50 protein-coding genes, 1 tRNA gene and 7 pseudogenes (1 of these 58 running past the window's edge) are annotated in these 56,144 nt (G+C 69.1%); 30 read left to right on the forward strand and 28 right to left on the reverse strand.

Features of this window, described 5'->3' with window-relative positions; all coding sequences use genetic code 11:
* The first annotated feature begins 185 nt into the window (after positions 1-185).
* The gene (locus ACFYWY_RS11365; protein WP_389183300.1) at positions 186-1,355 is read left to right on the forward strand and encodes a serine hydrolase domain-containing protein; all 1,170 of its coding nucleotides are present in this window, start codon (positions 186-188) and stop codon (positions 1,353-1,355) included.
* A 20-nt stretch (positions 1,356-1,375) separates the two neighbouring features.
* Positions 1,376-2,143, forward strand: coding sequence for an SDR family NAD(P)-dependent oxidoreductase (locus ACFYWY_RS11370; RefSeq protein WP_389183774.1), 768 nt, complete (start codon positions 1,376-1,378; stop codon positions 2,141-2,143).
* A gap of 7 nt (positions 2,144-2,150) precedes the next feature.
* On the opposite strand, the gene ACFYWY_RS11375 is transcribed toward ACFYWY_RS11370, so the two are convergent.
* The 3 genes from ACFYWY_RS11375 to ACFYWY_RS11385 all read right to left on the reverse strand — a co-directional run bounded on the left by ACFYWY_RS11375 (position 2,151) and on the right by ACFYWY_RS11385 (position 4,354).
* Positions 2,151-2,588 (reverse strand): VOC family protein, encoded by a 438-nt coding sequence (locus ACFYWY_RS11375; RefSeq protein WP_389183303.1) that lies wholly within the window; start codon positions 2,586-2,588, stop codon positions 2,151-2,153.
* A gap of 20 nt (positions 2,589-2,608) precedes the next feature.
* Positions 2,609-3,382, reverse strand: a complete 774-nt coding sequence (locus ACFYWY_RS11380; RefSeq protein WP_389183305.1) for a DUF817 domain-containing protein — start codon at positions 3,380-3,382, stop codon at positions 2,609-2,611.
* A gap of 150 nt (positions 3,383-3,532) precedes the next feature.
* Positions 3,533-4,354: a hypothetical protein gene (locus tag ACFYWY_RS11385; RefSeq protein WP_389183308.1), complete on the reverse strand. Its 822-nt coding sequence runs from the start codon at positions 4,352-4,354 to the stop codon at positions 3,533-3,535.
* A gap of 627 nt (positions 4,355-4,981) precedes the next feature.
* On the opposite strand from ACFYWY_RS11385, the gene ACFYWY_RS11390 reads away from it, so the two are divergent.
* Positions 4,982-5,944, forward strand: a complete 963-nt coding sequence (locus ACFYWY_RS11390) for an alpha/beta hydrolase (RefSeq protein WP_389183311.1) — start codon at positions 4,982-4,984, stop codon at positions 5,942-5,944.
* A gap of 40 nt (positions 5,945-5,984) precedes the next feature.
* Here ACFYWY_RS11390 and ACFYWY_RS11395 read toward each other — a convergent pair.
* From ACFYWY_RS11395 to ACFYWY_RS11405, 3 genes and pseudogenes are all read right to left on the reverse strand, one after another.
* Positions 5,985-6,239, reverse strand: a pseudogene (locus ACFYWY_RS11395) (UTRA domain-containing protein); the annotation flags it as partial.
* 85 nt (positions 6,240-6,324) lie between these two features.
* Positions 6,325-6,447: pseudogene (locus ACFYWY_RS11400) on the reverse strand (EamA family transporter); the annotation flags it as partial.
* Between the two features lie 101 nt (positions 6,448-6,548).
* Positions 6,549-7,148: a flavoprotein gene (locus tag ACFYWY_RS11405; protein WP_389183314.1), complete on the reverse strand. Its 600-nt coding sequence runs from the start codon at positions 7,146-7,148 to the stop codon at positions 6,549-6,551.
* A gap of 134 nt (positions 7,149-7,282) precedes the next feature.
* Between ACFYWY_RS11405 and ACFYWY_RS11410 the strand changes: the two genes are divergently transcribed.
* The 4 genes from ACFYWY_RS11410 (at position 7,283) to ACFYWY_RS11425 (ending at position 10,026) form a co-directional block, all read left to right on the forward strand.
* The gene (locus ACFYWY_RS11410; protein WP_389183317.1) at positions 7,283-8,467 is read left to right on the forward strand and encodes a helix-turn-helix domain-containing protein; all 1,185 of its coding nucleotides are present in this window, start codon (positions 7,283-7,285) and stop codon (positions 8,465-8,467) included.
* Positions 8,468-8,581: 114 nt separating this feature from the next.
* Positions 8,582-8,995: an ATP-binding protein gene (locus ACFYWY_RS11415; RefSeq protein ID WP_389183320.1), complete on the forward strand. Its 414-nt coding sequence runs from the start codon at positions 8,582-8,584 to the stop codon at positions 8,993-8,995.
* Entirely contained in the window at positions 8,983-9,210 is a 228-nt protein-coding gene (locus ACFYWY_RS11420; RefSeq protein ID WP_389183323.1) for a hypothetical protein, read from the forward strand. Before ACFYWY_RS11415 ends, ACFYWY_RS11420 begins: the two co-directional genes overlap by 13 nt.
* A gap of 528 nt (positions 9,211-9,738) precedes the next feature.
* On the forward strand, positions 9,739-10,026 hold the full coding sequence (locus ACFYWY_RS11425; RefSeq protein ID WP_389183326.1) for a hypothetical protein: 288 nt from the start codon (positions 9,739-9,741) through the stop codon (positions 10,024-10,026).
* A gap of 274 nt (positions 10,027-10,300) precedes the next feature.
* Here ACFYWY_RS11425 and ACFYWY_RS11430 read toward each other — a convergent pair whose 3' ends face one another.
* Positions 10,301-11,092 (reverse strand): hemolysin III family protein, encoded by a 792-nt coding sequence (locus ACFYWY_RS11430; protein WP_389183329.1) that lies wholly within the window; start codon positions 11,090-11,092, stop codon positions 10,301-10,303.
* 49 nt (positions 11,093-11,141) lie between these two features.
* Here ACFYWY_RS11430 and ACFYWY_RS11435 point away from each other — a divergent pair.
* Positions 11,142-11,292, forward strand: a pseudogene (locus tag ACFYWY_RS11435) (MerR family transcriptional regulator); the annotation flags it as partial.
* A 285-nt stretch (positions 11,293-11,577) separates the two neighbouring features.
* Here ACFYWY_RS11435 and ACFYWY_RS11440 read toward each other — a convergent pair.
* From ACFYWY_RS11440 to ACFYWY_RS11465, 6 genes are all read right to left on the reverse strand, one after another.
* Positions 11,578-11,733, reverse strand: coding sequence for a DUF6131 family protein (locus ACFYWY_RS11440; RefSeq protein ID WP_389183333.1), 156 nt, complete (start codon positions 11,731-11,733; stop codon positions 11,578-11,580).
* 359 nt (positions 11,734-12,092) lie between these two features.
* Positions 12,093-12,686, reverse strand: coding sequence for an alkaline shock response membrane anchor protein AmaP (amaP, locus tag ACFYWY_RS11445; RefSeq protein WP_389183336.1), 594 nt, complete (start codon positions 12,684-12,686; stop codon positions 12,093-12,095).
* A 10-nt stretch (positions 12,687-12,696) separates the two neighbouring features.
* Entirely contained in the window at positions 12,697-13,380 is a 684-nt protein-coding gene (locus tag ACFYWY_RS11450; protein ID WP_389183338.1) for a DUF6286 domain-containing protein, read from the reverse strand.
* Between the two features lies 1 nt (position 13,381).
* The gene (locus tag ACFYWY_RS11455; protein WP_389183341.1) at positions 13,382-13,834 is read right to left on the reverse strand and encodes an Asp23/Gls24 family envelope stress response protein; all 453 of its coding nucleotides are present in this window, start codon (positions 13,832-13,834) and stop codon (positions 13,382-13,384) included.
* Positions 13,831-14,058: a hypothetical protein gene (locus tag ACFYWY_RS11460; protein WP_389183344.1), complete on the reverse strand. Its 228-nt coding sequence runs from the start codon at positions 14,056-14,058 to the stop codon at positions 13,831-13,833. The genes ACFYWY_RS11455 and ACFYWY_RS11460 overlap by 4 nt, the downstream gene beginning before the upstream one ends.
* A gap of 38 nt (positions 14,059-14,096) precedes the next feature.
* The gene (locus tag ACFYWY_RS11465) at positions 14,097-14,537 is read right to left on the reverse strand and encodes an Asp23/Gls24 family envelope stress response protein (RefSeq protein WP_389183347.1); all 441 of its coding nucleotides are present in this window, start codon (positions 14,535-14,537) and stop codon (positions 14,097-14,099) included.
* 208 nt (positions 14,538-14,745) lie between these two features.
* On the opposite strand from ACFYWY_RS11465, the gene ACFYWY_RS11470 reads away from it, so the two are divergent.
* Both ACFYWY_RS11470 and ACFYWY_RS11475 read left to right on the forward strand, forming a co-directional pair.
* Positions 14,746-15,495: a hypothetical protein gene (locus ACFYWY_RS11470; protein ID WP_389183350.1), complete on the forward strand. Its 750-nt coding sequence runs from the start codon at positions 14,746-14,748 to the stop codon at positions 15,493-15,495.
* A gap of 202 nt (positions 15,496-15,697) precedes the next feature.
* Positions 15,698-15,788 (forward strand) — tRNA-OTHER (locus tag ACFYWY_RS11475).
* 129 nt (positions 15,789-15,917) lie between these two features.
* On the opposite strand, the gene ACFYWY_RS11480 is transcribed toward ACFYWY_RS11475, so the two are convergent.
* The 8 genes and pseudogenes from ACFYWY_RS11480 to ACFYWY_RS11515 all read right to left on the reverse strand — a co-directional run bounded on the left by ACFYWY_RS11480 (position 15,918) and on the right by ACFYWY_RS11515 (position 21,314).
* Positions 15,918-16,079, reverse strand: a complete 162-nt coding sequence (locus ACFYWY_RS11480) for a hypothetical protein (RefSeq protein WP_389183352.1) — start codon at positions 16,077-16,079, stop codon at positions 15,918-15,920.
* Between the two features lie 245 nt (positions 16,080-16,324).
* Positions 16,325-16,495, reverse strand: a complete 171-nt coding sequence (locus tag ACFYWY_RS11485) for a hypothetical protein (protein ID WP_389183355.1) — start codon at positions 16,493-16,495, stop codon at positions 16,325-16,327.
* 40 nt (positions 16,496-16,535) lie between these two features.
* Positions 16,536-16,778: a cupin domain-containing protein gene (locus ACFYWY_RS11490; protein ID WP_389183358.1), complete on the reverse strand. Its 243-nt coding sequence runs from the start codon at positions 16,776-16,778 to the stop codon at positions 16,536-16,538.
* Positions 16,779-17,313: 535 nt separating this feature from the next.
* Positions 17,314-18,000, reverse strand: coding sequence for a GntR family transcriptional regulator (locus ACFYWY_RS11495; RefSeq protein ID WP_389183361.1), 687 nt, complete (start codon positions 17,998-18,000; stop codon positions 17,314-17,316).
* Positions 18,001-18,070: 70 nt separating this feature from the next.
* Positions 18,071-18,403: pseudogene (locus ACFYWY_RS11500) on the reverse strand (recombinase family protein); the annotation flags it as partial.
* 26 nt (positions 18,404-18,429) lie between these two features.
* A pseudogene (locus ACFYWY_RS11505) lies at positions 18,430-19,083 on the reverse strand (EamA family transporter); the annotation flags it as partial.
* Positions 19,080-19,568, reverse strand: a complete 489-nt coding sequence (locus tag ACFYWY_RS11510; protein WP_389183364.1) for a YbaK/EbsC family protein — start codon at positions 19,566-19,568, stop codon at positions 19,080-19,082. The pseudogene ACFYWY_RS11505 and the gene ACFYWY_RS11510, both read right to left, overlap by 4 nt.
* Positions 19,569-19,673: 105 nt before the next feature.
* Positions 19,674-21,314, reverse strand: a complete 1,641-nt coding sequence (locus ACFYWY_RS11515; protein ID WP_389183367.1) for a penicillin-binding transpeptidase domain-containing protein — start codon at positions 21,312-21,314, stop codon at positions 19,674-19,676.
* Between the two features lie 367 nt (positions 21,315-21,681).
* Here ACFYWY_RS11515 and ACFYWY_RS11520 point away from each other — a divergent pair, with 367 nt between their 5' ends.
* From ACFYWY_RS11520 to ACFYWY_RS11530, 3 genes and pseudogenes are all read left to right on the forward strand, one after another.
* Positions 21,682-23,052, forward strand: coding sequence for an NAD-binding protein (locus ACFYWY_RS11520; protein ID WP_389183370.1), 1,371 nt, complete (start codon positions 21,682-21,684; stop codon positions 23,050-23,052).
* 496 nt (positions 23,053-23,548) lie between these two features.
* Positions 23,549-24,980 (forward strand): annotated as a pseudogene (locus ACFYWY_RS11525) (amino acid permease).
* 1,807 nt (positions 24,981-26,787) lie between these two features.
* Complete coding sequence (locus tag ACFYWY_RS11530; RefSeq protein ID WP_389183373.1) at positions 26,788-27,393, forward strand: class I SAM-dependent methyltransferase; 606 nt, start codon at positions 26,788-26,790, stop codon at positions 27,391-27,393.
* Positions 27,394-27,498: 105 nt separating this feature from the next.
* On the opposite strand, the pseudogene ACFYWY_RS11535 reads toward ACFYWY_RS11530, so the two are convergent.
* The 3 genes and pseudogenes from ACFYWY_RS11535 to ACFYWY_RS11545 all read right to left on the reverse strand — a co-directional run.
* Positions 27,499-27,708 (reverse strand): annotated as a pseudogene (locus tag ACFYWY_RS11535) (hypothetical protein); the annotation flags it as partial.
* 3 nt (positions 27,709-27,711) lie between these two features.
* Complete coding sequence (locus ACFYWY_RS11540) at positions 27,712-28,266, reverse strand: SLATT domain-containing protein (RefSeq protein ID WP_389183376.1); 555 nt, start codon at positions 28,264-28,266, stop codon at positions 27,712-27,714.
* A 275-nt stretch (positions 28,267-28,541) separates the two neighbouring features.
* On the reverse strand, positions 28,542-30,263 hold the full coding sequence (locus ACFYWY_RS11545; RefSeq protein WP_389183379.1) for a dolichyl-phosphate-mannose--protein mannosyltransferase: 1,722 nt from the start codon (positions 30,261-30,263) through the stop codon (positions 28,542-28,544).
* A gap of 53 nt (positions 30,264-30,316) precedes the next feature.
* Here ACFYWY_RS11545 and rsmI point away from each other — a divergent pair, with 53 nt between their 5' ends.
* From rsmI to ACFYWY_RS11620, 15 genes are all read left to right on the forward strand, one after another.
* Positions 30,317-31,204 carry a 16S rRNA (cytidine(1402)-2'-O)-methyltransferase gene (rsmI, locus tag ACFYWY_RS11550; protein ID WP_389183382.1) on the forward strand — a complete coding sequence of 296 codons (888 nt, stop codon included), beginning with the start codon at positions 30,317-30,319 and terminating at the stop codon, positions 31,202-31,204.
* A 129-nt stretch (positions 31,205-31,333) separates the two neighbouring features.
* A complete protein-coding gene (locus ACFYWY_RS11555) occupies positions 31,334-31,813 on the forward strand; it encodes a hypothetical protein (protein ID WP_389183385.1) in 480 nt (159 codons plus the stop codon).
* Positions 31,814-31,846: 33 nt separating this feature from the next.
* Positions 31,847-32,716, forward strand: coding sequence for a TatD family hydrolase (locus ACFYWY_RS11560; protein ID WP_389183387.1), 870 nt, complete (start codon positions 31,847-31,849; stop codon positions 32,714-32,716).
* A gap of 147 nt (positions 32,717-32,863) precedes the next feature.
* A complete protein-coding gene (locus ACFYWY_RS11565; RefSeq protein WP_389183390.1) occupies positions 32,864-34,336 on the forward strand; it encodes a ubiquitin-like domain-containing protein in 1,473 nt (490 codons plus the stop codon).
* Positions 34,333-35,190: a 16S rRNA (adenine(1518)-N(6)/adenine(1519)-N(6))-dimethyltransferase RsmA gene (gene rsmA / locus ACFYWY_RS11570; RefSeq protein WP_389183393.1), complete on the forward strand. Its 858-nt coding sequence runs from the start codon at positions 34,333-34,335 to the stop codon at positions 35,188-35,190. The genes ACFYWY_RS11565 and rsmA overlap by 4 nt, the downstream gene beginning before the upstream one ends.
* The gene (locus tag ACFYWY_RS11575; RefSeq protein WP_389183396.1) at positions 35,187-36,080 is read left to right on the forward strand and encodes a 4-(cytidine 5'-diphospho)-2-C-methyl-D-erythritol kinase; all 894 of its coding nucleotides are present in this window, start codon (positions 35,187-35,189) and stop codon (positions 36,078-36,080) included. The genes rsmA and ACFYWY_RS11575 overlap by 4 nt, the downstream gene beginning before the upstream one ends.
* 189 nt (positions 36,081-36,269) lie before the next feature.
* Positions 36,270-37,577 (forward strand): acyltransferase, encoded by a 1,308-nt coding sequence (locus tag ACFYWY_RS11580; protein ID WP_389183398.1) that lies wholly within the window; start codon positions 36,270-36,272, stop codon positions 37,575-37,577.
* A 57-nt stretch (positions 37,578-37,634) separates the two neighbouring features.
* Positions 37,635-39,440 carry an ABC-F family ATP-binding cassette domain-containing protein gene (locus ACFYWY_RS11585; protein WP_389183401.1) on the forward strand — a complete coding sequence of 602 codons (1,806 nt, stop codon included), beginning with the start codon at positions 37,635-37,637 and terminating at the stop codon, positions 39,438-39,440.
* Positions 39,441-39,669: 229 nt separating this feature from the next.
* Positions 39,670-41,541: a PQQ-binding-like beta-propeller repeat protein gene (locus ACFYWY_RS11590; protein WP_389183404.1), complete on the forward strand. Its 1,872-nt coding sequence runs from the start codon at positions 39,670-39,672 to the stop codon at positions 41,539-41,541.
* A 61-nt stretch (positions 41,542-41,602) separates the two neighbouring features.
* Positions 41,603-43,462 (forward strand): PQQ-binding-like beta-propeller repeat protein, encoded by a 1,860-nt coding sequence (locus ACFYWY_RS11595; protein WP_389183407.1) that lies wholly within the window; start codon positions 41,603-41,605, stop codon positions 43,460-43,462.
* A gap of 198 nt (positions 43,463-43,660) precedes the next feature.
* Entirely contained in the window at positions 43,661-44,356 is a 696-nt protein-coding gene (locus ACFYWY_RS11600; protein WP_389183410.1) for a response regulator transcription factor, read from the forward strand.
* A 212-nt stretch (positions 44,357-44,568) separates the two neighbouring features.
* Positions 44,569-45,612, forward strand: coding sequence for a galactose-1-phosphate uridylyltransferase (gene galT, locus ACFYWY_RS11605; RefSeq protein WP_389183413.1), 1,044 nt, complete (start codon positions 44,569-44,571; stop codon positions 45,610-45,612).
* Complete coding sequence (galE, locus tag ACFYWY_RS11610) at positions 45,609-46,574, forward strand: UDP-glucose 4-epimerase GalE (protein WP_389183416.1); 966 nt, start codon at positions 45,609-45,611, stop codon at positions 46,572-46,574. Before galT ends, galE begins: the two co-directional genes overlap by 4 nt.
* The gene (galK, locus tag ACFYWY_RS11615; RefSeq protein ID WP_389183419.1) at positions 46,571-47,677 is read left to right on the forward strand and encodes a galactokinase; all 1,107 of its coding nucleotides are present in this window, start codon (positions 46,571-46,573) and stop codon (positions 47,675-47,677) included. Before galE ends, galK begins: the two co-directional genes overlap by 4 nt.
* Before the next feature lie 400 nt (positions 47,678-48,077).
* Positions 48,078-48,854 (forward strand): LuxR C-terminal-related transcriptional regulator, encoded by a 777-nt coding sequence (locus ACFYWY_RS11620; RefSeq protein ID WP_389183781.1) that lies wholly within the window; start codon positions 48,078-48,080, stop codon positions 48,852-48,854.
* Here the strand turns inward: ACFYWY_RS11620 and tamR are convergent.
* Positions 48,813-49,310, reverse strand: coding sequence for a MarR family transcriptional regulator TamR (gene tamR, locus ACFYWY_RS11625; protein WP_389183422.1), 498 nt, complete (start codon positions 49,308-49,310; stop codon positions 48,813-48,815). The two genes, ACFYWY_RS11620 and tamR, sit on opposite strands and share 42 nt — an antisense overlap.
* Before the next feature lie 131 nt (positions 49,311-49,441).
* On the opposite strand from tamR, the gene ACFYWY_RS11630 reads away from it, so the two are divergent.
* A complete protein-coding gene (locus tag ACFYWY_RS11630; RefSeq protein WP_389183425.1) occupies positions 49,442-50,263 on the forward strand; it encodes a trans-aconitate 2-methyltransferase in 822 nt (273 codons plus the stop codon).
* Between the two features lie 91 nt (positions 50,264-50,354).
* On the opposite strand, the gene ACFYWY_RS11635 is transcribed toward ACFYWY_RS11630, so the two are convergent.
* The 3 genes from ACFYWY_RS11635 to ACFYWY_RS11645 form a co-directional block, all read right to left on the reverse strand.
* Entirely contained in the window at positions 50,355-52,103 is a 1,749-nt protein-coding gene (locus tag ACFYWY_RS11635) for an FG-GAP repeat domain-containing protein (RefSeq protein ID WP_389183783.1), read from the reverse strand.
* A gap of 153 nt (positions 52,104-52,256) precedes the next feature.
* A complete protein-coding gene (locus tag ACFYWY_RS11640) occupies positions 52,257-52,946 on the reverse strand; it encodes a TetR/AcrR family transcriptional regulator (RefSeq protein ID WP_389183428.1) in 690 nt (229 codons plus the stop codon).
* On the reverse strand, positions 52,943-53,923 hold the full coding sequence (locus ACFYWY_RS11645; RefSeq protein ID WP_389183431.1) for an acyl-CoA desaturase: 981 nt from the start codon (positions 53,921-53,923) through the stop codon (positions 52,943-52,945). The genes ACFYWY_RS11640 and ACFYWY_RS11645 overlap by 4 nt, the downstream gene beginning before the upstream one ends.
* A gap of 222 nt (positions 53,924-54,145) precedes the next feature.
* On the opposite strand from ACFYWY_RS11645, the gene ppc reads away from it, so the two are divergent.
* Positions 54,146-56,144: the 5' portion of a phosphoenolpyruvate carboxylase gene (ppc, locus tag ACFYWY_RS11650; RefSeq protein ID WP_389183434.1), read on the forward strand. 731 nt of this gene lie beyond the right edge of the window; 1,999 of the gene's 2,730 nt are visible here — the first part of the coding sequence; it begins with the start codon at positions 54,146-54,148; its stop codon lies beyond the right edge, outside the window.

Raw genomic sequence — 56,144 nt, forward strand, 5'->3', positions numbered from 1 at the left:
CGGGGGGTTTTCTGCGGGGGCCGCCGTTTGGTGGCCCCCGGCGGGGGCTCATCTTGCCCCGGGGGGGGTTGGCCCCCCCCCCCCGGGGCCCCGGGGGGGGGGGGGGGCCCCCCCCCCCCGGTCCACCCACCCCACCCCCACCCCCCCCGCGGCGCCGCCGCGCACCCCACCCGCACCATGGAGGGATGAGAACCGCGGTCCAGGGCACAGTGGCAGCCGGCTTCGAGCCCGTCCGCCAAGCCTTCGTACGCAACTTCGAGCAGCGCGGCGAACGCGGCGCCGCCGTCGCCGTCTACCAGGACGGGCGAAAGGTCGTCGACCTGTGGGCCGGCAGCCGGGACGTGGACGGGCACGAGCCGTGGGCCATGGACACCGCGCAGGTCGTCCGTTCCGCGACCAAGGGCGTCGCCGCCGCCGTCGTGCTGCTGCTCCACCAGCGCGGCCAGATCGACCTGGACGCCCCGGTCGGCACGTACTGGCCGGAGTTCAAGGCGGCCGGCAAGGAGCGGGTCGTCGTACGCCAACTGCTCTCGCACCGCTCCGGGCTGCCCGTCCTCGACCGCCCGCTCACCCCGGCCGAGGCGGCCGACGGCATGTCCGGCCCGGCGAGGATCGCCGCGCAGCGCCCCGTCTGGGAGCCCGGCACCGACCACGGTTACCACGCGCAGACGTACAGCTGGCTGCTCGGCGAACTCGTCCGCCGCGTCACCGGCCGCACCATCGGCCGCTGGGTCGCCGAGGAGATCGCCCGCCCGCTCGGCCTCGACTTCTGGATCGGGCTGCCCGGCCACGAGGCGAGCCGGGTCGGCCGCATCGGTCCGGTCGAGGAGCCCGCCGCGCCGGACGGCGGCGGCCTCAAGCTGCGCCCCAAGCGCGCCGTCTCCGAGGCCTACCGCGACCCCGAGTCCCTCACCCGCCGCGCCTTCGGGGCGATCGACCCGGCCCCGGACGAGAACGACCCGGCGTTCCGCGCCGCCGAACTCCCCGCGTCCAACGGCATCTCCACCGCCCGCGCGCTGGCCCGCTTCTACGCGTCGACGATCGGCGAGGTCGACGGCGGACCCCGGCTCTTCGCTCCGGCCACCCTCACCCTCGCCCGCACCGAGGAATCGTCGGGCCCCGACCGCGTCCTGGTCGTCCCCACCCGTTTCGGCCTCGGCTACATGCTGCACGGCCCCGCATCCCCGCTGCTCGGCCCCGGCTCCTTCGGCCACCCCGGCCGCGGCGGCTCCCTCGGCTTCGCCGACCCCGAGTCGGGCATCGCGCTCGGCTACGCAACCAACGGCATGCGCAAGGGAGTTACGGCGGACCCGCGGGCCCAGGCGCTGATCAGGGCGGTACGTTCAGCGATATGAGCAGCCGGATGAGCAGCGAGATGAGACGTTTCGAGGGGCACGGCGTACTGATCACGGGCGCGGCGCGCGGCATCGGCGAGGCGACCGCACGCAGGCTCGCCTCCGAAGGAGCCCGGGTTCTCGTCACCGACGTGGACGCCGAGCGTGCCGCGAAGACGGCCGGGGACATACCGGGCGCCGCGTCCTTCGGCTGCGACGTGGCCGACCGTACGGCTGTCGAAGCGGCCGTCGCGTACGCCGTCGAGCGCTTCGGCACCCTGGACGTGCTGGTCAACAACGCCTTCTCGTGCAGCCTCGACACCCGGGCGTTCGAGGACCAGCCGGACGACACCTGGCACCTGGATCTGGACATCAGCCTGACCGGCGCCTTCCGGTGCGCCCGCGCCGCGCTCCCCCACCTCGCCGCGTCGGGACGCGGCGCGATCGTCAACATCGGCTCCGTCAACGGCGAGCAGGACTTCGGCAACCACGCCTACAGCGCGGCCAAGGCAGGCCTCGCCTCGCTGACCCGTACCCTGGCGGGCGACGCGGCAGCCCGCGGCGTCCGCGTCAACCAGGTCAACCCGGGCACGGTCCGCACGCCCTCCTGGGCCGGGCGCGAGGCACAGCTCGACGCGGTGAGCCGCCTCTATCCGCTCGGCCGGGTCGGCGAGCCGGAGGACATCGCGGCCGCGGTGGCGTTCCTGGCATCGCGCGACGCGGCCTGGATCACGGGCACGACGCTGCGCGTCGACGGCGGACTGCTCGCGGTGAACACGGTGTTCAGCCAGGTCCTGGCAGGGGAGTGACCCGCATTCACTGCGCCGGTCCCGCGGCCACGCAGAATTCATTGCCCTCCGGGTCGGCCATCACGACGTGATGGCCGTCGAACTCCGCGAGGACGCTCCCACCGGCCTTCACCAGCCGCTCGGACTCGGCCCGGATCCTCGCCCACCGCTCCTCGGGGCTGCCGTGACCGGGCACCCGGACGTCCATGTGGAGCCGGTTCTTCGCGGACTTCGGCTCGGGCACCTTGAGTATGCACAGCCGGGGCCCGACACCGTCGGGATCGCAGAGCCACGCCCCGTCGTCCTCGTCCTCGTCGTCGTCCAGGTCGAACTGCGCGAGCCACTCCTCGCGGGTCTTGAACGGAGCGGGCGGCGGCTCGTCCACATACCCCAGCGCCTGCTTCCAGAAGTCGGCGAGCAGCTGCGCGTCCGTACAGTCGAGCGTCAAATCGATTCTGGCTGCCATGACCGGACCGTACTGCCCGCCTATGACAATCGAGGCTCCGCGCGGCGCCGCCCCGCCACCAGCACGAACGTGACGGAGATCAACAGCGCCCACGCCCCGACCTTCGCAACGGACACCGGCTGCCAGCCGGTGAGCTGGTGCGGATAGCTCCAGGCGCCCGCGTACGTGGCGATGTTCTCCGCGATCCAGAGGAAGAAGCCGATGAGCACGAACGACAGGGCGAGCGGCATCCGGTACTCCTGCGCCCCGACGCGGAAGCGCACCCAGGTCCCGGCGGTCGCGCACAGCAGCGCGGCGGCCAGCGCCCAGCGGAGGTCGGGCAGCCAGTGGTGGCTGAAGAAGTTCAGATAGACCGCGCCGGCGAGCGCCGCCATGATCCGCGGCCGGTAGCCGTCCAGGCGCAGCTCGAACAGATGCCAGGCGCGACAGACGTAGCTGCCCACCGCCGCGTACAGAAAACCGCCGTACAGCGGCACACCGGCGATCTTCGTCAGCGCTTCCTCCGGGTAACTCCAGGACCCCATCTGCACCTTGACCAGCTCGAAGAGCAGCCCGATGAGATGGCATCCGGCGATCACGGCGGTGTCGCGCGCGCTGTCCCAGCCGAGCTTCCTGGCCAGCGCCGCGAGCAGGATTCCGTACAGCAGCACCAGGTCGTAGCGCGCGATGGGCAGGTCGGGCAGCAGGCCGGAGACCGCGATGCCGCCGACGAGCGCGAAGGCGAAGGCGCAGCAGCGGGCCTGCAGCCTGCCGAAGCGGAGCAGCTGACGTGTCCAGTGCGTGATCGTCCCCATGCCGGGGAGGACGCCCGGAGCACACCCCGCGGTTCGATCGACGGTTCGATCAGCGGTTCGGTCGGCGGTTCGGGCTGGTCAGCTGGCCGGACATGCCGACAACCGTGATCGCGGAACGGATCGGCTGGACCAGTGGCCTGACCGTGCTTCTTAGTTTTCCAACGGATCGCTTGACCTGCCGTTGCAGTAGTCCCACGTGCATACGCCGGGCCAGTACTCGGTGCGCGAGGTGTTGTAGAGCTCGGCGGCCAGGTCGGCGACCTGGGACTGAGTCATGCCCGGGGCCCTGCGGAGGATCTGAGGGGAGTCGACGACTGCGGTGGCGGCCACGGTGCTGTAGTCGGCCCAGACACAGATCGGGACCTGCATCGTCGCGACGGGGCGCGTCCGTGCCTTCACCTCCCATATACGCGTGAGTTCAGTGTTCTGGCACTCCATCAGGGCACCCTTGAAGCCCTTGGGGTCGAACTTCTCGCGGGGGCCGATCAGCTTGCCCCTGAACGACTGGTCGCCGTCCTTGATCGACTGGAAGAAGTTGTCGAGCGCCTCGTCCGGGTCGTCGATCGTGCCCCAGTAACCTTCGACAAACAGTGTCTTCCGCTGGCTGCGGCCCTGGTTGTCCTTGTACTGGTACCGGTATTGGGCTTGCGCCATGGCCGGCTCTTTGACGCCGATGCCCTCCGCCTCGATCGGAGGGCCTTCGGTGACCCCCTGCATGCAGTCCGCGTCGGACGGCGCCCCGTCGCACTGCCTGGTGGACATATCCCTCAGGTGCTCCTTGTGCTTCTTGTAAGGGCCGACCGACTCGGCCGGGGTCAGCATGTACCCATTCGTATCCCGGCCCACGCCGTGGGACTTCGTATCCCGGCCTACGCCGTGGGGCGCCAGGGCGTACACGGCGCCTCCGGCCAGGGCGAGCGAAACCACGACGCCCGCCACGGCCAGACCCCTCTTTTTCGGGTTGCCACGCATGACACTTCCCTCTCTGCTGGTTCATGCGTTCCGACCACCGGAGGAGACGGAAGGTTGCTCGCCAGCACCCCCGGCACCACCTGGCCCTTCTTGGCCTCGCGGCAGCCCTGTGCTGCTACAAGTGACTCCGCCGGCCGACGTACGGGCGCGTGGTGCGGTGCTCCTCCACTTGACTGCCGTCCTCTGTCCGTTGAGTGGCCCGTGGGCCATCCGTGGGCCAGTAGGACGGTTGCGGGCAGCCGGGTGACGTCTGAGCAGGTCACACGGGCTATGGATGCGGACTGCGCGACGCTCTTGGTTGCCCGCTCGATCGGGCACGGCAGGGGCACGGCTCAGTGGTCCGCTTCGGAAATCCTTCGGGGGTTGATCATGTAGCTGGCGCGGCGGAGGATACATCGGCTGCCGACACCAGGCAGCGTCGCCGGCCGGTATTCCGAACCTGGCCGGCCAGCGTCCCCAGTCGAGGGGCGCAAGGCGCGCGATTACGATGGGCGTGTTGCCCCATCGAGGGCTTGACCAGGGCTCGGCCCAGAGCCCGGGCTTGCGGGTGGCGCCGACGCCCCAGGGCGGGCATCACGCGCCCACCTCTCTTCACCATGCATCTCAGCACTGCCAGGGAGCATTGTCATGGCTGCTCAATCTGCCTCGATCATCCTGGAGCGCCCGGCGCAGGAGCTGGCCGACGCGACCTCGAACCATCCGTTCCTGTACGAGCTGAAGCCGACCGAAGCGCGCAAGGTCCTCGACGACCTGCAAGTCGCGCCGATCGACAAGCTGCCGGTCGACGAGGAGTGGATCACCGTGCCGGCCTCCGTGGGCGACGTGCGGGTGCGCATCGTCAAACCGAAGGGCGTCACCGGAACGCTGCCCGTCGTGCTGTACATGCACGGCGGCGGCTGGGTGCTGGGCAACGCCGCCACCCATGATCGCCTGGTGCGGGAGTTGGCGGTCGGTGCCCGCGCGGCGGTGGCCTTCGTGGAGTACACCCGCTCACCGGAGGCCCAATACCCCGTGGCCATCGAGCAGGGCTACGCCACCGCACAGTGGATCACACGCGAGGGAGCGTCCAAGAGTCTGGACGCCCGGCGTATGGCGGTGGCTGGCGACTCGGTCGGCGGGAACATGACCGCCGCGCTCGCCCTGATGGCCAAGGAACGCGGTGACGTCACGTTCGTGCAGCAGTCGATGTACTACCCGGTCACGGACGCGGCCATGGACACCAAGTCCTACGACCAGTTCGACACCGGCTACTACCTCAGCCGCAAGGCGATGGAGTGGTTCTGGGACGCCTACATCACCGACCCGAAGCAGCGCGCGGAGATCACCGCCTCTCCCAACCACGCCACCACCGAGCAGCTCACCGACCTTCCGCCCACCCTGCTGATCGTCGACGAGGCCGACGTGCTGCGCGACGAGGGCGAGGCGTACGCCGCCAAGCTGCGCGCCGCTGGCGTCCCGGTCACCACGGTGCGCTACGACGGCACGGTGCACGACTTCATGATGATCAACTCGCTCAGCCAGACCAAAGCCACGCGAGCAGCCGTCGACCAGGCCGTCTCTCTCCTGCGCGACGCCCTCGGAACCGGCTAGCGTCAGGTCCAACCGAGAACGAGCAGAGCAACTGGGCTTGTCAGTTGGGGACGGCGCGCAGGGTGCGGGGGCTGTCGGCGGTGATGCGGTAGTTGAGTTGGGCCTGATCGCCGCTGGTGCGCAGTTCTTCGAGGATGAGGGGGTGGTGGTCGGTGCCGTGGGTGACGCGCAGGGTGTGGATGACCGGTGTGGCGTCGGGGAGTTCCAGGGCGCTGCGTTCGTCGGCTTGGGGCATGCGGGCGCGTACGGTCTCGGACCAGGTGAGCTTGTGGCCGGCGGCTGTGAGGGCGGCGTGGCCGGTTGTTGTCCACGAACGTGTGCGCCACTTCGGTGCGCAACGGCAGGGCTCGGCAATCTCTCGCCATATGCGGTGCGGCTGGTCAGCTCGCGCGCAGCATCAGGCCGATGCCCACCACCATCAGACCCGCCGCCGCGATCCTCGGACCGCCGAACCGCTCCTTGAAGAACAGCGCTCCGATCGCCGCGCCCACGATGATCGAAGTCAACTCTTGCTGAAGCAGTAATTAGTTTCCTGGTCAGCGCAGGGTGGAACGGTGATCAGTCGGCGGCGGGGCCAACGGATGCATCAGGACCGGTGGCCACGTCACGACGGGGGCCAGGGGGACCGCTGGTCGGTGGCCTGTGTCCCACCCCCATCGCGCCGGCTGACGACTGACTCTGCGGCGGCGAGGGCGAGGTGCCACGGGTACGCGTCGGGTCGGCCTTCACCTGGCTTGTTCGGAACGAACCCGCCTTCCCCGTAGAGCACGTGAACACCCATGGCACGGAGGGTTGCAACGCTGCGGTCGAACTGCGTGTGCTGTACGTACGCGGCGTTGACGCAGGGCATCGTGATCACAGGGATGCCCTTGCCGGTTCCCTCAGCCACGAATCCGACCACGAACTTCTCTGTGATCCCCAATGCCCATTGATTGATCGTGTTGAACGTCGCAGGAGCCAGTACGGCAACATCAGCTGGAGGCCACACATCGGGGTCCTTGGGCAGCTTGTAGCGGCTTCGCACCGGGTGCCCGGTCAGTTCCTCCAAGGCGGGCACTTGATCGTCCAGCCAGCGAGCGGCGGTAGGCGTCAGCCCCAGACAGACATCCCACCCCGCCGCCTGTGCCCTCTCGATGGCGCCGGCGACATTGAGCACCGGAGGGGCCGCGCTGCCCAGCAAGTACAGGACTCGGTTCGCAGTCATGGCCGCAGTTCACCTTGGATATTCGGGCTTGCGCAACCGCAGATGACTGAGCCCCTGGAGACAGTTCGCCGTTCCCCGTACTGGTGGGACGGGTAGCGTTTCCCGTGAGCGCGCCATGGAATGGAGCCCCTTCAATGCCTCTCACCGAAGGCGAGCACACAGGCACCCGGATCGCGTACCACCGCAAGCGGGCCGGGCTGACCCAACGTGGCCTGGCTCAGAAGATCCCGTACTCCTACAGCCTGCTCACTCAGGTCGAGAGCGGCCACAAGCCCGCGAGTCCTGACCTGGTCGCCACGGTCGCCAAGGTGCTACGTGTCGACGTCACCTCGCTGACCGGTCAGCCGTACGTGACCGAACTTCAGCAAGACCGTCTCGCAGAACTCGTGCGACCCATCAGGGAAGCACTGGATCTCTACGACCTGGGGCCAGACCCCGCGATCACCCCCCGCACCACGCCTCAGCTCGTGGCCGCGGCCGAGAACCTGTGCCGCCTGGTGCGGGCGACGAAACTCCATGACGCTGCGCTCGAACTTCCCGAGATCATCGCCGAGATCACCACCGCTGCCTACCGCGCGCCGTCTTCAGAAATCTGGGCGGCGCTGTCCAGTACGTATCGCACCGCTCACGACGTGACGGTCAAACTCGGCTACTACGACTTGTCCACCGTGGCGCTCGATCGCATGGACTGGGCCGCTTCGCGTGCGTCTGATCCCTTGCTGGCGGCGGTCCGGCAGTACATGCGGGCGCTGGTGTACTTCCGAGAAGGCGAGTACTCCATCGGCCAGCGCCTCATCGTGGCTGGTCAAAACACCCTGGGGCAGGCTCAGCCATCACGAGAACGCTTCGCCGTGGCGGGTCAGCTCCACCTCGGGGCCTCGATCATCGCCGCGCGTGCTCGTGATCACAGTGAAGTCACGGCACATCTGGCAGAGGCACGCGCCTATGCCTCCCGTGTAGGCGAGGCATCGGATGTGCTGTGGCTGTCGTTCGGTCCGACCAACGTGAGGGTTCACGCGTTGTCGGCCCATATCGAGATGGGCGAATTCGGCGAAGCGCTGCGTCAGGCCGAAGAGGTCCGCATCCCGAATGACTGGGCGGTGTCCCGGGCTTCTCACTTCTACGTGGACCGGGCTCGCGTCCAGATGGAGGCCGGCCGCACCGAAGCTGCGCTGAAGTCCCTCACCACGGCACGGCGGTTGGCTCCGCAGCAGACCCGGTATCACGCGGGAGCTCGGGAGACCATCCGTGGTCTGGTGCATCTGGCTCGACGTACTCCCGACACCCTTGATCACTTGGCCGCCTGGGTGGGCCTGTAGGACTCTCACACCTGGCCCCCGACTTTCACTGGACTGTGAAAGTCGGGGGCTTTGTGTGTCGCCAGCATGGTTGAACAGCCGGTTCACCGATCACCGGGACCAGAGGTGGGCGACATGCAGGCGAATGAGAGGCCAGTGGTACAGCGTTGGACTCGCCATCCTGCAAGCGTTGGCAGAGCGCGTTCCGAGAAGGCGCCGGTCAATTGGTGCCTCGACGCGGTCGAGGCCGCGGCACTGGTCGTGCTGTCTGAGCTGGTCACCAATGCCGTTCGGCATGCGCGGGTGTCGCCGGGACGCGAGATCGAGACGCGGTATCTGCGTGAGGCGGATGGGGTCCGCATCGAGGTTCACGACGCGGCTGAGGAACGTCCCGCAGCTCGCGTGCCTGGAGAGTCCGGCGGCTGGGGCCTTGGCCTCGTCGACGATCTTTCCGACCGGTGGGGCGTCGACGATCGCGATGGGGTCGGCAAGTCGGTCTGGGCCGTGGTGACTGCCCCCGCCGGGAATGAGGCGCGATGGCTCGGGTGATGGCGCTGCGGGTGCGGCGTGGGGACTGGGTCAGTGCGCACGGACAGTGGCGGGAAGTCCAGGCGGCCCGCTCCGACCGGTACGCCTCGGGCGGCCTGCAGGTGGTCCTGGTCTTCAAGGCGGGTCCTGCGCTGCGGGTGAATGCGGCCGATGTGCTGACGGTGGATCGCGGTGGCCGGGCTGTGCGAGTCAAGCCGAGAGGAGGGCATGCGTGATGGCGGACAGGGCTGTGTTGCGCTTCGTGGATTGGGTGTTGCAGCTTGACACTTCTGGGAGCGGCCCGATCTTCGAGGCCGAGTGCACGACGTGCCAGGAGTCGTCGGGAGCTGCTGACGGCAAGGAGCAGCCGGAGGTGTGGTGCCTGCGGCACGCGGGCCGTTCCGGACACACGGGCTTCCGGGCGGTAACGACCACGTTCTTCCGAGCAACGCGGGCTGAGAGCGGCGGTGCCGACTCATGAAGCAGCGATTATTCGCGTTCGGGATCGTCGTGTTCTGGAGCGTGATGTATGTGCCGTTGGCGGTGATCAGCGATCCCTACTCGCCAGCCCTTTAACTTCCGGTCTTTGTAAGCCGGTTGCGAGCCGGACCGCCCCTCTCGCCTGGACAGCATTCGGGGCAGTCCGGTTCGGGATGCAGATGCAACCCGGTGCCGATGGTACCGGGGACTTCGCCGTGCTCACGCCCGATGATCCCCCTGATGGTCAGAGTCAAGCCAGAGCTCGGGGAAGGGACTTGAGACAGATGCACGACCCAGAGGACGCGGGTTTTGAGAACGAGGCGTTCGACCCTGACGACGTGGTTTGGGTGCATGGGGTGGACTACGTGGCGGGCTGGCGGGGCGCGGCTGATGCCGGTCCGGAGTTGGCGGACGCGTTGGCGGCGGCTGGGTTCGACACGACGGGACTCGAATGGCGGGCCAAGGCGAGTGCGGACGGGTCCGGGGCGGTGCGCTTGGTGATCTCGGCGGCAGCGGCTCATGATCTGGCAGCGGTGGTGCGGGCGGTTGCTCGGCTGGGCAAGGTCAGCTGAGCCAGTGCGCTGCATGTGCTCTGTCGACGCGTGATGGGACCAAGTAGGCGCGCACGCTTTCCAAGTCTGTTGGTGGGTCCCAAGAGGTCGTAAGAAGCCGTTCACCTGCGTCCATGGTCGGCCACCCACCTTCCTCTGAGCCGGCCGTGGCCTCGGTTGAACAGCGGTGACCGCGGCTGAATGAGACGGAAACTGAGACGGTCCGCGCCTGGCCGCTGGCTGCCCTGGCCTGCGGAACACGGGGTGATGGGGCGCCCGCCTGGAGACGGCTGGGTCAGAGGGCGGCGAGGCAGATGGCGGTGTAGTGCGCCGCGAAGGCCGTCACGGTGAACGCGTGGAAGACCTCGTGGTACCCGAACCAGCGGGGTGAGGGGTCTGGGCGCTGCAGGGCGTAGACGACTGCGCCGGCGCTGTAGAGGAGGCCGCCGGCCACGATCAGTGTCAGTACGGCTGCCCCGCCGGTGTGCAGGAAGTCGGGCAGGTAGCGCACCGGTGCCCAGCCCAGGGCGAGGTAGCAGGGCGTGTATAGCCAGCGGGGAGCCCTGACCCACAGCGCGCGGAAGGCGACGCCAGCCAGCGCGCCCGTCCATACGATCCACAGCAGGACCGTCCGCTGACCCGGGGGGAGCAGGAGTACCGCCAGGGGAGTGCAGGTGCCGGCGATGATCAGGAAGATGTTGGCGTGGTCCAGGCGCCGCAGAACAGCCTCACCCAGCGGCCCCCAGGTGCCGCGGTGGTACACCGCGCTCGTTCCGAACAGCAGCCAGGCGGTGACCGAGTACACGGTGCAGGCAAGGACCGCCTGCGGCGTGCGGGCCAGAAGGATGAGGAAGACGCCCGCGATCAGCGAGGCAGGAACCATGCCCGCGTGGAGCCAGCCGCGCAGCTTCGGTTTGAGCGGCTCCACGATGTCGGCTGCCCGCTCCACGAGAGCAGCGACAGGACCGGATTCCTCTCCCGCCTGGTCACCGGTCGACCCGGCTGGGCGGGCTGTGTCGCTGTCGGGGTGCGGCGGGCCGGGGGAGACATCATCGTGTGCTGGGACGTGGGGGTCATGGGCAGCCATGCGGTCATGCTAGGCAGCGTTCGACGGCAGCCTTTGTCGACGAGGTGAGATGACAACAGACGACTCGCTTGGCCGTCTTGAAGACGATGACTACCCCGCCTACACGACGGGGCGAGCAGCCGAGACGCGGCACCACCCCCGCCTTCCTGCGGGCCTTCGGCGAAGCAAGGCTGATCACTCCACTGCGCTCGGAGGGTGGCCCACCATCTACCGTCAGCAGTCAGCAGTCAGCAGTCAGCAGTCAGTGGGCCGGGCGTCGGTGCGAGCGCGATATCGAGCGCACGAGCAGGTACAGCACGGCGACGAAAGCAGCACCCCGATGGAGAGCAGGTACAGCATTCCGTCCACGACAGCGCCAATGATCACCAGCGCAATGGCGCTGCTGAGCAGAACCAGGAAGAGGACCATCGCGCTACGCCTCCCTGTGTCATGGCGGCGGTAGGGACTGGACTACGGGGGCTGCATCATGGCGCGAGCCGAGCCGTCTACCAATAGTGACGGCGTCCGCCGACCGCGTGACCGACCGCCCCGAGGATCCAGAGAATGACTCCGATGACGAGCAGGATGATCCCGATGGTCCACAGGACGGCAATGCTGGCCACAAACCCGATGACGAGCAGGATGACCCCGAGAATGATCATGATGACCTCCGGCCTCGCGGGTACCTCAATCTCAGAGTAGGCGCGTCTCATGGCGGTGGACTGCCAGGCAGTCCCCGAGCTCGGACCCGGATTCTCGACCGTGGCCTCTTCCCTTGCCGGTTACAGCTGCTACGCCCAGACTCAGCCCCGGGCAGGTGACGAAAAGGGGCCAGCACGCGGCAACCGGCACATCAGGAGTCCTCTTCCATGCCGAGGGCGGACCGTAGCTTCTGATGTGCTTCTCCAGTGCCGCCGCCCTGCTGCCCTTCCAGCAGGGCGGCTGCTGCCACGCCCGGCCAGCATGCGGACGCTCCAAGCGGGTTCGGCGAGATTCCGTCTTGGTGTGCGGCGAAGGGTCCTTAGGTGACGCGGTGGGCGCGGTGGCGGACTTCCCGGAGGCGAACGTTCGACGGGAGGCGGTCCAGGCCTGCCGAGTCTCGTGCGCGTGCGAGCGTTTCCCGGCTGAGTCGGCCCAGGGTCTGCTCTGGTTCCGCGGGAGGCTCCAGCCACAGCCGCACTCGTGCGACCGGAGCAGTACGCCGGCCTGTCAGCCGCACGTGAGCTCGCGAGACTCCGTCCATGGCCTGTGACTCTTCTTCGATCACATCCTCCAGCGCGCGGCCGTTGAGTTGGGCCGCCGCGCCGTCTTCGCTGTCGACGAGGACCTGGCCCAGCCGGTGCCGGAGTTGCGCAGTAAGCCACCACAGCAGCAACGCCAGCAACACGGCGAGCACCGCGATGACGGCCGGCCACCACCAGACCTCTTCCCGCCACCGGGTGCGTCCCACGGTGCCCAGCACCACATCGTCCGGCCCCCGGAAGGGCCACCAACCCGGCACGTCGAAACCCCAGCGGCGCTGAAGATCCAGCCCGCCCAGCAGCACGCCGCCACCCAGGGCGAACAGTCCAAGGCCGAGCAGCCCCAGCAGCACCCGGTTCACTGTCTTGATCACCGGGATCACCTCAGCCTTTCTTCGGGCGCCGGACGCGCACGGCCAGCGTGGGTTGCCGGGCGAGCCCCAAAGTCCTCACGGCTTCGCCCAGCGCAGTGCCCAGGTCCGCGCGGACCTCGTCGAGATCGCGGAAATGGACCTGTGCCCGGGCCTTGACCTTCCGGCGGCCGACATCGACCCGTGCCGATTGGACACCGGACACCCGCATGGCCCGGTCGCGCAGAAGCAGGGCGGCTGCGCGGCGGTCGAGCCCGGCGCGGACCTCATCTGCTCTGGGGGTACCGGTGGGCTGCCGCATGGGTAGCAGCCTGCGCAGTCCCGGCGTCACCGCCAGCAGGAAAAGCCACAGGCCGAGGGCCATCGCCACTGCGGCCCCGACGATCATCCAGATGTCATCCAGCGGTCGTGTCGCCAGCTCCTCGGCGAGCCACCGTCGCCAGCGCATCGCAGGCCCGCCTGCCCGCACCGAGACCACGTCGTACAGGAGCAGTCCAGTGGCTGCGACGGACAGCAGGGCCACAATGGCCGCGGGGATCCGCCGCGCAGACCAGGAACGGCGGGCCGACCGGCTGGGTTCATGGGCCCCTGCCGTCGCGCCCTTGTCCGGGGGGTCACCGGAGGACGAAGCTGCCTGTCCAGGATGGGAGGGAAGGTCGCTGTCGCCGGTCGGTTGCCGCCTGGTGTTCGCGCTCATCTCATCTCACCCTCCCCAGGTCTGTGTGCCGCGAGTGCACCGAGTGCAGCCTCTCGACAGACACCGCGAGGTCGGAGACGTCCATGCCGGCCCATGTCCTGAGTCGTTCGGTGACCTCTCGGCGCACCGCGGCGCACTGCGACCCGATGTCGGACGGATAGCCCAGCTCCACGGTGATGCGCATCCGTGCTTCACCGAGCACGGCCGGCCGGCCGGCGGCAGACTCGCCGTCCCGCCGTGCGTCATTCCGCTCGGGTGCCCTCCGCACGGACGTCGTCACGCGTGGCGTCCGACGGCCGGGCGGTACGTGGCTGACCGACTCGGTGAACCGGCTCAGCGCCTCGCGGGCCACCTGGGAAGCGATCTTCGCAACGACCCGGTCGGCGACTGTGGTCGCACCCCGCTCCTGCTCCCCACGGGGACTGCCCGGGCGGCGATCGGCGTCACTGGTCACTGCCGCCAGTCTCCTCGAGCCCGTCGCTGGTCATCGCGGATCCGCTGGTGATCGTCACGGCGGCGGAAGAAGTCACCCGGTTCGAGATCACCCTCCATCAAGCGTCCCACCACAAGTCCGACGGCGCCCAGGACCAGCACCAGCAGGAAGGCCCAGAAGCCACCGAAATACCCGGCGAAACCCAGTGCCATTCCGGCAATCAAGCCGACCACGGCCTTGCTCATCACGCGCTCCTTCACTCAAGCAGCCGGCTTCGCCCCGGCTACCGGACCCGCTGCCGCTGTTGCTCTTCGTCCTCCTCGTCCTCCTCGTCGGGCAGCTTCACATCGCTGACCGCGATGTTGACTTCCACGACTTCCAGGCCCGCCATCCGCTCCACCGCGGCGATCACGTTCTCGCGTACGTCACTGGCCACGTCCGTGATCGAGACGCCGTAGTCGACGACGATCTCCAGATCGATGGCCGCCTGTACCTCTCCGACCTCGACGCTGACCCCACGCGTGACGGATTTGCCACTACCGGCGCCGGGCATCCGCTCCCGCATGGCTCCCATCGAGCGCGCGAATCCACTGCCCAGGGCATGGACGCCGAGCACGTCGCGTGCCGCCATTCCGGCGATCTTCTCCACCACCACATCGGCGATGGCCGTCCGGCCGCGAGAGCCGGGCGCACCGCCGTGCTTTACGCCGGTGTTCTCAGTCATCGGGTCATTCCTCCCTGATCGAGCTCACCTGGCACCATTTATTCGAATTATATTCGATTTGGTGCGTTATTTTCCGAGGTGCGGACCATTGAGACCGGGCGGCCAAAGGAGTGGCACGAGCGGCTCTTGCGGCAGTTCGGGCACAGGGCGGATGAAGAGAACCGCGGCCATGGAAGAGGGCGAGAGGCCGGTGAAAACTGAGGCGTGGATGCAGGCAGTACGGCGCCAGTTCGACCTGGGCCGGCTGCTCCCGCTCGGCGGGCCCGACGACGGGACGTGGATCACCGAGCAAGCGGCCGTCCGGGCCCTCAGGCGCAAGGCCGCTGAGATTCCCGGTGTTTGGCTGGAGACGCTGCGCATCGGGCCGGCACCGCTCGCGCCCGTGTCCGAGCCGGCCGTCCGACCGCCGGTCAGCGCTCTACCGCCTGGCCCGCTCAGGATCGAGGCATCCTTCACCGCATCGATGGGGCAGCCATTGCCTCAGACCGCCGAACAGTTGAGGGGCACACTGCTCAACGTGGCCGGTGAACGGCTTGGCCTGGCCACCGTGGCAGTTGATCTGCGCGTCACCGATCTCCTCGAGGGCGCGGAGGCAGGCGTCAGGTCGCGAACCGCAGAGAGGGCCATGAGGCCCTCGCCGGAAGCTGCAGCCGCCGGAAGCTCGCCCCCAACGACCGGAACAGGACCCATGCGGGGGCCCATCGGGGAGCTGTCCGACGTCGCGGCGGCTGTTCCGGGCGTCGCCCGCCTCACCCCCGTGCTGGGAAGCCGTCCGGTCAAGGTGGAGCAACATGACCATCCACCCGGCCGGCGCATCGAGGTCCAGCTCGCGGTCGCCCCCGGACACCATCCACTGGAAGTCGCCCGCGCGGTCCGGGCAGCGGTAGCCGACGCAGCCACCAGTGACACCTCAGGCCTGGTAACCGCCGCCGTCCTCATCACAGAAACCGCGACCTAGCTGTATGGCAGCTCAACGCTGAAAAAAACCAAACCGCCGACCTTGGGACTCCGAGTCTTACTCAACGAGGAACCCGGAATCTAGTGGACCGCTGTTTCGCCCACTGTGGCGTCCTCCTACCTCGCAGGGTGGATGCTGCTCGCCCTGGTCGGACTCTTGCTCTCGGCGCGCCGTCCTGGCCGCTCAGCGTCACGCACAGGTCGGTGGAGTCTCAATGGGCGAGTCAACCTTGAGCGATCTCAAAAACCGTCGTGGCAGCGATGTCACCGTGGGTTCAAATCCCACACCCACCGCAGGTGAACGGCCCCTGACCAGGTAACTCGGTCAGGGGCCGTTCTCGTGAGCGTTGTCCGCCAGCGACCGCTATTCCCCACAGTTTCCCGACCGAACGGGCACGGGAGGGGCACGTCGACTGGCCATCTCTAGACGGCGAGCAGCCCGGCGAGCATCAAAGCCGCCACCGCAGAGAAGACCCGCAGCTTCCTCCAGCCCGGTCCCGAAGCCTGGCGGGTCAGCTCCCAGATGCCCACCAGGCCGCCACCTAGGCCCAGCGCGCTCCGCAGGAGGAAAACGGTGGTGTGCACAGGGAGCCTCCAGTGACCTTCGAACGGACGGGAAGGCTACCCCTGGGGGCGGTCGCGTGGATGGCCAGCCCCAGTTTGGAAGATCGCGTAACCGGGTAGGGTCTGACCTGGCAAGACGCCGACCTGCGCGTTCCTGGGAGGCTCGCTGACGTTCCCCGTTGTTCCCCGCCACTCGCTGCCGGGCACGCAGGGGGCACACGTGCCCTTCTCCCGCGGGTTGCTGCGCCCCCGCCGCTTGGGACAGGCTAGGCGTTAGGCATCGGCTGCATCTGAATTCCGTGCCGCTTGGCGATCTCGATGATGCGATCAACGTCAGGCGGCGTGTCCGACTGGGGCGGCAGCTCCCGTCGCTGGGCGGGTTCACCCACCTCGGCGAAGAATTTATCGATACCGCCCGGCGTGTAGGTGATCAGCATCCGCACCGTGCTGGTGGGCTCGAACCGCTCCAATGTGCCCTCAGGGATATGGAAGAAGGACCCGGGTCCGCCTGTGATAGCGCAGCGTCCCCTCGATGACGTAGACGCTCTCGGTCCCAGGGTGAGTGTGGGGCGGTGGGCCACCACCCACCGGAACGGTCATCTCCATGACGGTCATCGCGCCATTGGTCTCGTCGCTCGACGCCTTGACCTCGTAGAGACCGTTCAGCATCCAGAATGCCTCCCCGTCACCGCTGTGGCGCACGTGGGCGTTATTCGCCATGGGGTCGCTCCTTCCCTCGGTGGACCTCCCGAGGTCTTCCCAGCGGCTCGCCGACCGAAGGCCGCCATCCGGGTGCTTGCGCGCGTGTGTCGCACGTCCGGCATGACCAGCCCGGACCCTGGATTCCATCGACCGCGTCGCCGACAGCCGGGCGTCCCTGAACCCGCAGCTGCCCCCACGCGGTCGGCTGTGCGGCTTTGGCCGGTGTCCTGCCCGGTTGGGGATCGTGCATGATCAGGGGGCCGTACGCTGCTACCGCAGTTCGGAGGTCGGGAATGCAGACGTTGGATGCGTCAAATGTGGTGTTCTCCCGAGTGTCCGCCTCATTCCCAGGGTCTGGTGCTGCTGGTGACTTTGAAGCCTTCTGGAGGCCAGTCGGACACATCTCAGGCTTGGGACAGGGCCGGTCCCGCGTGGCTGGGCTGCGGATGGCGGCTGGGTTGGCAATGATCCACGCGCACCCCAAGCGCCGGTCGGGCAGCGAGCGCCAGCGAGCCTTGAGTAAGTGAAGAAGGTTTGGACCGATCCGAGGTTGTCAGCTGCGGACGGCGCGGAGTGCCCGGGGGCTGTCGGCCGTGACGCGGTAGGAGAGTTGGGCCTGACTGCCGCTGGCGCGCAGCTCTTCGAGGATGAGGGGCTGGCAGCCGGTGCCGTGGGTGACGCGCATCGTGTGGATGACCGGTGTGGCGTCGGGGAGCTCTAGGGCGCTGCGTTCGTCGGCCTGCGGCATGCGGGCACGTACCGTCTCGGACCAGGTGAGTTTGTGTCCGGCCGCCGTGAGAGCTGCGTAGATCTCCTCCAGCGCGATGTCCGGGGCGTCGGCGAGGGACGGCACATTCTCGGCGGTGGTGAAGGGGATCAGCACGCGGTGCAGAACGCGTGCTCCGGTTGCTGCATGGATCAGTACGCGGTCGACACCGAACAGCGCCTCGCCCTCGGCGAGTTCGAGCAGCGGGCCTGTCGAGGCGGTTGTTCCGGTCCGGTAGGCGGTTGGCTCATGCGCCTGTTCCCACGCAGTGTGGTCTGGGGCGAAGGTCTTGCCGGTGCGGGTGATTGACCGGTCGATCGTCAGCGGCGGTGACGGCGTGCCCTTCACGAAGCTGTCCAGGTAGCGGCGGTAGACCTCCCGCACGATCTCGGCTTCCTCCTCGATGATCGCGTTTCCACTCTTGGTGTATCCGTACGGGCGATTTCCGATGTGCGGAGTGCCCGCCTTGGCCATGTCCTGCGTCCTTGAGCCGACGCGATGTGTCATCGGATGAGCGGCACGCGTGTGCGACCTCGATGCGCAGGATGAAACGGTCGTCCGGGTCGGACAAGTCGCGACGGTTGGCCTCACCGTGCAACAGGACGCGTTTGTCGTCGGCTATGGACAAGAGCTCTTCAAGGTCCTTCGGCTGTCGCATCAGCCGGTCCGGGTGATAAACGATCACGTGCCGGATGGCACCCTCACTCATCATTTTGAGCATCTCGTCCCAGCCCGGGCGCTTGCGGTTCCGCTGCCAGGCTGAACGGTTGTTGTCCACGTAGACGTGTTCTGGCGCGATGCGTAATTGCAGTCGCTCGGCGATCTCCCGACAGATGCGCTCCTGTCGGTCTACGCCGGTTTGATCGTCGTCCTTCACGTGCGAGATTCGGCAGTAGATCGCCGCAGCACCGCGCCGAGCAGCCCGCGCGCCGCGTACGGCCGCAACTGGGCGATGAGGCCGCCCCGGTGGACGTAGAACGTGTAAGCCGGGACCATGATCCCCTCCAGGATCATCAGCCAGGCGATATAGCCGACCGACGACCCCGACGCGCGTACGCCCACACCGTCCACGACCGTGTAGGCGGCGATCGAAAGACCGGTCGCCAGGGCGGCCAGCAGCGCGGGCCAGTGCGGCCGCTTGCCGGATCCCTTCATGCCCCACAGCGCCACGCCGACCAGCCCCGCCGACGCGAGCACCACGCCCGCCAGCTGCCAGCGGTTCAGCGTCTCGCCGACGAACACCGCCGCGAGCACGGTCACCACGAGCGGTGCCGTACCCCGCGCGATCGGATACATCTGGCCGAAGTCGCCCAGGCTGAACGACCGCATCAGCAGCGCCTGGTAGCCGACGTGGAGCAGTGCCGAGGCGACCAGATACGGCCAGGCGCCGGCCCTGGGCAGCGGTGAGAAGCAGGCCAGCACGGCCCCGATGACCGCCGCGCCGCCCACGATCAGCGTGAAAGCGACGAGCTAGTCCTTGATGGTGGCTGCGATCGCGTTCCAACTGGCGTGCGTGACCGCTGCAATCAGGACCGCCGCGGCGACGAGAATTGTCACGCCGTGCGCTCGCGTACGTCCACCAGCACGCCGCCCGCGTGCGCGATCAGCGTCTTGGGGTCGAGCGGGAAGACGGTGTGCGGGGTCCCTGCCGCCGCCCACACCACGTCGTGGTCGAGCAGCCGGCGGTCGGCCAGTACCCGGGTCCTGGTGGCGTGGCCGAAGGGCGGCACGCCGCCGATCGCGTACCCGGTGGTCTTCCTGACCAGATCGGCGCCCGCGCGCTTGACGGACTCGGCGCCCAGCTCCTGGCGTACGCGCTCGACGTCCACCCGCGACGACCCGTCCATCAGCACCAGCACCGGAGCGCCGTCCGCCTCGAAGATCAGCGACTTGACGATCTCGCTGACGTCGCAGCCGATCGCGACGGCGGCCTCGGCGGCGGTACGCGTGGCGTCGGGGAAGCGGCGGACCGGGACCTCGAGTCCGAACTCGCGCAGCGCCTGGGCGAAACGGGGGTGGGCGTCGGTGTCTTGAGTGCTCATGGCCCGCACGCTAGCTGTAGCTGTACGGGCCATGCGAGCACGTATTCACGGCGGGCGACCGTCGGGCGATCGGCGGGCGACCGGCGGGTGGTCAGCGGGACGGCGTCAGCGGACGCGCAGCACCTGAGCGACCACCGGTCCCGCCGCGTCGCCGCCGTGCCCGCCGGACTGCACGACCGCGGCCGCGGCCAGGTCGTCGGCGTACCCGGTGAACCAGCTGTTGGACTTGCCCTGTCCGTCGACCTCCGCGGAGCCGGTCTTCGCGCCCTTGTCGCCGCCGACGCCGGCCATCGCGGACTGGCCCGTGCCGTACTGCGCGGTGGCGCGCATCATTTCGCGCAGCGCCTGGGCGATGGAGCCGGGCAGTCGCTCTGCCTCGGCCAGCTCACGGTTGTCGAGGGACTGCGGAACGATCACCGGCTGGCGGAAGCCGCCGCTCTTCGCGGTGGCGGTGACGGAGGCCATGTTGAGGGCATTCATCGTGATCTTGCCCTGCCCGATGTACGAGGCGGCGGTCTCGGCGCCGGCGGACTCGGGCACAGTGCCGTCGACGGAGACGATGCCCGTCTGCCAGTCGAGTCCGATGCCGAAGTACTTACGGGCGGTGTCGCCCAGCGCCGTACCGGCGATGTTCTTCTTGGTGAGGGGCTTGACGGCCTTGATGAAGGCGGTGTTGCAGGAACGGCGGAAGCTGTCCTTGAAGGTGCCGCCCTTGATCTCGAACTTCTTGAGATTCTCGAACGTCACCCCCTCCCACGAGACGGTGGGCGGACACTCCACCTTCGTCCCCGGGCCGCCCACGATCCCGTTGTCCATCATCATCGTCGCGGTCACGATCTTCATCGTGGAGCCGGGCGCCTGCGCGCCCATCATGGCCGTGTTGTAGCCCTCGGCGGGGCTGTTGGCGACGGCCCTGATCTCGCCCGTGCTGGGTTTGATCGCGACAACCGAGGCCTGGCTGTACTTCTTCACCGCCTTCTCGGCGGCCGCCTGCACATCCGCGTCCAGGGTGGTCTTCAGCGTGCCCTCCTTGCCCTCGGTCAGGGTCAGCAGGGTCTGGTCGGGCGTGGACTCGTTGGTGGACGCGATGGCCAGCTCGACGCCGGCGGTACCGCCCGCGTCCTCGCCGTACTTCTTGCGCAGCGAGTCCAGAACGGGCCCGAGCGACGGGTACTTCTCCTTCGTCAGCTCCCGCTCCTTGCGGTCCACGGCCTTGATCGGCGGGGCCGACGCCTTGTCCGTCCTGAGGGTGGCGCCCTCGGTCAGCTTCGGGTGGACGACGGCCGGCGCCCAGTTGACCAGTGGCCTGCCGGTGGTCAGCCCGCGCACGACGGTCAGTTCGGAGGCGTACGACCAGGGCTTGCTCTGCCCCTCGTACGTCACCGTCGCACTGACCGTGAACGGCACCTTGGAGCCGACCGCCTTCCCCGGCGTGATCACGGCCTCGGACACGTGAGCCTGCTCGCGATACCCGGCGATCAGCGGCTCCGCCTTCGCGGCGTTGTTGGTCAGCTGCGCGGCCTCCGGCGCGTTGCCGCCCGCCCAGGCCTCCAGAAAGCCCTTCGCGGTCTTGTCGATCTCATCGGCGTCCGGCGGCCCGCTCTTCTTGGTCGCGGATGCGGACTTGGTGTCCGCGCCGTCCCCGCCGGTCAGCCCGCTGTACAGGTTGTAGCCGCCGTAGCCCACGCCACTGGCGACCACCAGAAATACGCCGCCGACGACGGCGACCTTCGCTCCACTGCGCATCTGTGCAGTCCCCCTCCCCAGGAGCTCCCTGACTGCGCCTATCGAAAAGCGCGTTCAAGGACATGCAACGCGTGCACTCTACGGGACAGGGGTGACAGGAGAGTTGGTCGTTGTCGGACCGCGACGGTCAGGTCCGGGTCCGGTGAAGGGCTAGCAGCATGACGCAAGCCATGACGCAGGGGAGGTCCGCGCGCTCTCCGGCCGCGTCTCGACGAGCGCAGCTGACCGAGGCGCAGGCCGTCGCCCCAGTCGTCCTTGTGCAGTCGTACAACCAATGGCCCCCCGATGTCAGACACAGGGACGAGCACACAGGCGGTCCGCGCCCCTAGCGTTCCCACCTACCCGAGAGGTGAGGGAGTACGTAGCGATGCCCGAGAGCGCAGCGCCACAGCAGTACTTCGTGGTGATCGGCAGCGACATGGCGCGCAGGGTCTGCGGTCAGCTGCAGTCGGCCGGACACCTCGTGCGCCACCTCGACCGTCCCACCGACGAGGATCTGCGCCGGGCGCTGCGGCGGGAGGTGGCCGGCGTCGCGGTGCTCCTCGAGGACGACGTCGAGTCCCTGCGCTACGCGCTCGCCGTCGAGCACATCCGCCCCAACGTCAAGCTGGTCGTGACGGTCTTCGACCGGACAGTCAGCGAGCAGCTCTTGCGCGTACTCCCGAACTGCCAGGTCACCTCGCCGGCCGATGTCGCCGCACCCGTTCTCCTGGCCGCCTGCCTCCAGCCCGGTCTGCTGAGCCTCACCCGGACATCCACGGGCCACACCGGTGCCCGCTGGCAGGACGACACTGTGCACCTGGAGCCGTGGCGGCCGCCACGGTCGCTGCGATGGCGGGCCCGGCTGGGCAGGATCCGAGGGCAGCTGCGACCGCACGACGGCAGCTCGCGGATCATGCTGACGGGTCTGGCCGGGCTGCTCACGGTGCTGGTGGCCGACTGGGCCTGGGCCGTGGCCTTCCACCACCGCTCACCCGTCGAGGCGCTGTTCGAAGCGGCGCGAACAGTATCCGCCGTCGGCCCGGCAGCCGCCCACGGCTCGGACGCCTATCTGGCGTTCTCCGCCGTCGCGATGCTCGTCACCATTGTTTTCACTGCGGTCTTCACCGCGGGCATGGTTGATCGCCTGCTGGGACCGCGCGCGGTCGGCATCGTGGGCTCCCGTGCCCTGCCGCGGGCCGGGCATGTGGTCGTCGTCGGGCTCGGACAGGTCGGCCTGCGCCTGTGCACCCAGCTGCAGGCTCTGGGCATCGGCGTGATCGCGGTCGAGCGGAATCCGGCAGCGCCGAACCTGCGCCTGGCCAGGGCGCTGGGCGTGCCCGTGGTCATCGCCGACGCGACCGATCGGTTCGTGCTGAGCACGCTCGGTCTGCCGCAGGCCCAGGCGCTGGCTGCCGTGGCCTCCGACGACCTGGACAACATCGCCGTATCGGTGGCCGCACTGGCCGTCGCGCCCGAATTGCGCGTGGTCATGCGCGCGGGCGAGCACGAGGCCATCGCGGAGACCCGTTCCCTGTTCCGGATCGGCGACGTCCACGACCTCAACAGCCTGACCGCCGCGTATACGACGGCAAGCCTGAGCGGGCTGCGGCCGCGGGGCGTCGTGACACACGGCAAGCGGCTGCTTGTGCAGCGCGGGGACGGGGCTTTCCTGCCGTGGCCACTGGCAGACCGCTGCGATCACCCGCAGGGAGGCGACGCCCACGCGCAGATCGCCGCCGCGCTTCTCGCGGGCTGACACCCGACCACCTGGCCGTGAAAGGTCCCAACAGCCACCGGCTGTCGGGACCTTGCCGCATCGCCGTGCCGGTCGCCGTGCTGTCGCCGTGCTCGTAGGGCGAATTCCGCCGCACTCCCGCGACCGCGTTTGAGCATATGTCTGAACAGGGCTCCGGCGCGCGTGACATCTGTCCATGGTGGCCCGGCCGCGTTCGCTCCTACCGTCTGCGTACCCCGATTCAGCGCGCCGGGTCACCCCCCTTGGCGCTCCCTACCGTCACGTGTCCTCGCCCCCGGCGGCTCCTCGTACGCGAGCCCGATCGGCCGGGCGGCCGTCCTCACCCGGCACGTGGGCACCGGCAACGGCGAGCAGGCTGCGAACAGGCAGATGCGCTCCGGGGGATCGGCCTTCCGGCCTTCCCCGTGGTCGTACACACCGTCGTCCCACCCGCTCGGCACGTACACGACCCCCAGGCCGGTTTTGCCACGATTCCTTCCCTCTGTAAGGACTGAGCATGAGCGCGAAACCCACGAACACCGACGTGGCTCCGTCACCCCCTGAGAGCGGGCAGACGCCTTCGGCGGACGGCCTCCGTGCCGGGCTCAAGAACCGTCATCTGTCGATGATCGCGATCGGCGGTGTGATCGGCGCCGGCCTGTTCGTCGGTTCCGCCTCCGGGATCGCGGCCGCCGGACCCGTACGCCCTGGTCGGCGCGATGGTCGTCTTCGTCATGCGGATGCTCGGCGAGATGGCCGCGGCCCACCCCACCTCCGGCTCGTTCTCCGCATACGCCGACCGGGCACTCGGCCGCTGGGCCGGCTTCTCCATCGGCTGGCTGTACTGGTTCTTCTGGGTCGTCGTCCTGGCCGTCGAGGCCACCGCCGGCGCGAAGATCCTCGAGGGCTGGGTCCCGGCGGTCCCGCAGTGGGGCTGGGCCCTCATCGTCATGGTGGTCCTCACGGCGACCAACCTGGTCTCGGTCGGCTCCTACGGTGAGTTCGAGTTCTGGTTTGCCGGGATCAAGGTCGTCGCCATCGCCGGCTTCATCCTGATCGGCGCTCTGGCGATGTTCGGCGCACTTCCCGGCTCCGGCCACGAAGCCACGGGCCTGGCCAATCTGACCGGCCACGGCGGGTTCCTGCCCAACGGGCCCGGGGCGATCCTCACCGGCATCCTGATGGTCGTCTTCTCCTTCATGGGAAGCGAGATCGTCACCCTCGCCGCCGGTGAGTCCGAAAACCCGCGACGCGCCGTCACCAAGGCCACCAACAGCGTGATCTGGCGGATCGGCATCTTCTACCTCGGCTCGATCCTGGTCGTGGTCTCTCTGCTCGCATGGGACGACCCGGCGATCAAGGAGAAGGGCTCGTACGTAGCGGCGCTCGACGTGATCGGCATCCCGCACGCCGGCCAGATCATGAACGTCATCGTCCTCACCGCCGTGCTGTCCTGCCTCAACTCCGGCCTGTACACCGCCTCTCGTATGGCCTTCTCGCTCGGCGAGCGCGGCGACGCGCCCGCAGCGTTCGCCCGCACGAACAGCCGCGGCGTGCCGCTGGCCGCCATTGTGGGATCGGTCGTGTTCGGCTTCGTCGCAGTCTTCTTCAACTACCAGTGGCCCGACACGGTGTTCCTGTTCCTGCTGAACTCCTCCGGTGCGGTCGCTCTGTTCGTCTGGCTGGTCATCTGCTTCACCCAGCTGAAGATGCGCGCAATCCTGCTGCGCGAGTCGCCGGACAAGCTGGTCGTACGGATGTGGCTCTTCCCGTACCTGACGTGGGCGACCATCGCGATGATCTCGTTCGTCCTGGTCTACATGCTGACCGATGACGCCGCTCGCGAGCAGGTGATCCTTTCCGTACTGGTGGCAGCGCTGGTCGTGGCGATCTCGGTGGTCCGGGACCGGCTGCGCACGGACACCAGGCACGCGGTCACGAAACCGTAGTACGCCGTACGCCCGCGGAAATGCTTGAGGACTACTGGGGCAAGACCACGACCTGACGTGGGTATCGGGTCCTTCGGTATCCGTAGCCGCGCCACATCGAGCTCCATCGACCTGCACCCAGCACAAGGTTCGTGTCGAGCGGAGCATGCTGGTTCAACTGCAGCTTTGCGTCTGGGGGCACACTTGCTCCGCCTTCCGTTCGCTCGTCAACATCGGCCCGTCGGCTCGGATGTACGGATTCCGCATGCGACCTGGTTCATCCGTTGCCATGTGATTTACGCGACTTACCCGTAGGGAACTGGCACGCAGTCCCCTCCTTCACGCCGACAAGGTTGCAGGTCGGGGATTGATCGCAGTAGGGCGGCTTGATCTAACGTCAGATTTGACATCGGGTGCCACCGGACAGCCGTACGAGGAATTCCGGGGGTGGCCGTCACGGGGCGTGGTTATCGTCGTACGCCGGTACTCTGGTGCGCTATCAACTGCTCCTTGAGCGCCTGCACTTCGTGGATACCCCCGGGGGTCTGCGACCGTGGGCTCCAGGAAGGAGCAGGCCCGATGGCGATCAAGCCAGAGGGGCAGCAGAGCGGCAAGGCGGACCGGGTATACAACCGGGTGCGCTGGCTGGGGCCGATCTACACGATTTACAAGATCGTGAGGGAGTTCCTGGCTACGTAGAAAGGCCCCGACCTAAGATCGGGGCCCCTACCTGCAACCTGCTGTTGATTGAGGGCCTCATCTCTCAGTGCTTCCCGGCGACAGGAGATGGGGCTCTCTCCATTTCTGGCCGGGCTCACAAAGCGACCGGTCAGAATGTGGTCCACGTCACATCGAGCGTACGCGGCCGTCCCATCTTGCCTTGAGCGCAAGGCCTATCGCGACACGCAAGAACTCTCGATCACGCAGCGCAATCCCACGTCCCAACGTGCTGGGTTCCATCACGGCTGCTCAGAGCGGCACTCCCAACTAGTGAACACGTGAATGTGTCGCGGATCACATGCCTTAGGTGACGCGTCGCACACACGCTTGAGTGGTGGAATGTCCACAAAGCCCAAGTTTCACAACTGCCGCGAGTGAGCTGATCATGGGCTGGCGAATCGTACCTGACAGCACTGACAGTCCCAGGGCACCGGTCGTTGCTTTCCCTCGTCGCTCCCTTGGAGGCTGCTGGCGAAGGGTCAGGGGAACAAGCCCTCCTGTACCGGTTCGTGAGGCTGTCGGTGGCCGTGCCGGTGCCGATCTCCAGCCCCCGGCAGCCGGCCGTCACCTCCAGATCCCGCAGCGTCGAGAAGACCACCGAGGGCATGGACGCCGAACTCGTCGACAACGCACCGGGAGTAAGGCCTTCGTGGGCGCCGTCGTCCCACTGCGTTGACTCCGCGTACCCCTGCCGTGACCGGGTCATCGAGCCGCGCTACCCCGACACTGCCGCCTTCTCTGAACTCCCTCCGAGGTCGCAATCGTGACGTCGAATCCGGCGATGGTGAAGGCACGGTGAGGTAGGACCAGCTCGTTGGCCCAGAAGGCGGTGGGGTGCTTGGTGCCCCGTCGTCCAGCGTCCAGTGGTCGGGCGCTGCTGGCGGTGGAAGGCGCCTGGTTCCCGAGATTCCCCTGTGTGCATGAGTAATGACAGGGAGTCATACGGTTGGGCGCCGGAATCCGGTACCCAGTAGTCGGTACTCCGACCGGCACTCGGCTATGAGCATCGATTACTCATCACCACTCGCCAGAACCCTTGGTTTCGTGAGCCCGGGCGCTGCGGGCGGATTCTGCGCCCTGATGCGACTTCACGAGGCGATGAGGATGTATGAAGGGCGACACGGCGTTCTTTTTCGGGCAGTGGATGGGTGCACCCGGCACCACCGGCGCGGTTGCGCCGAGTTCGGCCAGGCTGGCCGCGGCTGTGACGGCTCCGCTCCCGGCCAGAGGCGAGCCCCTCGTTGTGGAACTCGGTCCCGGCACCGGGGCGTTCAGCGCGGAGATTCAGCATCGTCTGGCCGGCCGGGGGCGTCATCTGGCGATAGAAGTGAATCCCCTCATGGCGGATTTCCTCACACACCGATATCCACGCACTGAAGTCATCGTTGATGATGCGACGCGCCTGGCGAAACTGATGGAGGAGCGCGGACTGTCCGAAGCGGATCTGATCGTGAGTGGCCTTCCGTTCGCTGCCTTCGATGCCGAGCGGCAGCGCCGCCTCGTCGACGCCGTGGCCTCATGCATGGGGCCGATGTCGGCGTTCACGACATTCGGCTATTCCTTCGCCAGGCTTTCACCGCCGGCGGCCCGCTTCCGCAGGCTCCTGGGTGAGATCTTCGAAGAGGTCGTCACCTCTCGTACGGTCTGGCGCAACGTCCCTCCGGCCTTCGTGTACAGCGCCCGGAGACCCCGGGAGGCGGAAGTCCGGGGGTGAGGTGCGGCGCGGTGCGGCAGTCTGGCGCCTGTTGCGGTCCTGGAACTTTAGGACGCCCGCCAGCTCGCTGCGCGTGGTGACTCCGAGTTTGGTGTAGTCGCGCTGGAGATGGTTGTCGACGGTGCGGACCGACAGGTGAAGGGCTCCGGCGATGTCCTGCTGCGTGTGCCGGTGGCCGCGAGCAGAGCGATTTCGCGTTCGGGGTCGGTGAGAGGGGCGGTGGGGGCGGCGGTCAGCAGCGGCGTACGTGCGCCCTCGCAGCGTTCGGCGATGTCGGCCGCTCTGACCGCGGCGGCGGTGGCACGGCGGGCCCACCCGTTATGCCCCTGCGGCCGGTGCCCTGGCCCGGCCTTCCGCCTCGTCCACATCCTGCACCGCGCGGTCGTGAACTCGCTGGGGCAGGGAAGGAGCCGTCAGGCGCAAGGTATCCAGCTCCGTGGCGAACGCGCTCAGCAGTTCGCTCGTGATCAGCTCCGGATCTCCGGCGAGGGCGACTTCCATCCGGCGCCGGATACGGCCGTACGCGAGGACTGCCTGCCGGTGCTGTTCGGTGAGCTGGGGATAACCGAGAAAGGACTGCAAAGCGGCCAGTACCGCGGCCAGCACGCTGAGCAGCCCGGCGAGAATCTGCAGCGCCATGTCTGGCGACTCGTTGATCGTGGCGAAGATTGCCGTCCCGACCACCGCCGAAAGTGTCAAGGAGGCGACCCCGTACTGGCGGCTGCGATTGTGGAACGACGAAGCGGACCGCTCATGGGCGATATGGAAGATGCGGACATTCCTGTGCCAGTCCGCAAGCGTCTTACGGGCCGCCGCCCCTAGTTTCGGCCTTCTACCCAGCGCGCGCATGGGAACAACGTAGATCCGCGCCACGGTCCACGCATGCGGGCCCAAAGCGCGCCGGCGTCCGCCTGGAGCCGGGCCGAGTCCTCGGCAGGGCAGGGGAATACGGGCCCCCGGCAGTTTCGTCGAAGCCCCGCAGGTCCGGGTCCGCCGGGGTTACCTCGCTTCCTCTGCCTGTTGTTGACCCTTCTCCCTGAGGAGGCAACTGTGCGGGTAAGGGCCCCGTCTTCCGCTCTGCCAACAACGTCCACTAACAACAACGATGGCGCGGCAATCTGCCGCGCCATCGTTGTGTGTCTGCCCAGCTAGACCCAGGTGTCCAGCCACATCCTGTTCCGCCAGTCCTCCAGCGGGATCGTCGTGCCCGTGTACAGCGGATAGAAGTAGATGAAGTTCCAGATGATCAGCAGCACCAGCACGCCCGCGCCGATCGCACCCAGCGCCCGCCGTCGTTCGTCCGAGCCCGGTGGGCCCAGCATCGCGCCGATCATCATCGCCACCGCAAGGCACAGGAACGGTACGAACACCACCGCGTAGAACAGGAAGATCGTGCGCTCCTGGTAGAAGAACCAGGGCACCCAGCCCGCCGCGATGGCGCAGGCGATCGCGCCCGCGCGCCAGTCGCGGCGGAACAGCCAGCGCCACAGGATGAAGCAGATCGCGAAACACGCCGCCCACCACAGCAGCGGCGTGCCGAGCGCCAGGACCTCGCGGGCGCACTTGTCCGCCGCGTCCGTCGGGCAGCCGTCCACGCCCGCCTTCGGGTCCTCGTAGAAGTACGAGACCGGGCGGCCCAGGACGATCCAGCTCCACGGGTTCGACTGGTAGGTATGGCCCGAGGTGAGGTTGACGTGGAAGTCGTAGACCTCGTTCTCGTAGTGCCACAGGCTGCGCAACCAGTCCGGCAGCCAGGTCCAGCTGCCGCCCTTGCCGTCCGTCTGCGCCCAGTTCCGGTAGTAGCCCTTGTCGGTGACGATCCAGCCGGTCCAGGAGGCGATGTACGTGACGATCGCGACCGGCACCGTCGACACGAAGGCCGGTACGACGTCCTTCTTCAGCACCGCCTTGTACGGCTGCACCGCGCCCGCCGTCCGGCGCGCGCCCACGTCCCACGCCACCGTCAGCAGGCCGAACGCGACCATCACATAGAGGCCGTTCCACTTGGTGCCCGCGGCCAGGCCCAGCATCACGCCCGCCGCCAGGCGCCATGGACGCCAGCCGAGCCGCAGGGTCTCGGCGACTGTGGCGTCCGGGCGCAGCACGCCCTCCTCGTCCGTCGGCAGCGCCGCGGCGAGGCGTCTGCGCGCCCAGTCCCGGTCGATGAGCAGACAGCCGAAAGCGGCCAGCACGAAGAACATCAGCACCTGGTCGAGCAGCGCGGTGCGGCTCATCACGAAGTGCAGCCCGTCCACCGCGAGCAGCGCGCCCGCCAGGCAGCCCAGGAACGTCGAGCGGAACAGCCTGCGGCCGATCCGGCACAGCATCAGCACCGAAAGCGTGCCGAGCACGAAGACCATGAAACGCCAGCCGAACGGCGTGAAGCCGAAGAAGTGCTCGCCGAGGCCGATGACCCACTTGCCGACCGGCGGATGCACCACATAGCCGGGGTCGGTCGGGACGGTGACCTTGTCCGGGTCCGCCAGGACCGCCTTGTCGATGTCCTTCGGCCAGCTGCCCTCGTAGCCCTGATTGATCAGGGCCCACGCGTCCTTCGCGTAGTACGTCTCGTCGAATATCACCGCATCGGGCTCGCCCAGATTCCAGAACCGCAGCACGCCCGCGACCAGCGCGACCAGCAGCGGCCCGCCCCAAGCCGCCATGCGCAGCAGCGGGTTCACGACCGTCGGCGGGATGCCGAAGACCGGCCACACCCGCTCGGAGGGGCGCGTGTATGGCGGCACCAGGCGTTCGCGCAGCCCGATCACGGGCCGGGGCGCGTAGCCGAATCTGCGCAGCCGCTGCTGCCAGCCGGGCGGCTGCGGATCGGCGTCCTTGCCCTGAAGGGTCTGTGGCGCGGTACTGGTCACCGCGCCATCGTAGGGAACGCGACTGTGCGAGTCGTACGTCCGGTCCTGCGAGGATGGCCTACGTGAACGGAACGCTGGTACTCGCAGGGACCCCCATCGGTGATGTCGCGGACGCGCCGCCCCGGCTCGCCGCCGAGCTGGAGAGCGCCGACATCGTGGCCGCGGAGGACACCCGGCGGCTGCGACGGCTCACCCAGGCCCTCGGAGTGCACACCAGGGGGCGTGTCGTGTCGTACTTCGAGGGCAACGAGTCCGCCCGTACTCCGGAACTGGTCGAGGCGCTGGCCGGCGGCGCCCGGGTGCTGCTTGTCACCGACGCCGGCATGCCGTCCGTCTCCGACCCCGGCTACCGGCTGGTCGCCGCCGCGGTCGAGAAGGACATCAAGGTCACCGCGGTACCGGGACCGTCTGCCGTGCTGACCGCGCTCGCACTGTCCGGGCTGCCCGTGGACCGCTTCTGCTTCGAGGGCTTCCTGCCGCGCAAGGCGGGCGAGCGCCTCGGCAGGCTGCGCGAGGTCGCGCAGGAGCGGCGGACCCTGGTGTATTTCGAGGCGCCGCACCGGCTCGACGACACGCTCGCCGCGATGGCCGAGGTGTTCGGCGCCGAGCGCCGGGCCGCCGTCTGCCGCGAGCTGACCAAGACGTACGAGGAGGTCAAGCGCGGCGGCCTCGGCGAGCTGGCCGCCTGGGCCGCCGACGGCGTACGCGGCGAGATCACCGTCGTCGTCGAGGGCGCGCCTGAGGCCGGGCCCGGCGATCTCGACGCGGCCGAGCTGGTGCGCAGGGTGCGGGTGCGCGAGGAGGCGGGGGAGCGGCGCAAGGAGGCCATCGCGGCGGTCGCCGCGGAAGCGGGGCTTCCCAAGCGCGAGGTGTTCGATGCCGTCGTCGCGGCAAAGAATGCGGATCGATCGGCCCCCGCAGACGGTAAAGGACTATCGTGAAAAGCAAAGCGTTGACCGCGTCCTTGCCCTTTCTGGCATGGGAACTTCAAAGACCACACCATTAATCGACAGGCGCTGATGCGCTCCCGCCGGAATGGGCGTCCACTGGGTCAGTGGAGAGGAGCTGGCATGAGTGAGATCACAGGCCCCGCCAAGGTCCACGAGGCGTACGCCTTCGCCTGCATGCGCTGCGGGCACGGCTGGGAGCAGTCCTACGAGATTGAGCACCACATCGACGGCTCGGGCCAGGAATACGTTGTCTACAAGGCTGACGGTCTGCGGGTGCCGTCCCCGCTTTCGAGCCCGAGCTGCCCGACCTGTGGCGGACATGTCGTACGGATCATGAGGGCGGGGCAGGTCTCCTCGGTCCGCGGGTTCCTCGACCTGATGTTCAACCCTGAGAAGAGGCCGGTGTCGCCGACCGGGGCGCCGGGGGCAGAGCACACGGAGCAGCCGGAACGGTCGGCGGAGCCGGAACGGTCGGCACAGGCGGAACGGACGCCACAGACGGAACAGCAGGGGCAGACGGAACAGCAGGGGCAGACCGAGTCGCCTGAGGCCCATCACTGGCACCTCTCCGACCTCCTGAACCCCTTCCACCGCAAGTGAGGCCTTGGGCGCGAGCCTCGTAGGATCGCGCCCATGAGTTCGAAGTCCGCCCCGCCGCCGCTGCCGGAACCGCTCGGCGTACCGGTCGCCGATTCGCACACCCACCTGGACATGCAGGAGGGCACGGTCGAGGAGTCGCTCGCCCGCGCCGCCGCCGTCGGGGTGACGACCGTCGTCCAGGTCGGCTGTGACATCAAGGGCTCCCGCTGGGCCGCCGAGACCGCTGCCGCCCATGACAGCGTGCACGCCGCGGTAGCCCTGCATCCCAATGAGGCTCCGCGCATCGTGCTGGGGGACCCCGAAGGATGGTCGCGGCAGGGTGCCCGCGAGGCAGGTGGCGACAGCGCCCTCGACGACGCGCTCGGCGAGATCGACCGGCTGGCCGCCCTCCCACAGGTCCGCGCCGTCGGGGAGACGGGCCTGGACTACTTCCGTACGGGCCCCGAGGGAATGGCCGCGCAGGAGCGTTCCTTCCGTGCGCACATCGAGATCGCCAAACGGCACGACAAGGCCCTGGTCATCCACGACCGCGATGCGCACGCGGACGTGCTGCGGATTCTCGCCGAAGAGGGCGCGCCCGAGCGGACCGTTTTCCACTGCTATTCCGGTGACGCGGAAATGGCCGAAGTGTGCGCGGCCGCGGGCTACTTCATGTCCTTCGCCGGCAATGTGACCTTCAAGAACGCCCAGCCGCTGCGCGACGCCCTCGCCGCCGCCCCGCGCGAACTCGTACTCGTCGAAACGGACGCGCCCTTCCTCACGCCGGCGCCGTACCGCGGACGGCCCAATGCGCCGTATCTCATTCCGGTCACGCTGCGCGCTATGGCGGCGGTGAAGGGGCTCGACGAGGACACGCTGGCCGCGGCGGTCTCGGCCAATACGGCGGAGGCGTTTGGTTACTGAGAGGCGGCGGCGGACAGGGTAGCGTCGCAACGCTGCGTAGTCGAATTGCTTTGGAGGGTGACCGGAGTCCGCTAGTGTCCCGGCCGCAACTGGGGGTCTCCCACGCCGAAGGCTGTGGGAAGGGCGGACCGGACCTTACGGAGCGTCATGAACAATTCGCAGGGCAGTCACCATGCCGTACGCGGCGGTCTCCGCACCGCCACCGCCGGGACAGCAGAGCCGTACGAGGCGCCCGATCCGTCGTACGCGTACGAAGCGCCCGAGATGTACGAGCCCGGGACGTACGAGCCCGAGACGTACGCGGGAGAGGCCCGCACCCCGGCGTACGAAGCGCCTGAGGGGTCATACGAGGACGGGGAGGACGAGGCCGCCTACCCGCCGCCGCACGTCCCCACCGCGCCGACGCTGCCGCGCCAGGGCCAGGGCCAGGGCCAGGGCCAGGCCCCAGTCCCGGCCCCGGCAGCCTCCGGGACCGGCGGCCGCGCAGAAGCCCGCCGGGCCGCCCGCCGCCGCAAAGCCGGCGAGACGCCCGACACCCTGCGCCGCCTCGTCCCGCACGCCCTCGTCGTCGCCTTCCTGGCCGGCGGCACCTCGGCCTTCGTGGCCAGCGACAAGGCGGTGCGGCTCACCGTCGACGGCGTACCGCGCACCATGCACACCTTCGCCGACGATGTTCAGGAACTCCTCGAAGACGAGGGGCTCGCCGTCAGCGCGCACGACATCGTGGCCCCCGCCCGCGCCGCGGCCCTCGCCAGCGGCGACGAGATCGTCGTCCGCTACGGCCGGCCCGTCACCCTCACCCTGGACGGGCAGCGCCAACGGGTGTGGACCACCGCTCGCACGGTCGACGGCGCACTGCGCCAGCTCGGGGTGCGCGCTCAGGGCGCGTATCTGTCCGTCTCGCGCTCCATGCCCATCGCCCGCGACGGCCTTGCCCTCGATGTGCGGACCGAGCGGACCGTGACCTTCATGGCCGACGGGCGCGAGCGCACCATCCGCACGAACGCGGCGAGCGTGCGTGAGGCCCTGGACGAGGCCGGGATCGTCCTGCGCGGCCAGGACACGACCTCCGTTCCGCCCGACAGCTTTCCGCGCGACGGGCAGACCGTCACCGTCATGCGGATCACCGGCACCAGGGAGGTGCGCGAGGAGCGCATCGACTTCGAGGTCGAGAAGGCCGAGGACCCCTCGCTGTTCTCCGGCACGGAGGTCGTCGTACAGCAGGGCAGACCGGGCGCGCGGCGGGTCACGTACACCCTGCGCACCGTCAATGGCGTCAAACAGAAGCCGCAGAAGGTCGCAGAGGAGGTGGTGCGGGAGCCCGTCGCCCAGCGCGTGAAGGTGGGCACCGAGCCGCTGCCGAACTCCGTGGCGGGCGCGGAAAGGCTGAACTGGGACGCTCTCGCGCACTGCGAGTCCGGCGGGCGGGCGGGCGCGGTCGACCCGTCGGGGACGTACGGCGGGCTGTACCAGTTCGACACCGGGACCTGGCGGTCGCTGGGCGGGAGCGGGCGCCCGCAGGACGCGTCCCCGGAGGAACAGACGTACCGGGCGAAGAAGCTCTACGTGCAAAGGGGGGCGAGTCCGTGGCCGCACTGCGGCCGTAGGCTGTATCAGTGAGCACCACTGAGCCCGACGCACTCCTCGGCCCCGCCGACATCCGTGAACTGGCCGCAGCGCTGGGCGTACGCCCCACCAAGCAGCGCGGCCAGAACTTCGTCATCGACGCCAATACGGTCCGCAGGATCGTCCGTACTGCCGGGGTGCGCGAGGACGACGTGGTCGTCGAGATCGGCCCCGGGCTGGGGTCGCTGACCCTCGCCCTGCTGGAGGCGGCCGACCGGGTCGTCGCCGTCGAGATCGACGATGTGCTGGCGGGCGCGCTGCCGTCGACGATCCTGGCCCGGATGCCGGAGCGGGCCGCGCGCTTCTCGCTGGTCCACTCCGACGCGATGCAGGTGCGGGAGCTGCCGGGCCCGGAGCCGACGGCGCTGGTCGCGAACCTTCCGTACAACGTGGCCGTTCCGGTGCTGCTGCACATGCTGGACCGCTTCCCGACGATCGAGCGCACACTGGTGATGGTGCAGGCGGAGGTCGCGGACCGGCTCGCGGCGGCTCCCGGGAACAAGGTCTACGGGGTCCCGTCCGTCAAGGCCAACTGGTACGCGGGCGTGAAGCGGGCGGGCTCCATCGGGCGCAGTGTCTTCTGGCCCGCGCCCAATGTCGACTCGGGTCTTGTGTCACTGGTGCGCCGCGATCCGCCGAAGACCACGGCCACGAAGGCGGAGGTCTTCGCGGTGGTCGACGCCGCGTTCGCGCAGCGGCGGAAGACGCTGCGGGCGGCGCTCGCGGGCTGGGCGGGGTCGCCCGCCGCGGCGGAGACCGCGCTGGTCGCGGCGGGGATCTCACCGCAGGCGCGCGGCGAGGCTCTGACGGTGGAGGAGTTCGCACGGATCGCGGAGGCCAAGGCGTGAGCGTCACGGTACGAGTGCCGGCGAAGGTCAACGTCCAGCTGGCGGTCGGCGCGGCGCGCCCCGACGGCTTCCACGACCTCGCCAACGTCTTTCTGGCGGTCGGCCTGTATGACGAGGTCACGGTGGCACCGGCCGAGTCGCTGACGATCACGTGCTCCGGCCCGGACGCGTCGCAGGTCCCGCTGGACCGCACGAACCTGGCGGCCCGCGCGGCGGAACTCCTCGCCGCGCGCCACGGCATCGACCCCTCCGTACACATCCACATCGCGAAGGACATCCCGGTCGCGGGCGGCATGGCGGGCGGCAGCGCGGACGGCGCGGGCGCGCTGCTGGCCTGCGACGCGCTGTGGGGTCTTGACTCGCCGCGCGCCGAACTCCTCGCCATCTGCGCCGAGTTGGGCAGCGACGTTCCGTTCAGCCTGGTGGGTGGTGCGGCGCTGGGCACGGGCCGCGGCGAGCAGCTGGCCGAGCTCGAGGTCGGCGGAGAGTTCCACTGGGTGTTCGCGGTGGCGGACGGCGGCCTGTCGACGCCCGCGGTGTACGCCGAGTTCGACCGCCTCAACGAGGGCGTCGCGGTCCCCGCGCCGGCCGCGTCCGGGCCCCTGCTCGAAGCCCTCCGCACCGGCGACGCGACGGCCCTGGCCGCGGCCCTGGCGAACGACCTCCAGCCGGCGGCGCTCTCCCTGCGCCCGTCCCTGTCGGCGACGCTCGCGTCGGGAATGGCGGCGGGTGCGCTGGCGTCGCTGGTGTCGGGCTCGGGTCCGACGACGGCGTTCCTGACGAAGGACGAGGAGTCGGCGGGGGCGGTGGCGGAGGCGTTGCTGCGCTCGGGGACGTGCCGGTCGGCGAGGGTGGCGGTGTCGCCGGCGCGGGGTGCGGTGCGGGTGTAGGGGGCGTTGCTTGCCGGGGCTCCGCCCCGGACCCTCCCTGACCGGGGCTCCGCCCCGCGCCCCGCGCCTCAATCGCCGGCGGGGCTGGTTTGCGGGGCAAGCCGTCCCGTCCCCGCGCCCGCATACTCACGCTCAAGTTGAGTACAAGCGCCCTCACCCACCCCCGCACCCCCGCGGCACCGTACCCCCATGGGATCAAGCGTTCGTGAGCTCGCCGCCGCCACTCCCGGTACGCGGGACCGGTACATCGACCTGCTGCGGGTCGCCTCGCTGGCGACCGTCGTGCTCGGGCACTGGCTCATGGCGGTCGTCACCGGCGACGGCGTCGGGAATCTCCTCGCCGTCGTGCCCGAGCTGCAGCTGCTCACCTGGGCCCTGCAGATCATGCCCGTCTTCTTCTTCGTCGGCGGCTTCTCGCACGCCCTCTCCTACCGCTCCCTGCGCCGCGGGCAGCCGGACGGGTCGGTCTACTCCGCCTTTCTGCGGGCCCGCCTCCAGCGGCTGCTGCGGCCCACCATGGTGTTCATCCTCGTCTGGGGCGCCGCCGCGCTGATCGTTCAACTCCTCGGCGGCGACGGCGGATTGACCGCAGTGGCCCTGCGCCTCGTCGCCCAGCCGCTCTGGTTCATCGGGATCTACCTGGCGATGGTCGCCTTCACCCCACCGCTGCTGAAGCTGCACGAGCGATACGGCTGGGGAGCCTTCGGCGCGCTCGTCGCGGGCGCCGTCCTCGTCGACGGGCTGCGTTTCGTCGCCCACGTGCCCTTCGTGGGGTTCCTGAACTTCGCCTTCGTCTGGCTCGCCGTCCACCAGCTCGGCTTCCTGCGCGCCGACGGCCGGATCCGCATGCCGTCGCTGCTCGCCGCGAGCGGACTGGTGGCCGCCGCCGGGCTCGTCGCGCTGGGCCCGTACCCCCTGAGCATGGTCGGGATGCCCGGCGAGAAGGTCTCGAACATGGCCCCGCCCAGCCTCGCCCTCCTCTGCCACGGCCTGTGGCTGGTCGGCGCGGTGGAGCTGCTCCGTACGCCCGGCACCCGCCTGGTCCGGCGCGCCGGGGTCTGGCGGGCCGTCGTCGCCGCCAACGGCATCGCGATGACCGCGTTCCTGTGGCACCTGACCGCGATGCTCGGCGTGTACGGCGCGCTGCTCGCCCTCGACATCCCGCTGCCGGAGCCCGCGAGCGCCGCCTGGTGGGCGCAGGTGCCGGTCCGTATCGCCGTGGCCGCCGCATTGACGGCGCTGCTGGTCGCCGCCTTCCGCACTTTCGAGCGTCCGGTGCGGACCACCCCGGCCACCGGCTCGGGCCCGATCGCCGCCCTCGGGATCACGCTCTGCCTCTTCGGCGTGCTCGGTCTGTCGATGGTCGGCTTCGGCGGAATGCTGGAGGGAAAGACCGCGATGCTCGTCGCCGTACGCGTCAGCGCGCCCGCCGCGGTCGCCATGGCGCTGATCGGCTGGCTGCTCGTCGAACGGGCCGGCCGGGGCCGCCGCTCCTGAGCCCCGCCCGCGGCGACTACGCTGGGACGTCGATCGATCCCCTCATCTGGAGTGTTAATGGCCGTCAACCTGGTCAATGTCGAGGCAGTCAGCAAGGTGTACGGAACACGTGCCCTGCTCGACGGGGTCTCCCTCGGCGTGTCCGAGGGTGACCGCATCGGCGTCGTCGGCCGCAACGGCGACGGCAAGACCACCCTCATCCGGATGCTTGCCAAGCTGGAGGGGCCCGACACGGGGCGCGTCACCCAGAGCGGTGGGTTGCGACTCGGGGTGCTCACGCAGCACGACTCCCTCGACCCCGCGGCCACCGTCCGGCACGAGGTCATCGGTGACATGGCCGACCACGAGTGGGCGGGCAACGCCAAGATCCGCGACATCCTGACCGGGCTCTTCGGCGATCTGCACCTGCCGGGCTTCGAGCAGGGGCTCGACACCGTCATCGGCCCGCTCTCCGGCGGTGAGCGCCGCCGTATCGCGCTCGCCAAGCTCCTCATCGCCGAGCAGGACCTGATCATCCTCGACGAGCCCACCAACCACCTCGACGTGGAGGGCATCGCCTGGCTGGCGAAGCATCTGCGGACGCGCCGCTCGGCGCTCGTCTGCGTCACCCACGACCGCTGGTTCCTCGACCAGGTCTGCACGCGGATGTGGGACGTCCAGCGCGGCTCGGTCTTCGAGTACGAGGGCGGCTACAGCGACTACGTCTTCGCGCGCGCCGAGCGCGAGCGCATCGCCGCCACCGAAGAGTCCAAGCGGCAGAACCTGATGCGCAAGGAGCTGGCCTGGCTGCGGCGCGGCGCTCCCGCCCGTACGTCCAAGCCGCGCTACCGCATCGAGGCCGCCAACGAGCTGATCGCCGATGTGCCGCCGCCCCGGGACACCAGCGAACTGATGAAGTTCGCCAACGCCCGCCTCGGCAAGACCGTCTTCGACCTGGAGGACGTGACCGTCCAGGCCGGGCCGAAGTTGCTGCTGAAGCATCTGACCTGGCAGCTCGGCCCCGGCGACCGCGTCGGTCTGGTCGGCGTCAACGGCGCGGGCAAGACCTCGCTGCTGCGCGCGCTCACCGAGGCCGCCCGCAGCGGCGGCGACGTGCAGCCCGCGGCCGGGCGGATCGTCGTCGGCAAGACGGTGAAGCTGGCCTACCTCTCGCAGGAGGTCGGCGAACTCAACCCGGCCCTGCGGGTGTTGGAGGCCGTACAGCAGGTGCGGGACCGCGTCGACCTCGGCAAGGGCCGGGAGATGACCGCGGGCCAGCTGTGCGAGCAGTTCGGCTTCATCAAGGAGAAGCAGTGGACGCCCGTCGGCGACCTGTCCGGCGGTGAGCGCCGCCGGCTCCAGATCCTGCGGCTGCTGATGGACGAGCCGAACGTCCTCTTCCTCGACGAGCCCACCAACGACCTCGACATCGAGACCCTGACCCAGCTGGAGGACCTGCTCGACGGCTGGCCGGGTTCGATGGTGGTCATCTCCCACGACCGGTTCTTCATCGAGCGGACGACGGACAAGACGTACGCGCTGCTGGGCGACGCCACTTTGCGGATGCTGCCGCGCGGCATCGAGGAGTACCTGGAGCGCAGGCAGAGGATGATCGAGGCCGCCGTCCCGGCGCCGGCCGCCGCGGTCGTCGCCCCGACGACCGAGAAGTCCGCTGCGGACGTGCGCGTAGCGAAGAAGGAACTGCAGAGGATCGAGCGGCAGTTGAACAAGATCTCCGACCGGGAGACCAGCCTGCACGCCCAGATCGCGGACAACGCCACCGACTTCGGGAAGGTGGCGAAACTCGACACGGAGCTGCGTGAACTCATCCGCGAGCGCGATGAGTTGGAGATGCGCTGGCTGGAGCTGGCCGAAGATGCGTAGCGGCGGTGTGCAGATCCAGTAACGAGGGCATCACGGGCCGGTCCTCCCTTGGGAACAGGGGCGGACCGGCCCCTCGTTGACGGTGCCCTGAGTGATAGAAAGAAGCCCCGCTCGACTGACTTGATACAGCGGATCCCATTGTCCGAAACGCTCCTTTCCGGGTCGAGTGCCTGCCGGAATTGCGGGGGAGACCGGTCGGGCAGGGGACCGTACGAAGGGGGAAGCGCTGATGACTCAGCCGCCCAGCCAGCAACCGCCGCAGGGAGGCTACGGGGAGGCTCCTCAGGGCCCTCCGCACGGCGTGCCCCAACCGCCCGCGCAGCCGCCGCAGATGCCGCCGGCCCCGCAGGGCCAGCCGCAGATGCCGCCGGCCCCGCAGGGCCAGCCGCAGATGCCGCCCACGCCGCCGGCCGGCGCTCCGGCTCCGGGACCGGCTCCGACTCCGGCTCCCGGTTACGGGTATCCGCAGACGCCGCCCGGTCAGCCCGGCTACGGCTACCCGCAGCAGGCCCCCGGCCAGCCCGGTCCGTACAACCAGCCGACCGGCCCGTACGACCAGCAGCCCGGCCCGTACAACCAGCAGCCGGGTCCCTACTCCGGCTACCCGACGCAGCCGCAGTACCCGGGCGCGCCCGTTCCGCCCGGCGGCAGCGGGGGCGGCAACTTCTTCACGAGCAAGCCGGGCATCATCATCGCCGCGGCGGTGGCCGGACTGCTGGTGATCGGCGGCGGTACCTGGTTCGCGCTCAGCGGTGACGACAAGAAGCCGGACGGCAAGAACGTCAGCAAGAGCGACGACCCCACGCCCACCGGCTCGGAGTCCGTCGACCAGGGTGACGGCAGCGGCGACGGCCGCGAGGCCAACGACGACCTCAACGCCGGGCGCAAGCCTGGCGAGGCGAAGGTCATGTTCCTCACGAAGAACGACGTCGACCTGCCGCGCAACGGCGCCGAAGTGTTCGGCCCGTGGGTGGTCGGCGACACCGTCGTCAAGGGCATGTACAAGGAGGTCGTCGGCTACTCGGCGACCGACGGCAAGAAGAAGTGGACCGTGCCGCTCAGCGCCGAGATCTGCTCCGCGCCGAGCCAGACCACGACCGACGGCAAGATTGTCGTGGGGGTCAAGGACGGCCTCACCGAGAAGGCCAAGTGCCTCGATCTGCAGATGATCGACCTCAAGACCGGCAAGGCGGGCTGGAAGAAGCCGATACCGAAGGCCAGCGGCGCCTTCAGCTCGCTCTCCGACTTCACCCTGTCGATCAGTGGCAACACCCTTGCCGCGGGTGGCACCGGGAACTCGTACGGCTTCTCGGTCACCGACGGCCGCCAGCTCTTCAAGGGACCGACCGAGGGCTGCAAGCCGTTCGCCTTCGCCGGCGGCCCCAAGCTGCTCGCCGCCGCAAGCTGCCCGACGTCGGACTACGACAAGCCCAAGCACCAGCTGTCGGAGGTCGATCCCACCACCGGCAAGGCCAAGTGGACGTTCAACGCTCCCGTCGGCTGGGAGATCGACAAGGTCTACTCCGCCAGCCCGCTCGTCGTCTCCCTGACGCAGCGTGAGCCGAAGAAGTGGTCGATCGTCGCCCTCAAGGACAACGGCACGGTGCGCTCGCAGATCGCCGGCGGCAAGGACAAGTTCCAGCCGCGCTGCGGCGGCGCGTTCGTGATCTTCGGTCAGAACCTCGAGGGCTGCACCGGCGTCGCCGCCGACGCCACGAACTTCTACATGGCGACCGAGGCCGCCTACGGCACCGCCAACGAGGTCGTCGCCTTCAACCTCAACACCGGCAAGGCCGCGTGGCGTTCGTCCGCCGACGGCAAACGCCAGATGACGCCGCTGCGCACGGAGGGCGGCAACGTCCTCGTCTACATGAGTGCTTCCTACGACGCGGGCGGCGCGGTCGCCACGATCGCGCCGACGGGTGGCGCGCCGAAGGTGCTGCTGCAGCACCCGGCCTCGACCGCCCAGATCGAGAGCTCTTTCTACTCTCCGAAGCTGGTGTACGCGGACGGCCGGTTCTTCATCGCCAGCGGCCGGGTCAGCGCCGGCAACGACGCGGAGGAGAAGGAGACGAAGACCATGATGGCCTTCGGCAAGTGACGCGACCTGAGCCTTTCGACCCACTTCCTTTCTCCCCGCATCCTTTCGAGGTAAGCACGCCATGACGCAGCCGCCACCGCCGCCGAACCAGCCCCCGCAGGGAGGGTTCGGGGCACCTCAGGACCCTCCGCCAGGAGGCTTCGGAGCCCCCATACCGCCGCCCCCGCAGGACTCGTCGTGCGGCTATCCGCAGACGCCGCCGCCCGCTCAGCCGCCGCAGGGCCCGCCGCCGGGACAGCCCGGTTACGGCTACCCGCAGACACCGGGCCAGGCACCGGGCCAGGCACCGGGCCAGGCACCGGGCCAGGCACCGGGCCAGGCACCTGGCCAGGTGCCCGGTCAGCCGCCCAACTACGGCTACCCGCAGGGCCCGCCGCCTGCCCAGCCGGGCTACGGCTACCCGACCCAGCCCATGCAGCCGCAGTACATGCCGCCCCAGCCCGGCGGCAGCGGCGGCAAGAAGCTGAGCACGCAGATGCAGATCATCATCGCGGCGACCGTCGCCGTGGTGCTGATCGTCGCAGGCGGCATCTGGTACGCCTCCTCCGACGGGGGCGGCGGCAAGAAGGACGACAGCAAGAACCGCACTGAAGCCGGGCCCGCGGGCTCCACCGGCGGCGACAGCGGAGGCAAGGCCGCCGACGGTCCCGGCAAGGAGAAGGCGCCCGCGAACATCAACTCCAAGGTGGCCTTCCAGCTGCCGGAGCCCGCGCGCACCGACATCACCAGCGTCAAGGGCTCCTGGGTCACCGACAAGGCCTACGTCAAGCCCGGCGTGAACTCCCTCGTCGGCTACGACGCGGCCAAGGGCACCCCGCTGTGGACCCTCCCGCTGCCGGGCCAGGTCTGCGCGGCGTCCCGCCATCAGTCCGAGGACAACAAGGCCGCGATCGTCTTCGAGGCCATCAAGCGGGTCCCGCCGAAGAACTACGCGCCGTGCACCGAGGTCGGCGTCGTCGACCTCACCACCGGCAAGCTGCTGTGGAGCAAGTCCGTCAAGGGCACGAGCCGGGGCGACGAGAAGATCAGGTTCACCGAGGTCACCCAGAGCGGCACCACGGTCGCGGCGGGCGGCACCGACGGCGGAGCGGCCTTCGACCTCACCAGCGGCGCCGTCCGCTGGAAGCCCACGGCCAACGCCGAGGGCTGCTACGACATGGGTTACGGCGGCGGCCCGGCGCTCGTCGCGGTCCGCAAGTGCGGTTCGTACGACAGCCCGCAGGTCATCATCCAGGGCCTGAACCCGGACAACGGCACCCCGGCGTTCTCGTACAAGATGCCGGCCGGAGTGGAGTACGCGAGCATCCTCTCCAGCAAGCCGCTGGTCGTCGCAGCAGACGTCGGCGACACCGGCACCTTCGGCATCTCGGACTTCTTCTCGCTCGACGACAAGAACGGAACGCTGCGCGCCAAGATCCCGGCCGCGGGCGACAAGTACCAGGCGCGGTGCGGCTCCACCGAGGTCGAGTCCTGCCAGAAGGTCGTCGTCGGCAACGGCCGGCTGTATCTTCCGACCGCGGACCACGAGGGCACTGGGGAGTACGGCGACACCAACGAGATCCTCTCCTTCGACCTCGCCACCGGAAAGCCGACCAGCGACCGGGCGGACGCGGGCGACCGGTACACGATGTTCCCCGTGCGCATGGACGGCGGGAACCTCATCGCGTACAGGTGGCCCCCCTACGACAAGGGCGGCCAGGTCATCAGCATCGACGGCAGCACGTTCAAGCAGACGGTGCTGATGGAGAATCCGGCCGACAAGGCGGTACGGGACGCGGAGACCAGCTTCTCCTCGGACTACGCCGAGTACCGCTATGCCAATGGGCGGCTGTATGTCGGGGCGGTCTTGATGAGCAAGCCGTCCTCCTCGTCGTCCTTCGGGAAGAAGTACCTGGCCGTCGCCTTCAGCACGGCCGACTGACTTTCCGGACAACTGGGCAGGTGGCCCGGCACATCGGTTTCCGATGTGCCGGGCCACAGCCATAAGTAGCCCTGTTTGGCGATGAATTCAGCACTCTGGGGGGCTTTTGCCGAGTTGGGGGAGCGCGACGTCGAACAAGCGTGTAGCTTGCCGGGTCAGGAGGGCCGGGGGGCCAGCTCCAACGGGGAGGGTTGCTCGATGGGCGTGCGGCTCATGGTGCTCGATGATCACCGACTGCTCGCCGAGGCGCTCGCCTCGGCCTTGAAGCTGCGTGGGCACCGGGTGCTCGCGGCGGCGGCCCCCGCGGCCGGCGCCGCCGACCTGGTGGTCAGCAGGGCGCCCGAGGTGTGCCTGCTGGGCACGGCGACGCCCGCGGAGCCGGGCGCGTTCGATCCCATCGTCAAGATCAAGCGGGAGCGTCCGCAGGTGGCCGTGGTGGTGCTCGGTCCGGTGCCGAGTCCGCGCGGGATCGCCGCGGCCTTCGCGGCCGGCGCCTCGGGTTACGTACGCCACGACGAGCGCATCGAGGGCGTCGAGCGGGCCATGGTCAAGGCCCGGGCGGGCGAGGCGGTGGTGGCGCCGCAGCTGCTGCAGGGCGCGTTCGCGGAGCTGCTCAACCCGGCCGCGCAGCCGGACGACGAGGGGCAGCGGCTGCTGCAGCTGCTCACCCCGCGCGAGATCGAGGTACTGGTGCGGGTCGCCGAGGGCGAGGACACCCGGCTGATCGCGGCCGGCATGGGGATCGCGCCGAGCACGGCCCGTACGCATGTGCAGCGGGTGCTGATGAAGCTGGGGGTCGGCTCCCGTCTCGAGGCGGCGGCCCTTGCGGCGCGCACCGGACTGCTCGACCGGGCGGCGACCGTCTCGCCGACACTCGGTCAAGCGGCGGAGTGAGACGGAGTAAGCGAAGTAGGGCGAAGTAAGGGCTGCGCGTCCTCGGATGTGGCCCTCGGCGCATGAACGCAGTTCACTCCTGAGCGGTCGAATCTGCACTCCTGTTCGCATTTGCGCGCAAGTGCTCTCTCTGGGCTGTACCCATTGACGTCACTGTTGGCTCATGATTTGTTATGTGCGGTTCTGTTTGGATGGTGTGAGGGAGCTCCACGGTGAAGAAGACGTCGACCCGGCTTGCCGACGGTCGTGAGCTGCTCTACTACGACTCCCGCGACGACGCCGTACGGGACGCCGTCGACCAGCGGCCGCTCGATCCCGTCGCCACCACCTCCGAGGTCCGCCGCGACCCGCTGCTCGGCGACTCGGTCGCCATCGCCTCGCACCGCCAGGGCCGCACCTACCACCCGCCGGCCGACGAATGCCCGCTCTGCCCTTCCCGGGACGGCCGCCTCACTGAGATCCCGGCATCCGACTACGACGTCGCCGTCTTCGAGAACCGCTTTCCCTCCCTGGCCGGCGACTGTGGCCGCTGCGAGGTCGTCTGCTTCACCTCCGATCACGACGCCTCCTTCGCCGATCTCAGCGAGGAGCAGGCCGCGCTGGTGCTGGAGGCCTGGACCGACCGCACCGCAGAGCTCGCCGGACTTCCGCAGGTGGAGCAGGTCTTCTGCTTCGAGAACCGGGGCGCGGAGATCGGCGTGACGCTCGGGCACCCGCACGGCCAGATCTACGCGTACCCCTTCGTCACGCCGCGCACCTCGCTGATGCTGCGCTCGGCCGCCGAGCACCGGGCGAGGACCGGCCGCAATCTCTTCGACGACATCGTCGCGCGGGAGCGCTCGGAGCGCGCACGGGTGGTACTGGAGGGTGAACACTGGGTGGCCTTCGTGCCGTACGCCGCGCACTGGCCGTACGAGGTGCACCTCTACCCGCTACGGCGCGTGCCGGACCTTCCGGCGCTGGAGAACGCGGCGCGCACAGAGTTCCCACAGATCTATCTGGAACTGTTGAGACGCTTCGACCGGATCTTCGGGGACGCCGAACCGCCGACGCCGTACATCGCGGCCTGGCACCAGTCGCCCTTCGGTGAGGCCGACAGGAATGATTTCGGGCTCCATCTTGAGCTTTTCACCATTCGACGGACTTCCGGCAAGCTGAAGTTCCTCGCGGGTTCCGAGTCCGGTATGAGCGTGTTCATCAATGATGTGCCGCCGGAAACCGCGGCCGAGCGACTGCGAGAGGTAGCGAGCGAGTGAGCAAGTACCTGGTGACGGGCGGGGCCGGATACATCGGCAGTGTGGTGGCGCAGCACCTGCTGGAGGCGGGGCACGAGGTGACCGTCCTCGACAACCTCTCCACCGGCTTCAGGGAGGGCGTGCCCGCGGGCGCGGCCTTCATCGAGGGTGACATCCGCGACGCCGCCAAGTGGCTCGACGCCTCGTACGACGCGGTACTGCACTTCGCGGCCTTCTCACAGGTCGGCGAGTCCGTCGCGCACCCTGAGAAGTACTGGGCGAACAACGTCGGCGGAACGATTGAGCTGCTCGCGGCGATGCGCTCCGCCGGGGTGCCCAAGCTGGTCTTCTCCTCCACCGCCGCGACGTACGGAGAGCCGGTTTCGACCCCGATCACCGAGACCGACCCGACCGCGCCGACCAGCCCGTACGGTGCGTCGAAGCTGGCAGTCGACCACATGATCACGGGTGAGGCGGCGGCGCACGGTCTGGCGGCCGTGTCCCTCCGGTACTTCAACGTGGCTGGCGCGTACGGCAGTTGCGGCGAGCGCCACGATCCCGAGTCGCATCTCATTCCACTGGTGCTGCAGGTGGCGCTCGGCCGGCGCGAGTCGATCTCGGTGTTCGGGGACGACTATCCGACGCCGGACGGCACCTGCGTACGCGACTACATCCATGTCGCGGACCTCGCAGAGGCGCATCTGCTGGCGCTGGACGCGGCGACGGCGGGGGAGCATCTGATCTGCAACCTCGGCAACGGCAACGGGTTCTCGGTGCGCGAGGTCATCGAGACCGTACGCAAGGTCACCGGGCACCCGGTCCCGGAGGTCGTGGCCCCGCGCCGCGGCGGCGACCCGGCGGTGCTGGTCGCCTCCGCGGCCACCGCGCGGGAACGGCTGGGCTGGGCGCCGAACCGCGGGGACCTGGCGGGCATCGTCTCGGACGCCTGGGACTTTGCCCGGGGCAGGGAGAACGTGTCATGAGCGAAGGCGTGTGGGCGGCACCCGGCAGGGTGAATCTGATCGGTGAACACACCGATTACAACGACGGTTTCGTGATGCCCTTCGCGCTGCCGCACATCACCGTCGCGGCGGCGGCCCGCCGGGACGACGGCGTACTGCGGCTGCACTCGGCGGACGTCCCAGGCGGCGCGGTCGAACTGCGCGTCGACGACCTCGCGCCCGGGCGTGGTCCGGGCGGCTGGACCGACTACCCGGCGGGCGTGGTGTGGGCGCTGCGGGAGGCGGGCCATGCGGTGGGCGGTGCGGACTTCCACTACGAGTCGACGGTCCCGGCCGGCGCCGGGCTCTCGTCCTCCGCAGCACTCGAAGTCGTCACGGCCCTGGCCCTGAACGACCTGTACGAACTGGGCCTGGAGCGGGGGCGGATGGCCCGGCTGTGCCAGCGCGCCGAGAACGTCTACGTCGGCGCGCCCACCGGGATCATGGACCAGACGGCCTCGGCGTGCTGCACCGCGGGCCACGCGCTGCACCTGGACACCCGGGACCTCGCGCAGCGCCAGATCCCCTTCGATCTGGCTGCGCTCGGCCTGGAGCTCCTGGTGGTCGACACCCGGGTCAGGCACGCCCACAGCGAGGGCGAGTACGGCAAACGCCGCGCGGGCTGCGAGGCGGGCGCGGCGGCGCTGGGCGTGCCCGCGCTGCGGGACGTCCCGTACGCGGACCTTGCGGCGGCCCTGTCCCGGCTGGACGACCCGGAGGTGCGCGCCCTGGTCCGTCACATCGTGACCGAGAACCACCGGGTGGAACGGGTGATCGCCCTGCTGGAGGCGGGCGAGGTCGACGCGATAGGCCCCGTCCTCACCGAGGGCCACGCGTCCCTGCGGGACGACTTCCGCGTCTCCTGCCCGGAGCTGGACCTGGTGGTCGACGCGTCCCTGTCGGCGGGCGCGCTGGGCGCGAGGATGACGGGCGGCGGCTTCGGCGGCTCGGCGATCGTCCTGACGCACACGTCGACGTCGGCGACGCTGAAGAAGTCGCTTCAGGAGGCGTTCGCGTCCAAGGGCCTCGCCGAGCCAGGAATCTTCCCGGCAACCCCGTCTCCGGGAGCACGCCGCGTGTCCTGAACCGGCCCACCCGCCTAGAAGCGGGGGCCGGGCCCCCGCGCCCTCAACCCGCTTGATCCCAAGGACCGTTCCGCGTTGTCGGAGTTGCCGGACTCCGGCCGTTCACAGAGCAGCCTGCGCCGATCTTTGTCGACTTCCGCCTCAATACGAAACATGTGGCACACCCTAAACACCCTGGCCAGTCAGTTCTGCAAATAGCCTTCCGCTCCTGCCGCCCAGCCGTAGTCTGATGCACAGCACCGGTGGGGGCCGGTGTCGATCAGGGGGCGAGACAGTCGGGTACGACGCCCGGGGCGGGGTATCAGTCACAGCACGGCGGCGGCCGAGCGACCGCTGTACTACCCCATTTCTCCGGGCGCCGTACCCGCGCCGGTTTCTCCTCCGACACGTGGGGGTGTCTGTGGTTCGTATCCGGGTCCTGGTGGTGGACGACCACCGAATCTTCGCCGAGTCGCTCGCTGCCGCCCTCGCGGCCGAGCCCGACGTCGACGTCGCCGCGGCCGGCAGCGGCCCCGCCGCGCTGCGGTGTCTGGAGCGGGCGGCCGCCGAAGGGCGCAGGTTCGACGTCATGCTCGTCGACGCCGACCTCGGCGCCCAGGTGGTGCCCGGCGCCCGTGCCGTCGTCGCCCGCGCGGTGCCGGACAACGGCGATGACGGCCTCGTCGACGGCATCTCCCTGGTCGCGGGCGTCCGTTCCGGCCAGCTCGCGGTCCGTACCGTCGTGCTCGCCGAGAAGGACGACCCGCGCCGTGCCGCCCTCGCGCTCCAGGCCGGCGCCTCCGGCTGGGTCGCCAAGGACTGCTCCCTGCAGCGGCTGCTCGCGGTGATACGGGGCGTGCTGCGGGACGAGACGCATCTGCCGCCCGCCCTGCTCACCGGCGTACTGCGGGAGTTGACCGCCGCGCGCAAGCACCGCACCGACAGCGAGCGGCTCGTGGAGTCGCTCACGCCACGCGAGCGCGAGGTGCTGCGCTGCATGGTCGCCGGTCTGGGGCGCAAAGCCGTGGCCGAGCGCCTCTTCCTGTCCCCGCACACCGTCCGGACGCATATGCAGAACGTTCTGGGGAAGCTGGGCGTGCATTCCACGCTCGCCGCGGTCGCCCTCGCCCGCCGCGCCGGCGTCGGCCCGGTCGACCTAGCCGGGGATGTTGTCGAACGGGGCGGTCAACTGGCGTAGCAGCGCGGCCAGTTCCACCCGCTGCGCCCGCGACAGCTCCGCCAGGATCGCGCGCTCCTGCGCGAGCAGCCCGGCCAGCGCCTGGTCCGCGCGGTCCCGCCCCTCGGGCGTGAGCCGCACCAGCACCCCGCGCCGGTCGGATGGGTCGGGCAGCCGCTCCACCAGGTCCTTCTTGGCGAGCCGGTCGATGCGGTTGGTCATGGTGCCCGAGGTGACCAGCGTCTGGGTCAGCAACTGGCCGGGTGAGAGCTGGTACGGAGCCCCCGCGCGCCGCAGCGAGGTCAGTACGTCGAACTCCCACGGCTCGAGATTGTGCTCCGCGAAGGCGAGCCGGCGGGCCCGGTCCAGATGGCGGGCGAGCCTGGAGACGCGGCTCAGCACCTCAAGCGGTTCCACGTCGAGGTCGGGGCGCTCACGGCGCCATGCTGCGACCAGTCGATCGACCTCGTCCTCCATATCGATCAGTGTAGAGGGTCTGTCGATGTGAAGTCTCTTGACATCGAGATATATTCGGGCTCAGGCTTGGGCATGGTCGGGCCGGGACATCGTTCCGTTTCGGCGCACCGTTCCTGCAAGGGGGCTCGAACATGCATTCCGTACCAACCTGGGATCCACATCAGTACCTACGCCACGCGGGGCATCGGACCCGCCCGTTCCTCGATCTGCTCGCCCGAATACCGCAGCTACCGAATCGCGATGTGCCCGCCCGTATCGCGGACCTCGGCTGCGGACCCGGAAACGTCACCGCACTCCTGGCCGACCGCTGGCCCACCGCCCACATCACCGGCTTCGACCTTTCGCCCGAGATGCTCGCCATCGCCGACAAAGAGCATGCCGGCACGACATTCGGCGGCGGCTGGCTCGATTTCAGGCTCGCCGACGCCGCGCACTGGACGCCCGACGAGCCTTACGACCTGATCGTCTCCAACGCGGCCCTGCAATGGGTGCCCAACCACCCCGAATCGTTTCCTCTCTGGATCGAGAACCTGGCCCCGGGCGGCACCCTCGCCTTCCAGGTCCCCGGCAACTTCACCTCACCCAGCCACGCACTCCTCGGCGAGCTCTGCGAAACCCCGCAGTGGCGCTCCCGCCTCGGCGACCACGGTCGCCGCTTCGTACACATACTGGAGCCCGACGACTACCTCGCCCGCCTGGCGGACCTCGGCTGCCGGACGGACACCTGGGAGACCACGTACTACCAACTCCTCACCGGGGACGACCCGGTGCTGGACTGGGTCAAGGGCACCGCCCTGCGTCCGGTCCTCACCGAACTCGAGGACGAGCCCGACGCCGCGACCGAATTCCTCGCCCAGTACCGCGATCTGCTCCGCAAGGCCTACCCGCCGGGCCCGCACGGCACTGTGTTCCCGTTCCGCCGGATCTTCGCCGTCGCACGAAGGGGGTCGTGATGCCGATCGTCGACCATGTGACGGCGTGCTGAGCACGCGGGAGCGCCCCGCCCCCGGTCGTAGACCGTGAGACGGGGCGCTCCGGTGTTCTCTAGTACAGCGTGCTGTACGTGTTCCAGCCGTTGCCGATCTTGGCCCTGGCGTTGAATCCGCCCGTGGCCCTGGCGGTGTAGCGGTACAGCTCTCCCGCGGCGTTCGCGCCGACCAGGTCCGCGCGTCCGTCGCCGTCGAGGTCCCCGGGGGCCGACAGCTTGGTGTACGTGTTCCAGCCCGAGCCGATCAGCGTCCTCGCCTTGAACGGCGCCGAGGCGACGCCCGTACCGGCGTACAGATACAGCCTGCCGTCGGTGCCGCGGGCGATCAGGTCGCTGCGGCCGTCGCCGTTGACGTCGCCGGCTCCGACCAGCTTGTTGAACCCGCTCCAGCCGGTGCCGATCTTGAGCCGGGCGGCGAACTTCGAACCGGTGCCGTCCCCGCGGTAGAGATACAGCGCACCGGAGCCGTCACGCGCCAGCAGGTCGCCCTTGCCGTCGCCGTTCAGGTCGCCGGGGCCGGTGAGGAGGTTGTAGACGCCCCAGCCGGAGCCGATGACGTGTACTTCGCCGGAGGCGTGGCTGAGGTTGTACAGCGTGCCGTTGTACAGCTCGAGAAGGTCGGCGAAGCCGTTGGGGTCGAGCGACGAGGTGAAGGTGAGCTTCGCCCCCTTGAACCCGCCGATGTCGCTGACCTGGTCACGGGCGCTCAGCAGACCGTTGTTCAGGGCGTAGTAGGTGAACAGCGTGCCGTTGGTGTCCAGCCCGAGCACCTCGTCCTTGCCGAGATGCGGGTTGTTGCCCGCGCCGGCGAACTGCGCCACCGCGTTCCAGCCGGAGCCGCCCGACACGCGGGGGAGGAAGTCGCCCGTCCCCGTGGACTCGTAGGTGTAGAGCAGGCCCGACGGCGTACGGGCGACGAGGTCGCCGAGACCGTCGCCGCTCTGGTCGTCGAGGCTGAGGATCTGGTTGTAGCCGTTCCAGCCGTCGCCGACCTTGACGCGGCCCTTGAAGGGCGAGTCGGGGCTGGGGTTGCCCGAGTAGAAGAACAGCTCGCCGCCGGGCGTACGGGCGAAGAGGTCGGCGATGCCGTCGCTGTTGACGTCGTTCACGCCGATGAGCTGGTCGTACCCGCCCCAGCCGGAGCCGACCTTGACCCGGGCGGCCATGGGGGCGGCTGCCCCCGGCGTCGTCCGGTACAGGTACAGGTCGCCCGACGGCGTACGCGCGAGGATGTCGCCGCTGCCGTCACCGGTCAGGTCGCCGGGCGAGAAGACCTTGTTGTACGCCTGCCAGCCCACCCCGGACCAGATGATCATGCCCCCCTGGAGGGAGCTCCGGTAGGCCGAGAGCCGGCCGCTCGACAGCAGGGTGAAGTGGACCGGTCCGGCCTCTTCGAGACCGGCGACCGAGAAGACGTCCTTGAAGGTCTCGTCCGCGGTCTCACTGGTGTCGAAGAGGTACTCGTAGGACGAGGTACCGCTGGTCGGCGCCACATAGATCCTGCCGTTGCCGGCACGGTAGAGAAGATCGGTGAAGCCGTCACCGTCGATGTCGCTGCGCGGCTTGGCGACCGGGACGTCGGCCGCGTCCGCCGCGGAGTGCTGCTTGGCGCCGTGCTTGGGAAGCGTCAGCTTCGGCTGCTCGATGTCCGGCCTGGTCTGCTCGACCGGTGAGGGCGGCGGCACGCTGTCGTCCGCCGCCGCAGGGACGGCGAGCAGCATGCCTGCCGAGAGGGCGAGTGCCGTGCAGGCCGCGATCCTGCGGGCGCGTCTGAAACGCACGCCGACGGGACGGCCGGGTTCCACTGAAGACAAGGTCCCCCCCTGGGGAAAATGGTGGAACCGGGTTGAAGACGTTCGCGGTTGCTCTTTTCGAGTGGCGAACCGTTCCCCGGAATAGTCGCAAATTCTACAACTGTGGAATCCGGGCCGGTAGGTGGACAGGGGACCGAAGAGGCTTCAGTTCTTGCGGTGGCCTATCAGCCGCGGCTTCTGCTCGAGACCGTCCAGGCCGTGCCAGGCCAGATTCACCAGATGCGCCGCGACCTCCGCCTTCTTCGGCCGGCGGGCGTCCACCCACCACTGGCCGGTCAGCGCGACCATGCCGACCAGCGCCTGCGCGTACATCGGGGCGAGTTTCTGGTCGAAGCCCCGGGCCTTGAACTCCAGGCCGAGGATGTCCTCGACCTGGGTGGCGATATCGCTGATCAGCGAGGCGAAGGTGCCGGTCGACTGGGCGACCGGGGAGTCGCGGACGAGGATGCGGAACCCGTCCGTATACGTCTCGATGTAGTCGAGGAGCGCGAAAGCCGCCTGCTCCAGCAGCTCCCGCGGATGCCCCGCGGTCAGCGCGCTCGTCACCATGTCGAGCAGCTGGCGCATCTCGCGGTCCACCACGACGGCGTACAGCCCCTCCTTGCCACCGAAGTGCTCGTACACCACCGGCTTGGAGACGCCCGCCTTCGCGGCGATCTCCTCGACCGACGTGCCCTCGAAACCCTTCTCGGCGAACAGGGTGCGACCGATGTCCAGCAGCTGCTCCCGGCGCTCCGCCCCGGTCATCCGGACCCGGCGCGCGCGCCGGGTCCCCGAGGTCCGGCTCTTGTCCGGTTTGCTAGTACTGCCGTCGATCGCCACGTCGTCAATCATGCCGCGTCTGCGGTGTCGCTCTTGCGCCGGGCGTCAATACGGGACGCATCGGGCCAGCGGACGTCGTAGGCCCAGCCCAGCTGCTCGAACCAGCGGATGATCCGGGCGCTGGAATCGATCTGGCCGCGCAGCACGCCGTGCCGTGCGCTGGTCGGGTCGGCGTGGTGCAGGTTGTGCCAGGACTCACCGCAGGACAGCACCGCGAGCCACCACACGTTGCCCGAGCGGTCACGGGACTTGAAGGGGCGCTTGCCGACCGCATGGCAGATGGAGTTGATCGACCACGTGACGTGGTGCAGCAGGCAGACGCGGACCAGCGAACCCCAGAAGAAGGCGGTGAACGCCCCCCACCACGACATCGTGACCAGACCGCCGATCAGCGGCGGGATCGCCAGCGAGAGGATCGTCCAGTAGATGAAGTCACGGGAGATCCGGCGCAGTGCCTCGTCCTTGATCAGATCCGGCGCGTACTTGTGCTGCGGCGTCCGCTCCTCGTCGAACATCCAGCCGATGTGGGCCCACCACAGGCCCTTCATCAGCGCGGGGACACTCTCGCCGAAGCGCCACGGCGAGTGGGGGTCGCCCTCCGCGTCCGAGAACTTGTGGTGCCTGCGGTGGTCGGCCACCCAGCGCACGAGCGGCCCCTCGACGGCCAGCGAGCCCATGACCGCGAGCGCGATGCGCAGCGGGCGCTTCGCCTTGAAGGCGCCGTGTGTGAAATAGCGGTGGAAACCGATCGTGATGCCGTGGCAGCCGATGTAGTACATCGCCACCAGCAGGCCCAGGTCGAGCCAGCTCACGCCCCAGCCCCAGGCCAGCGGCACGGCCGCGAGCAGGGCGAGAAAGGGCACCGTGATGAACAGCAGCAGGGCGATCTGCTCGATCGACCGCTTGCTGTCCCCGCCCAGAGTGGCGGAAGGGAGGTCGGCCGACGGCGTCTGAGGGACGTCGTCGAGCAGATCAGGGCTTGTCGTCATGGGGGTCCCCTGTGGGGTGAGAGATACAACAGAAACCGCATTACGGACGCGTAACCTACGGCAACGTAAGTATGGCAGCGTGCCGCCCCGCGGCAAGAGACCTGTGGAGAACGGCGGCGAACGTCAAAGAAAAGGCCACCTATCCTGGGTGTCGTCGGACAGCGCGGTCCGCAGCCTCCAGACCCCTCCAGACGTGCTCAAACACTGCAAGGAGCCGCACCTGTGAGCAGTGCCGACCAGACCCCCACCGCCAGCGCCGAAATGCGTGCCGACATCCGCCGCCTGGGCGATTTGCTGGGCGAGACCCTCGTCCGGCAGGAGGGCCCCCAGCTCCTGGAGCTGGTAGAGCGGGTCCGTGCCCTGACGCGCAGCGACGGCGAGGCCGCAGCCGAGCTGCTGGGCGACACCGACCTGGAGACGGCGGCCAAGCTGGTGCGCGCCTTCTCCACCTACTTCCATCTGGCGAACGTCACCGAGCAGGTGCACCGCGGCCATGAGATGCGTGAGCGGCGGGCCGCCGAGGGCGGGCTGCTGGCACGTACGGCGGACTGGCTCAAGGACGCCGACCCCGAGCACCTGCGCGAGACCGTCAAGAATCTGAACGTACGGCCGGTCTTCACCGCGCACCCGACCGAGGCGGCGAGGCGTTCCGTACTGAACAAGCTGCGCCGCATCGCCGAACTCCTCGACGCCCCGGTCAGCCCGGCCGACCGGCGCCGGCACGATCTGCGGCTCGCCGAGAACATCGACCTGATCTGGCAGACCGACGAGCTGCGCGTGGTGCGGCCCGAGCCGGCCGACGAGGCGCGCAACGCGATCTACTACCTCGACGAGCTGCACGCGGGGGCCGTCGGCGACGTGCTGGAGGACCTGTCCGCGGAGCTGGAGCGGGTCGGTGTCGAGCTGCCCCCGCAGACGCGCCCGCTGACCTTCGGCACCTGGATCGGCGGCGACCGTGACGGCAACCCCAACGTCACCCCTGCGGTGACCTGGGAGGTGCTGATCCTTCAGCACGAGCACGGCATCAGCGACGCCATCAAGGTCGTCGACTATCTGCGCGGACTGCTCTCCAACTCCATCCGCTACGCGGGCGCGACGGAGGAGCTGTTGGCGTCGCTGCAGAGCGATCTGGAGCGGTTGCCGGAGATCAGTCCCCGCTACAAGCGGCTGAACGTCGAGGAGCCGTACCGCCTCAAGGCCACCTGCATCCGGCAGAAGCTCGTCAACACCCGGGAGCGGCTCGCCAAGGGCACGCCGCACGAGGAGGGCCGCGACTACCTCGGCACCGCCGAGCTGCTGCACGACCTCACCCTGATCCAGACGTCGCTGCGCGCGCACCGCGGCGGCCTCTTCGCCGACGGCCACATGGACCGTACGATCCGGACGATCGCGGCGTTCGGGCTGCAGCTCGCGACGATGGACGTACGCGAGCACGCGGACGCGCACCACCACGCGCTCGGGCAGCTCTTCGACCGGCTCGGCGAGGAGTCCTGGCGGTACGCGGACATGCCGCGGGACTACCGGCAGAAGCTGCTCGCCAAGGAGCTGCGCTCGCGGCGGCCGCTGGCGCCGACGCCCGCGCCGCTGGACGCCGCCGGGCAGAAGACGCTCGGCGTCTTCCACACCGTGAAGGAGGCCTTCGAGCGCTTCGGTCCGGAGGTCATCGAGTCGTACATCATCTCGATGTGCCAGGGCGCGGACGACGTCTTCGCCGCGGCGGTCCTGGCGCGCGAGGCCGGGCTGATCGATCTGCACGGGGGCTGGGCGAAGATCGGCATCGTGCCGCTGCTGGAGACCACGGACGAGCTGAAGGCCGCGGACGTCATCCTGGACGGGATGCTCGCCGACCCCTCGTACCGGCGGCTCGTCTCGCTGCGGGGCGACGTCCAGGAGGTCATGCTCGGGTACTCCGACTCGTCGAAGTTCGGCGGCATCACCACCTCGCAGTGGGAGATCCACCGGGCGCAGCGCAGGCTGCGTGATGTGGCGCACCGGTACGGCGTACGGCTGCGGCTCTTCCACGGCCGCGGCGGCACGGTCGGCCGCGGCGGCGGCCCCTCGCACGACGCGATCCTGGCGCAGCCGTGGGGCACGCTGGAGGGCGAGATCAAGGTGACCGAGCAGGGCGAGGTCATCTCCGACAAGTATCTGATCCCGTCGCTGGCCAGGGAGAACCTGGAGCTGACGGTCGCGGCGACGCTGCAGGCGTCCGCGCTGCACA

The sequence above is a fragment of the Streptomyces sp. NPDC002870 genome (genome assembly GCF_042888505.1).
In the GTDB taxonomy this organism is placed as follows: domain Bacteria; phylum Actinomycetota; class Actinomycetes; order Streptomycetales; family Streptomycetaceae; genus Streptomyces.

Excerpts from the sequence above, each read along its gene's own strand:
- ACFYWY_RS11365 (WP_389183300.1), top strand. The coding sequence starts at position 186 with ATGAGAACCGCGGTCCAGGGCACAGTGGCAGCCGGCTTCGAGCCCGTC.
- ACFYWY_RS11370 (WP_389183774.1), top strand. The coding sequence starts at position 1,376 with ATGAGACGTTTCGAGGGGCACGGCGTACTGATCACGGGCGCGGCGCGC.
- ACFYWY_RS11375 (WP_389183303.1), bottom strand. The coding sequence starts at position 2,588 with ATGGCAGCCAGAATCGATTTGACGCTCGACTGTACGGACGCGCAGCTG.
- ACFYWY_RS11380 (WP_389183305.1), bottom strand. The coding sequence starts at position 3,382 with ATGGGGACGATCACGCACTGGACACGTCAGCTGCTCCGCTTCGGCAGG.
- ACFYWY_RS11385 (WP_389183308.1), bottom strand. The coding sequence starts at position 4,354 with ATGCGTGGCAACCCGAAAAAGAGGGGTCTGGCCGTGGCGGGCGTCGTG.
- ACFYWY_RS11390 (WP_389183311.1), top strand. The coding sequence starts at position 4,982 with ATGGCTGCTCAATCTGCCTCGATCATCCTGGAGCGCCCGGCGCAGGAG.
- ACFYWY_RS11405 (WP_389183314.1), bottom strand. The coding sequence starts at position 7,148 with ATGACTGCGAACCGAGTCCTGTACTTGCTGGGCAGCGCGGCCCCTCCG.
- ACFYWY_RS11410 (WP_389183317.1), top strand. The coding sequence starts at position 7,283 with ATGCCTCTCACCGAAGGCGAGCACACAGGCACCCGGATCGCGTACCAC.
- ACFYWY_RS11415 (WP_389183320.1), top strand. The coding sequence starts at position 8,582 with ATGCAGGCGAATGAGAGGCCAGTGGTACAGCGTTGGACTCGCCATCCT.
- ACFYWY_RS11420 (WP_389183323.1), top strand. The coding sequence starts at position 8,983 with ATGGCTCGGGTGATGGCGCTGCGGGTGCGGCGTGGGGACTGGGTCAGT.
- ACFYWY_RS11425 (WP_389183326.1), top strand. The coding sequence starts at position 9,739 with ATGCACGACCCAGAGGACGCGGGTTTTGAGAACGAGGCGTTCGACCCT.
- ACFYWY_RS11430 (WP_389183329.1), bottom strand. The coding sequence starts at position 11,092 with ATGGCTGCCCATGACCCCCACGTCCCAGCACACGATGATGTCTCCCCC.
- ACFYWY_RS11440 (WP_389183333.1), bottom strand. The coding sequence starts at position 11,733 with ATGATCATTCTCGGGGTCATCCTGCTCGTCATCGGGTTTGTGGCCAGC.
- ACFYWY_RS11450 (WP_389183338.1), bottom strand. The coding sequence starts at position 13,380 with ATGAGCGCGAACACCAGGCGGCAACCGACCGGCGACAGCGACCTTCCC.
- ACFYWY_RS11460 (WP_389183344.1), bottom strand. The coding sequence starts at position 14,058 with ATGAGCAAGGCCGTGGTCGGCTTGATTGCCGGAATGGCACTGGGTTTC.
- ACFYWY_RS11465 (WP_389183347.1), bottom strand. The coding sequence starts at position 14,537 with ATGACTGAGAACACCGGCGTAAAGCACGGCGGTGCGCCCGGCTCTCGC.
- ACFYWY_RS11470 (WP_389183350.1), top strand. The coding sequence starts at position 14,746 with ATGCAGGCAGTACGGCGCCAGTTCGACCTGGGCCGGCTGCTCCCGCTC.
- ACFYWY_RS11485 (WP_389183355.1), bottom strand. The coding sequence starts at position 16,495 with ATGCTGATCACCTACACGCCGGGCGGTATCGATAAATTCTTCGCCGAG.
- ACFYWY_RS11490 (WP_389183358.1), bottom strand. The coding sequence starts at position 16,778 with ATGGCGAATAACGCCCACGTGCGCCACAGCGGTGACGGGGAGGCATTC.
- ACFYWY_RS11495 (WP_389183361.1), bottom strand. The coding sequence starts at position 18,000 with ATGGCCAAGGCGGGCACTCCGCACATCGGAAATCGCCCGTACGGATAC.
- ACFYWY_RS11510 (WP_389183364.1), bottom strand. The coding sequence starts at position 19,568 with ATGAGCACTCAAGACACCGACGCCCACCCCCGTTTCGCCCAGGCGCTG.
- ACFYWY_RS11515 (WP_389183367.1), bottom strand. The coding sequence starts at position 21,314 with ATGCGCAGTGGAGCGAAGGTCGCCGTCGTCGGCGGCGTATTTCTGGTG.
- ACFYWY_RS11520 (WP_389183370.1), top strand. The coding sequence starts at position 21,682 with ATGCCCGAGAGCGCAGCGCCACAGCAGTACTTCGTGGTGATCGGCAGC.
- ACFYWY_RS11530 (WP_389183373.1), top strand. The coding sequence starts at position 26,788 with ATGAAGGGCGACACGGCGTTCTTTTTCGGGCAGTGGATGGGTGCACCC.
- rsmI (WP_389183382.1), top strand. The coding sequence starts at position 30,317 with ATGGCCTACGTGAACGGAACGCTGGTACTCGCAGGGACCCCCATCGGT.
- ACFYWY_RS11555 (WP_389183385.1), top strand. The coding sequence starts at position 31,334 with ATGAGTGAGATCACAGGCCCCGCCAAGGTCCACGAGGCGTACGCCTTC.
- ACFYWY_RS11560 (WP_389183387.1), top strand. The coding sequence starts at position 31,847 with ATGAGTTCGAAGTCCGCCCCGCCGCCGCTGCCGGAACCGCTCGGCGTA.
- ACFYWY_RS11565 (WP_389183390.1), top strand. The coding sequence starts at position 32,864 with ATGAACAATTCGCAGGGCAGTCACCATGCCGTACGCGGCGGTCTCCGC.
- ACFYWY_RS11580 (WP_389183398.1), top strand. The coding sequence starts at position 36,270 with ATGGGATCAAGCGTTCGTGAGCTCGCCGCCGCCACTCCCGGTACGCGG.
- ACFYWY_RS11585 (WP_389183401.1), top strand. The coding sequence starts at position 37,635 with ATGGCCGTCAACCTGGTCAATGTCGAGGCAGTCAGCAAGGTGTACGGA.
- ACFYWY_RS11590 (WP_389183404.1), top strand. The coding sequence starts at position 39,670 with ATGACTCAGCCGCCCAGCCAGCAACCGCCGCAGGGAGGCTACGGGGAG.
- ACFYWY_RS11595 (WP_389183407.1), top strand. The coding sequence starts at position 41,603 with ATGACGCAGCCGCCACCGCCGCCGAACCAGCCCCCGCAGGGAGGGTTC.
- ACFYWY_RS11600 (WP_389183410.1), top strand. The coding sequence starts at position 43,661 with ATGGGCGTGCGGCTCATGGTGCTCGATGATCACCGACTGCTCGCCGAG.
- galK (WP_389183419.1), top strand. The coding sequence starts at position 46,571 with ATGAGCGAAGGCGTGTGGGCGGCACCCGGCAGGGTGAATCTGATCGGT.
- tamR (WP_389183422.1), bottom strand. The coding sequence starts at position 49,310 with ATGGAGGACGAGGTCGATCGACTGGTCGCAGCATGGCGCCGTGAGCGC.
- ACFYWY_RS11630 (WP_389183425.1), top strand. The coding sequence starts at position 49,442 with ATGCATTCCGTACCAACCTGGGATCCACATCAGTACCTACGCCACGCG.
- ACFYWY_RS11640 (WP_389183428.1), bottom strand. The coding sequence starts at position 52,946 with ATGATTGACGACGTGGCGATCGACGGCAGTACTAGCAAACCGGACAAG.
- ACFYWY_RS11645 (WP_389183431.1), bottom strand. The coding sequence starts at position 53,923 with ATGACGACAAGCCCTGATCTGCTCGACGACGTCCCTCAGACGCCGTCG.